The 46,019-nt window shown below is 42.3% G+C and carries 29 protein-coding genes, 1 tRNA gene and 1 pseudogene (1 of these 31 only partly in view); 15 read left to right on the forward strand and 16 right to left on the reverse strand.

What is annotated here, in order from left to right; genetic code table 11:
• From BLW31_RS17610 to BLW31_RS17625, 4 genes are all read left to right on the forward strand, one after another.
• Positions 1 to 319: the 3' portion of a glycoside hydrolase family 88/105 protein gene (locus BLW31_RS17610; RefSeq protein WP_022301658.1), read on the forward strand. Its footprint begins 785 nt before the window's first position; only the last 319 of its 1,104 coding nucleotides appear in the window; the start codon falls outside the window, past its left edge; it ends in the stop codon at positions 317 to 319.
• A 377-nt stretch (positions 320 to 696) separates the two neighbouring features.
• Complete coding sequence (locus BLW31_RS17615) at positions 697 to 2,730, forward strand: hypothetical protein (RefSeq protein ID WP_022301657.1); 2,034 nt, start codon at positions 697 to 699, stop codon at positions 2,728 to 2,730.
• 42 nt (positions 2,731 to 2,772) lie between these two features.
• Positions 2,773 to 4,584: a glycoside hydrolase family 2 protein gene (locus BLW31_RS17620; RefSeq protein ID WP_010535708.1), complete on the forward strand. Its 1,812-nt coding sequence runs from the start codon at positions 2,773 to 2,775 to the stop codon at positions 4,582 to 4,584.
• A gap of 391 nt (positions 4,585 to 4,975) precedes the next feature.
• The gene (locus BLW31_RS17625) at positions 4,976 to 5,890 is read left to right on the forward strand and encodes a glycoside hydrolase family 43 protein (RefSeq protein ID WP_372452784.1); all 915 of its coding nucleotides are present in this window, start codon (positions 4,976 to 4,978) and stop codon (positions 5,888 to 5,890) included.
• A 486-nt stretch (positions 5,891 to 6,376) separates the two neighbouring features.
• Here BLW31_RS17625 and BLW31_RS17630 read toward each other — a convergent pair whose 3' ends face one another.
• The 6 genes from BLW31_RS17630 to xerD form a co-directional block, all read right to left on the reverse strand.
• Positions 6,377 to 7,930 (reverse strand): sensor histidine kinase, encoded by a 1,554-nt coding sequence (locus BLW31_RS17630; protein WP_010535706.1) that lies wholly within the window; start codon positions 7,928 to 7,930, stop codon positions 6,377 to 6,379.
• 124 nt (positions 7,931 to 8,054) lie between these two features.
• Positions 8,055 to 9,068, reverse strand: a complete 1,014-nt coding sequence (locus BLW31_RS17635; protein WP_010535705.1) for an aldose epimerase family protein — start codon at positions 9,066 to 9,068, stop codon at positions 8,055 to 8,057.
• Between the two features lie 38 nt (positions 9,069 to 9,106).
• On the reverse strand, positions 9,107 to 10,645 hold the full coding sequence (locus BLW31_RS17640) for a YifB family Mg chelatase-like AAA ATPase (protein WP_010535704.1): 1,539 nt from the start codon (positions 10,643 to 10,645) through the stop codon (positions 9,107 to 9,109).
• 13 nt (positions 10,646 to 10,658) lie between these two features.
• Positions 10,659 to 11,774, reverse strand: coding sequence for a TlpA disulfide reductase family protein (locus BLW31_RS17645; RefSeq protein ID WP_010535703.1), 1,116 nt, complete (start codon positions 11,772 to 11,774; stop codon positions 10,659 to 10,661).
• Between the two features lie 112 nt (positions 11,775 to 11,886).
• Entirely contained in the window at positions 11,887 to 13,578 is a 1,692-nt protein-coding gene (locus BLW31_RS17650) for a tetratricopeptide repeat protein (RefSeq protein WP_029425091.1), read from the reverse strand.
• 138 nt (positions 13,579 to 13,716) lie between these two features.
• Positions 13,717 to 14,676 carry a site-specific tyrosine recombinase XerD gene (gene xerD, locus BLW31_RS17655; protein WP_010535701.1) on the reverse strand — a complete coding sequence of 320 codons (960 nt, stop codon included), beginning with the start codon at positions 14,674 to 14,676 and terminating at the stop codon, positions 13,717 to 13,719.
• A gap of 74 nt (positions 14,677 to 14,750) precedes the next feature.
• Between xerD and aroQ the strand changes: the two genes are divergently transcribed.
• Genes aroQ through BLW31_RS17680 form a run of 5 tightly spaced genes read left to right on the forward strand, consistent with a single transcriptional unit; the run spans position 14,751 to position 18,914 of the window.
• Positions 14,751 to 15,173, forward strand: a complete 423-nt coding sequence (gene aroQ / locus BLW31_RS17660; protein ID WP_010535700.1) for a type II 3-dehydroquinate dehydratase — start codon at positions 14,751 to 14,753, stop codon at positions 15,171 to 15,173.
• Between the two features lie 31 nt (positions 15,174 to 15,204).
• Positions 15,205 to 16,662, forward strand: coding sequence for a pyruvate kinase (gene pyk, locus BLW31_RS17665; RefSeq protein WP_010535699.1), 1,458 nt, complete (start codon positions 15,205 to 15,207; stop codon positions 16,660 to 16,662).
• Between the two features lie 24 nt (positions 16,663 to 16,686).
• On the forward strand, positions 16,687 to 17,328 hold the full coding sequence (locus BLW31_RS17670) for an O-methyltransferase (protein WP_010535698.1): 642 nt from the start codon (positions 16,687 to 16,689) through the stop codon (positions 17,326 to 17,328).
• Between the two features lie 30 nt (positions 17,329 to 17,358).
• Positions 17,359 to 17,691 (forward strand): 30S ribosome-binding factor RbfA, encoded by a 333-nt coding sequence (gene rbfA, locus BLW31_RS17675; RefSeq protein ID WP_010535697.1) that lies wholly within the window; start codon positions 17,359 to 17,361, stop codon positions 17,689 to 17,691.
• On the forward strand, positions 17,688 to 18,914 hold the full coding sequence (locus BLW31_RS17680) for an FtsX-like permease family protein (RefSeq protein WP_010535696.1): 1,227 nt from the start codon (positions 17,688 to 17,690) through the stop codon (positions 18,912 to 18,914). The genes rbfA and BLW31_RS17680 overlap by 4 nt, the downstream gene beginning before the upstream one ends.
• A gap of 1,139 nt (positions 18,915 to 20,053) precedes the next feature.
• Here BLW31_RS17680 and BLW31_RS17690 read toward each other — a convergent pair.
• Positions 20,054 to 20,927 (reverse strand): annotated as a pseudogene (locus BLW31_RS17690) (Rpn family recombination-promoting nuclease/putative transposase).
• Between the two features lie 307 nt (positions 20,928 to 21,234).
• On the opposite strand from BLW31_RS17690, the gene BLW31_RS17695 reads away from it, so the two are divergent.
• On the forward strand, positions 21,235 to 22,047 hold the full coding sequence (locus BLW31_RS17695; protein WP_029425082.1) for a class I SAM-dependent methyltransferase: 813 nt from the start codon (positions 21,235 to 21,237) through the stop codon (positions 22,045 to 22,047).
• Positions 22,044 to 23,099 carry a ribosome small subunit-dependent GTPase A gene (rsgA, locus tag BLW31_RS17700; protein ID WP_010535678.1) on the forward strand — a complete coding sequence of 352 codons (1,056 nt, stop codon included), beginning with the start codon at positions 22,044 to 22,046 and terminating at the stop codon, positions 23,097 to 23,099. Before BLW31_RS17695 ends, rsgA begins: the two co-directional genes overlap by 4 nt.
• Positions 23,100 to 23,176: 77 nt before the next feature.
• On the opposite strand, the gene BLW31_RS17705 is transcribed toward rsgA, so the two are convergent.
• Positions 23,177 to 24,187, reverse strand: a complete 1,011-nt coding sequence (locus BLW31_RS17705) for a 2-oxoacid:ferredoxin oxidoreductase subunit beta (protein WP_010535677.1) — start codon at positions 24,185 to 24,187, stop codon at positions 23,177 to 23,179.
• Between the two features lie 3 nt (positions 24,188 to 24,190).
• Complete coding sequence (locus tag BLW31_RS17710; protein ID WP_010535676.1) at positions 24,191 to 26,041, reverse strand: 2-oxoacid:acceptor oxidoreductase subunit alpha; 1,851 nt, start codon at positions 26,039 to 26,041, stop codon at positions 24,191 to 24,193.
• A 203-nt stretch (positions 26,042 to 26,244) separates the two neighbouring features.
• Between BLW31_RS17710 and BLW31_RS17715 the strand changes: the two genes are divergently transcribed.
• Positions 26,245 to 26,316: transfer RNA gene (locus BLW31_RS17715), tRNA-Arg, on the forward strand.
• Between the two features lie 172 nt (positions 26,317 to 26,488).
• On the opposite strand, the gene secDF is transcribed toward BLW31_RS17715, so the two are convergent.
• The 5 genes from secDF to BLW31_RS17740 all read right to left on the reverse strand — a co-directional run bounded on the left by secDF (position 26,489) and on the right by BLW31_RS17740 (position 34,447).
• Entirely contained in the window at positions 26,489 to 29,521 is a 3,033-nt protein-coding gene (secDF, locus tag BLW31_RS17720; RefSeq protein WP_010535675.1) for a protein translocase subunit SecDF, read from the reverse strand.
• A 165-nt stretch (positions 29,522 to 29,686) separates the two neighbouring features.
• Positions 29,687 to 31,774: a M3 family metallopeptidase gene (locus BLW31_RS17725; protein ID WP_010535674.1), complete on the reverse strand. Its 2,088-nt coding sequence runs from the start codon at positions 31,772 to 31,774 to the stop codon at positions 29,687 to 29,689.
• A gap of 25 nt (positions 31,775 to 31,799) precedes the next feature.
• Complete coding sequence (locus BLW31_RS17730; protein WP_010535673.1) at positions 31,800 to 32,885, reverse strand: endonuclease/exonuclease/phosphatase family protein; 1,086 nt, start codon at positions 32,883 to 32,885, stop codon at positions 31,800 to 31,802.
• A gap of 4 nt (positions 32,886 to 32,889) precedes the next feature.
• Entirely contained in the window at positions 32,890 to 33,792 is a 903-nt protein-coding gene (locus tag BLW31_RS17735) for a rhomboid family protein (RefSeq protein ID WP_010535672.1), read from the reverse strand.
• Positions 33,773 to 34,447, reverse strand: a complete 675-nt coding sequence (locus BLW31_RS17740) for a rhomboid family intramembrane serine protease (RefSeq protein WP_010535671.1) — start codon at positions 34,445 to 34,447, stop codon at positions 33,773 to 33,775. The genes BLW31_RS17735 and BLW31_RS17740 overlap by 20 nt, the downstream gene beginning before the upstream one ends.
• A gap of 215 nt (positions 34,448 to 34,662) precedes the next feature.
• On the opposite strand from BLW31_RS17740, the gene BLW31_RS17745 reads away from it, so the two are divergent.
• On the forward strand, positions 34,663 to 34,935 hold the full coding sequence (locus tag BLW31_RS17745; RefSeq protein WP_010535670.1) for an HU family DNA-binding protein: 273 nt from the start codon (positions 34,663 to 34,665) through the stop codon (positions 34,933 to 34,935).
• 83 nt (positions 34,936 to 35,018) lie between these two features.
• On the forward strand, positions 35,019 to 36,812 hold the full coding sequence (argS, locus tag BLW31_RS17750) for an arginine--tRNA ligase (protein ID WP_010535669.1): 1,794 nt from the start codon (positions 35,019 to 35,021) through the stop codon (positions 36,810 to 36,812).
• Between the two features lie 213 nt (positions 36,813 to 37,025).
• Here the strand turns inward: argS and BLW31_RS17755 are convergent, their stop codons facing one another.
• Positions 37,026 to 39,059 carry an LruC domain-containing protein gene (locus BLW31_RS17755; RefSeq protein WP_022302318.1) on the reverse strand — a complete coding sequence of 678 codons (2,034 nt, stop codon included), beginning with the start codon at positions 39,057 to 39,059 and terminating at the stop codon, positions 37,026 to 37,028.
• 177 nt (positions 39,060 to 39,236) lie between these two features.
• A complete protein-coding gene (gene topA, locus BLW31_RS17760) occupies positions 39,237 to 41,585 on the reverse strand; it encodes a type I DNA topoisomerase (protein WP_010535667.1) in 2,349 nt (782 codons plus the stop codon).
• A gap of 256 nt (positions 41,586 to 41,841) precedes the next feature.
• Between topA and BLW31_RS17765 the strand changes: the two genes are divergently transcribed.
• Positions 41,842 to 45,762, forward strand: a complete 3,921-nt coding sequence (locus BLW31_RS17765) for a hybrid sensor histidine kinase/response regulator transcription factor (protein WP_022302316.1) — start codon at positions 41,842 to 41,844, stop codon at positions 45,760 to 45,762.
• Positions 45,763 to 46,019: the final 257 nt, after the last annotated feature.

Consider the following 46,019-nt stretch of genomic DNA (forward strand, 5'->3'; position numbering starts at 1 on the left):
TGCAGAGGGGTTGTGGAACCAACTGATTGATAAACCTGATTGCTGGACGGAATCATCAGGATCGGCTATGTTTACTTTCGCATTCATAATGGGGGTTAAGAATGGTTGGCTGGATGCTGACGAATATGCACCTGCTGCTCGAAAAGCGTGGCTGGCTTTAGTTCCATACGTTAACGAAAAGAATCAAGTAAAAGCTGTTTGTGTAGGAACAAATAAAAAGAATGACTTGCAGTATTATTATGATCGTCCTCGTCGTACGGGTGATTATCATGGACAGGGGCCCGTCCTTTGGTGTACTGTCGCTCTTTTAGAGAAATAACTGATTATTCCTTGTCCTTGTTTTATTGCTGAGTAAATCACAGTAAATCATATTCCGTAGTTTCCCTTTTTAGAGGGGAAACTGCGGTTCTTTTTATAATAATGGATATGGTTCTATGAAACAGAATATCTCTGATACCGGCAATGGATGGATGGAAAGAAGGACATTATATGTTCTGTTTTGGTATTATTTTATTCATTCTACGTACATTTAGAACGGATTCTTCTACTAATTGCTCAATTTGTTTTACTGAGATAGAGTGATCTTCGCTAATTTTGTACTCGTTGATAAGAGCCGGAATGGCTTGAAAATATATCTAAATAAAGTATTAACAGAATCAGAATTAGTTGCTGATTCATATAATTATGATGAGCTGTATGAACTTAAAATTCTTGCTTTGTGGAATAGCTACTGTACTATTGACCGGAACTGTTAAGGCTGTTGACTATACGCCGGAACAGGTGAATGCACATGTTTCTTTGAAAGTGCCTGGAAATAAGGCCAAGCAGTACCCTTTAATTTTGAAGAGAGTGCAGAATGATAATTCTACCTATCAGTTAGTTGCATCTGAAAGCATTCCGCTGACGATTTCTCAGAAGATCAAAGAAACTAATGGACGTCTACATATTGACATGTGTATTACAGCTCTGGAGGATGTGTACTTTAATTATGGACAGAAGGTAGTTACTGGTTTCCGCCATGACGATTGTTTGTTTTATATGCCCGGATTCTGGTATCGTCGCAATCTGCGTTCACCTAAAGAAGCTCCTTCGTTTCATACATCTGATAGTTGGGTAGTCCGTGAGGACAGGTTGAGTGCTCCACTGACCGGAATTTATAATGAAAAGGACAAGCGATATATGACGGTAAACCGGCTGGATAAGTTTACGACTGACGCTTTGACTACGCATAAAGAAGGTGAAGTAATTCTTTCCGGAAAAACATCTCTGGGCTTTACAGGTTTTGAGAACCAGAATGGAGTGGCTGCCCTTTCTTTCGGTTTTCCTTATCAGGAAGCTCCCAGAAGCTATATCCGTAAATTGACATTGGCTCCTAAGGTAGAAGCTTTTCAGTTATTGAAGAAAGGGGAAAACGTAATGTTAACTTGGGAAATCTCAGAAAGTAGTGCTGATGATTTCTCCGATTTTATACGTCAGACTTGGGAATATTCTTATGATACTTATGCTCCGAAACCTGTTGATACTCCTTATTCTATTCCGGAAATGAAGCAGACACTTAGTCATTACTTTGTGAATAGCTTGGTAAGTAGGCCGGAATTGACCTATAATTCGGGTGTAGGTTTGCGTACGGATGATTGTAAAAGTAATGGTGAGGCAGAAATAGGTTTTGTCGGGCGTGTTCTTTTGAATGCATTCAATGCATGGGAGTATGGCTGGGAGAATAATCGCGAAGAATTGAAAGACAATAGTCTAAAGATTTTTGATAGTTATTTGAAGAACGGTTTTACTCCGGCAGGTTTCTTTAAGGAGTTTGTTAACTTAAACCGTGGATTTGAGGAACCGGTGCATAGTATTCGACGTCAGTCTGAGGGAATTTATGCGATGCTTCATTTCCTGGCGTACGAAAAGGAGCAAGGGCGCAAACATCCGGAATGGGAACAGCGGGTAAAGCAAATGTTTGAGATGTTTCTGAAACTCCAAAATGCTGATGGAAGTTTCCCAAGAAAATTCCGTGATGATTTTACGATTGTTGATAAGAGCGGTGGTAGTACTCCTTCAGCTACATTGCCATTGGTGATGGGATATAAGTATTTCAAAGACAAGCGATATCTTGCCAGTGCCAGAAAAACAGCCGAGTATCTTGAAAAGGAGCTGATCTCCAAAGCTGATTATTTTTCTTCTACACTGGATGCAAACTGTGAAGATAAAGAAGCGTCGTTATATACAGCTACTGCTACGTATTATCTCTCACTGATAACGAAAGGTGAAGAACATAAACATTATGCTGATTTGACAAAGAAAGCCGCATATTTTGCTTTGTCCTGGTATTATTTATGGGATGTTCCGTTTGCTCCCGGACAAATGTTGGGAGATATCGGTATGAAGACTCGTGGTTGGGGAAATGTGTCAGTAGAAAATAATCATATCGACGTATTTATCTTCGAATTTGCTGACGTACTTCGTTGGTTATCTAAAGAGTATAAAGAGAACCGCTTGTCAGATTTTGCAGAGGTGATTTCGACCTCTATGCGTCAGTTGTTACCCCATGAAGGGCATATGTGTGGAATTGCCAAAGTGGGTTATTATCCGGAAGTAGTTCAGCACACTAACTGGGACTATGGAAAGAATGGTAAAGGATATTATAATGATATTTTTGCCCCAGGATGGACGGTTGCTTCTTTATGGGAACTTTATACTCCCGGACGCGCTGAAACTTTCCTGAAAAAATAAAGTGATGCAGGTTGTATCTGGAGAAATCTTTTAAATTATATCATGATGAAACAATTGATTATCTTATTAGTTGTATTTTTAAATTGTTCGTACTTGTCTGCCCAGTGGAAGCCTGCAGGAGAACGAATTAAAACAGAATGGGCTACCAAAATAGATGTTGAGAATGTGTTGCCCGAGTATCCCCGTCCAATTATGGAACGTCCGGATTGGATGAATCTGAATGGGTTATGGAATTATGCCATTGCTCCGGTAGGGCAGGCTGCTCCTCAAAAATATGATGGACAGATTTTGGTTCCTTTTGCGATAGAGTCTAGTTTGTCCGGTGTTGGAAAAAGGCTTGGAAAGGATAATGACTTGTGGTATCAACGCAAATTCTCTGTACCATCAAAATGGAAAGGTGAACGTGTATTGTTACATTTTGGAGCTGTTGACTGGAAGGCTGATATTTGGGTAAATCAAATCAAAATAGGACAACATACAGGAGGTTTTACTCCTTTCTCATTTGATATCACTCCTGCTTTAAAAAATGGAGAGAATGAACTGGTGGTAAAAGTTTGGGACCCTACTGATAATGGTACTCAGCCTAGAGGAAAACAAGTGAATAAACCGTCGGGTATCTGGTATACGCCGGTAAGTGGAATATGGCAGACGGTGTGGCTGGAATCTGTGCCTGCACAGTTTATTACGAACATCAAGACAACCCCTGATATCGACTTGAATAAGTTGGTGGTAGAGGTTGCTACTGATAAGAAGAAGCTTTCGAGCAAAATAGAAGTAAAGGTGTTCGATGGTAAGGAGTTGGTGGCTAAAGGGATTTCTATTAATGGTGTTCCTGTTGAAGTCTCTATGCCAGCTGATGTAAAGTTATGGTCACCGGATTCTCCTTCTCTATATGATTTGGAAATCAGTTTGTTTGAAGGGAATAAGCTGATGGATAAGGTTAAGAGTTATGCTGCTATGCGTAAGTTCTCTACCAAGAGAGATAAAAACGGTATTGTGCGTTTGCAGTTAAATAATAAAGATTTATTCCAGTTTGGTCCTTTAGACCAGGGATGGTGGCCTGACGGTTTGTATACAGCTCCTTCGGATGAAGCTTTGGTATATGATATTCAAAAGACGAAAGATTTTGGCTATAATATGATTCGCAAACATATCAAAGTGGAACCGGCTCGTTGGTATACGCATTGTGACCGTTTGGGAATTATTGTATGGCAGGATATGCCGAGCGGAGATAAAAATCCGGAATGGCAGATGCGTGAGTATTTTACAGGAACGGAAAGAAAGCGTTCTGCAGAATCGGAGGCAACCTATCGTAAAGAATGGAAAGAAATTATCGACTGTCTTTATTCTTATCCTTGTATCGGTACATGGGTGCCGTTTAATGAAGCTTGGGGACAGTTCAAGACTCCGGAAATTGCTGAATGGACAAAGCGATATGATCCTTCACGACTCGTGAATCCTGCTAGTGGTGGTAATCATTATACGTGCGGTGATATGCTTGATTTACATCATTATCCGGGTCCGGAAATGTTTTTGTATGATGCTCAACGTGCTACTGTGCTCGGAGAATATGGTGGTATCGGTTTGGTATTGAAAGAGCATCTTTGGGAACCGGATCGTAACTGGGGATATGTCCAATTCAATACTTCTAAAGAGGCCACTGATAAATACTTGGAGTATGCCAATGTGTTGAAAGATCTGATTCCTCGTGGATTCTCTGCCGCTGTTTATACACAGACTACAGATGTTGAGGTAGAAATAAACGGATTGCTAACTTATGACCGTAAGGTTATTAAACTGGACGAAAAGGCATTGAGGAAGATTAATAGGGAAATTTGTGATGCTCTGAAATAATTGGCTTCAATTATCACATAATATTTATCTGATTGTTGGTATGGGGCGGACTAAAACACTTTTTTAGCCCGCCCTTATAGGATTATCACTAGTTTTCTATCAAACATAATTAAGAATAGATACAATGACTTCAAAAAGAAATTTCTTAGAGAAGGCTGGTTTACTTACTGTTTCTGCTATTAATAATGCATAAAAGGATAGTAGTAGAATCTCTGGTTCCATATGTGATGTATACTTTGCTTACAAGGTGTAGTGATTTTGTACGAAAATATAGTAACTTTGCCTGCATCGTATAATTATAAACTTAAAAAGTCTGTCTATGATAAAGAAAGAGATGAGCGCTCTTTTACTTCTTTGTATCCTGTTGGTTTACAGTGGAAAAAGTAACGCAATGAATAAAGGAGAGAAGAATATTCCGAACAAAGAAGTGAGTGTTGAGTCAGATCGTCTGCCTATTGCTGATCCATATGTGATGCTCTACAATAATAAGTATTATGCCTATGGTACCGGTGGTACAACAGCAGGTGAAGGCTTCGCCTGCTTCTCCTCCGATGATTTGAAAAATTGGAAACGGGAAGGGCAAGCACTGTCGGCTGCAGATTCATATGGAGAGTGGGGCTTTTGGGCTCCGGAGGTTTACTATATTAAATCAAAAAAGAAGTTTTATATGTTCTATTCTGCGGAAGAGCATATCTGTGTAGCTACTTCTGATTCCCCGGCAGGTCCCTTCCGGCAAGAAGTAAAACATCCTATTTGGGAGGAAAAGAGCATTGATACCTCTCTCTTTATAGATGATGACGGTACTCCGTATCTTTATTTTGTACGCTTTACAGATGGAAATGTGATTTGGGTAGCTCAGATGACCGATGATTTGATGAAGATTAAGACGGAAACTTTGTCGGAGTGCATAAAAGCGGAGGAACCGTGGGAACTTTTGCAGGCTAAGGTTGCAGAGGGACCTTCAGTCTTGAAGAAGAATGGAACCTATTACTTGATTTATTCAGCCAACCACTATCAGAATAAAGGTTATGGAGTAGGTTATGCTACGTCTGAATCGCCAATGGGACCATGGATTAAATATAGTAAGAATCCGCTTTTACAAGGCGTTGAGGCGATAGGATTGGTAGGTACCGGTCATGGTGCACCTTTCCAATGTAAAGATGGTAGCTGGAAATATATTTTCCATGCCCATTGGAGCAAAGAGAAAATACATCCACGTACTTCCTTTTTTAAGAATTTTGCTATTTCAAACCAAGGAGTCGTTTCTATTAGTGGGAAGGTAATTGAGCCAAGAATCGTGAAATAACAACTCTGATAACTGAAAACGAATCGGGTACTTGACAAATGTTTTTAAATGTTGTATATTTGTAGTTCTAAACCTGAACAGAATCATTTAAGAACGGCAAATAAAATGAGAAAATTAGTATGGAATCATCTTCTATGGTGGTATAATATAGTAACAAATAGTGCTTGTCCCTTTGGTGTATATTAGGGGATAGGATGCTTTAATATAGGAAAAGGCTGCAAACTTTATGAGGTTTGCAGCCTTTTTGTCTTATAAATTCGAAGATTATTCTGTCGATTTCTACTTTAGAGTTTATAATAAACAACAGGGACGTTTATAATAAACGATCACAGTATTTATTATCAACCCGCCTGTCGTTTATGTGCTAAACTGTTGCTATTTTTTGTATGAGTAGAGTGCCCGTTCTCTGATGGTGGCTAGAAGTAGTAATTATAGCCACCATTGGAAGTCGGTAATCTAACGATATAAAGTCCTTAAGTACTTTATTTATGCATGGAGTTCCAGAATAAACCGGCATCCCTTTGTATAACCTGTATCCAACGTCAGGCTGCCATTCATTTTCGTAGCGATGAGTGAACAGATGGGTAATCCCAGGCCATCACCTGTTGTCAGGTCTTTTACCTGTGTGAATGGTTTGAAGAGATTTTCTTGTTGCTCTGCCGAAATGCCTGTACTTGTATCGGTTATGATAAACTGATGGGTGTGTGCGCCGCGTTTCTTGAAGTCAAGGCTGATACGTCCCTGTTCTGTGTAGAAAGCGGCATTTTTCAACAGGTAGAGAAGAATGCGTTCCAGTTGCTCTTTATTTGTTTTTACTTGGAGCTTGGGTGCGTTTACAGAAGGAGTGACGTCTGGTTTCATAAATTCTTTTGCCTTCTCCATCACGTTCTCGCAGAAAGTGCCTGCATTGACTTCTCCCATTTCATAAGGTTCAGTCAGTGAGTTCTCCAAAAGGGAAAGTTCCTGAATATCGTCGCTGAATTGCTTTAAGGCAGCTACTTGTGCCTGCATTTGCTCTGCTTGTTGAGGAGCTTTGGCAGAGAGATCCTTGGCGGAGGCTCCTAAAGTGTTCAGAGTCGGTTCCATCTGCGAGGATATATTCTGAATGAATTTAGTTTTCAAATCATTGTGCTCATTGGCTATGATCACACTCTTTTTAAGTTTGCGGTTACCGGTGATAAATCTCAATAATAAGATGGCGAGTACTATCAATGCGGCTATGAGGATGGCCACAAGTGTACAGAGTCCTATGATGATATATTGCTTGGCAGATAAGGTACTGTCTTTGTCTTGTATAGTCAGCAGGCTTTCATCATATTTCCTTTTCAGGACATTCAGTTCATCCTGAGCAGTCAGGGCTTTTACTGAGTCGGTCCAGACGATATAGCTTTCGTAGGTACGTTCCATTAGTGAAGCATTGTTAGCTTTACGTGCGATGCCGATTAAGGTCTTGTAGCAGTCGCTCACTTTGTCGTAATCCTTCTTTTCCTTGTATTGGTTGATGAGTTTGCGGAAACAGGCATCCCCTTGTGCATTTTGATTGAAAGTATAGTAATAGTTGGCTTTCGTGTAAAGCAGCACTTCCATTAAGGAGTCATTCTTGGCGAGCTTGGCCATCTCTTCCAGCTTGTCCAGTTGGTTTTTGGCTTGTGCAGGATTTTTCAGTGCAATGTACATCTGCAACCGTTCCTTGCTGATAGGGAACCGTAAATCATAAAAGACTTTTTTCTGTTTCTGTTCGCCTGTCCAAATGAATTGTTCCATGTCGCGGCATAGTTCGAAGCCTTCCTTGTAGAAGTTCTCTCTCACATATAAGGCGTTGGCCTGAATACCACACTCTATAGCCTGTGGATAGTTTTCGCGTGCAGCAAATGCCTCGTACGCTTTCTTGAACAGATAACGGGCTTTGATGTAATCTTTCTGCTTCAAGCTACTCAAAGCTTGTTCCTTTAGCTCTGCAGCTTTGTCTTGAGACGCTTGTGCATAAGCTGACAGGTAAAAACAAAATGTAATCAGGAAGGTTACAATGGACGTTTTCATATTGTTGCTTTTTTGTTTATCACAAATGTAAAACAAATATATGAATAAAAAGAGATTGGTGGCAAAAAAGTTTTTGCTGTCCATACGGAGACAGAGGATGTCAGCGTGTGGACAGCAGGAGAGGTTATCTTTCGAATGTGTAAATACTTCTGTGGAGATACTCTTCCCCCGGCATGAGCAGGCAGGAAGGAAAATGCGGATGCGAAGGGGTATCCGGGAAGTACTGCGTCTCCAGGCATACACCGATATCCGGTGTGGGAGCGAGATAGCCGGAGGTATATAATAAAACACCGGGTAAGTCAGTCCTGACAGTCAGCTTTCTACCGGAAAAAGGATCGGATAATACGGCGGCTGTCAATAACGTGTCGGACGATTCTTCTTTCAGGATATAGCAATGATTGTATCCCTTGTTCCAATGTAACTGTTCGTCATCATCGTAAAGATGCATTCCGATACTATGACTGATGGTAAAATCAAACGGACTGTCTTTTACGTCCTGCATGTGTCCGGTAGGAATAAACTGTGAGGTGGTTTCTAATATCCGGGTAACAGGTATCATGAGTTGGTGTTCCGTTATTTTTCGTTTATCGCCGGACAGATTGAAATAGGCGTGATTAGTCAGATTCAGATAAGTGGGGCGATCTGTGATTCCATAATAACTGATTGTCAGTTCATTGGTTTCTGTGAATTGATATTCTATTTTTACGTGTACATTGCCCGGATATCCTCCTTCCATATCCGGAGAGTGGAGAATGAAGCGGATACCGGAATCAATTTGCTCCCATTGCCATATCTTCTTGTGAAAACCGGATGCTCCGCCATGATTGGTGTTTTCTCCATCGTTTTTCTCCAACTGATAAGTAGTGTCTTTGATGGAAAAAGATGCCTGATGAATGCGGTTAGCGAACCGGCCTACAGTGGCTCCCATATAATAGGTGTCTTTTATATATCCTTCAGCGTTATCGTATCCCAACAGAATGTTTTCAAAAATGCCATGTTTATCGGGCATATGGGCTGAAACCCAGCTGGCTCCCAGATTGGTAAGTTCAATGGACGCTCCGGAAGCATTGGTCAACCGGAACAGATAAATGGATTCTCCCGATGGAGTATATCCCCAATGTGTAATAGCGGTATTCATGATTTACTTATTTGATGTGAATCTTTTGTTTACTATCCTTAACCTGCCCAGTTCTCTCTGTCCAAATTACGATAACTGATGGCTTCGGCCAAATGTGAAGGTTGAATCCACTCCATATTTTCCAGATCGGCAATAGTACGTGCCACTTTTAATATACGGTCGTACGCGCGTGCAGAGAGATTGAGACGTTCCATCGCGTTTCGTAGCAGAGAAAGTCCTTTGTCATCCGGATGTGCATAGATGGATAGTAGTTTGCTGCTCATCTGCGCATTACAGTAGATACCGGGGTAATCGGCATAACGCTGTTCCTGTATCCGGCGTGCCCGAATCACTCTTTCCCGAATGATGCTGCTTGCTTCTCCTTGCCGCTGGTCGGATATCTTATCAAAAGGTACAGGAACGATTTCTATCTGAATATCAATGCGGTCCAGTAATGGGCCGGATATTTTGTTCAGATACTTCTGCACCTGTCCGGGACTGCAAACACATGCTTTGGTCGGATGATTATAGTATCCGCACGGACATGGATTCATGGATGCGATGAGCATCAGATTGGCTGGATAACTGATGGTGCTCTTTATACGAGAGATGGTTATCTGCCGGTCTTCAAGTGGTTGGCGCAATACTTCCAGCACTCCTCTGTTAAATTCCGGTAGTTCATCCAAAAATAAAACTCCATTATGTGCCAGACTGATTTCTCCCGGCTGTGGAAAACTTCCGCCGCCGACCATGGCTACTTGCGATATCGTGTGATGAGGATCACGGAACGGGCGTTGGGAGATCAGTGAAGAACCCCGGTTTAGTTTTCCGGCAACAGAGTGTATCTTGGTCGTTTCCAGGCTCTCACCCAGGGAGAGAGGAGGAAGAATGGAGGGTAACCGTTTAGCCATCATAGATTTGCCACTGCCGGGAGCACCGATCATTAGTAGATTATGTCCTCCGGCAGCTGCTACCTCTAATGCTCTTTTTACATTTTCTTGTCCTTTTACATCTGCAAAGTCCAGGTCAAAGGCTGTCTGCTGTTGATAAAACTCTTCCCGTGTGTTGACTATTGTCTGCTCCAGTTCTTTTTCGTTATTGAAAAATTCTATGACTTCTTTGATATTGCTGACACCATATACCTTCAATTGATTAACGACCGCTGCTTCCCGTGCATTTTGCTGAGGAATAATGAGTCCCTCAAAACCTTCTTCGCGAGCTTTGATGGCAATAGGAAGTGCTCCTTTGATAGGCTGGATGCTCCCGTCAAGGCTAAGTTCTCCCATCATCAGATAACGGGAGAACTTCTCAGACGATATGGTTTCGCTGGCACCCAGCAAGCCGATAGCGAGAGGCAAATCATAAGCCGAACCTTCCTTGCGGATATCGGCAGGAGCCATATTTACGACCAGATTGCTGGTCGGCATCTTATAGCCATTGACTTGCAGTGCGGAGATAATACGTTGGTGACTTTCCTTAACCGCAGAATCCGGAAGACCGACGAGATAGAACATACAGCCACGTGAGCTGTTGACTTCGATTGTGATGAGTGTTGCATCAATCCCTTGAACAGCCGCTCCGAAAACTTTAATTAGCACGTTTGATGATCGTTTATTTTTTCTGTTTGTTTTTCTTTTCTTTTTCTGCCGATTCTTCGACAATCTTTTCTATTTTCTTTTTCAGTTCTTCCCCCTGAAGATTCTTGGCTACAATCTTTCCATCTGACGAGAGAAGTATGTTGGCAGGTATTTTCCAGACGGAATATTGCTTGGCAACTTCAGAATTGAGTCCGCCGAAATCACATACTTGTTCCCATTCCAGCGTATCACGCTTGATGGCGTCTTTCCATTGCTGTTTGTCTACATCCAGTGAAATACCGAGCATGCCTATATATTTGTTCTTCTTATACTTCTTGTAGATTTCTCTTAGTTCGCTATTGTTCTGTTTCCGGGAGATGCTATCGTTCCAGGAAGCCCAGAAGTTAATTAACAGGCTTTTTTGCTTGAATGCATCCGATGAACGGGTGATCTTTTCTCCTTTGGCATTGGGCAGGCTGAAGAAAGGCGCATATTTGCCAACCTCTGCTTTCTCCGCTTGAGTGATCGTTTCAGTCAACCGTTCGACATATGGTTTATCCTGTAATACACCTGTCATTACATTAACCAGCTTTTTGATTTTAGTGAAATCCGGTGATTCTTTCTGAACGAAGTATTTATCTAATAAGTAAAGGCTGACATAAGAGGAGTGGTGTTGCAGGATGAATTCTTCCGCTTTCTCTTCAGCAGTTTTTGTTTCCTCTACATTTTTTGTCTTATCAGTTGCTTCTTCACCAATCTTTTCCGAAGGATTGACCGGCCCTTTCAGTTCTTGCTGAAAGTCTGTAAACTCTTCGTTGTATATATTTCCAGTGACAGTCAAGAAATTAAGGTTGATTGTATCTCCTTTTATCTTGATCTTGTTTCCTTTGTCCAGGAAAATAGGATATTCTATTTGATTCTTGAGCAATAGATAGGCAGAAGTGATCGTATCTACATTGGTGGTGTAAGAGAACTTGTCATTCTCTGCATAAATGGTGTCTATCCGGTCGTAGAGTTCGTCCATGCCGTACAGATAAAGTGTATCAGTGCCGAGTCCTTTGATCTCTCCTGTGATGGTTGTCTCGTTGGAGCTCTTTTTGCATCCGGCCAGACAGATAAGTATGAGGATTAAAATGCTGCTCTTTTTCATTGCTTTGATTTCTTTTCTGCGAAAGTACGGTTTTTTACAGATAAAAAAAAGAATTGCCCGTCATTTGTAATGACGAGCAATTCTCAATATTTAAAATAGAGTGGTAATTCTCTTATTTAATGATGCTCATGAAATCTGCATTTGTGAAGAACTTAGAGAATTCCAAGTCTGTTGCAGCCTTCTTAGCCAACGCAGGTTCTTTAGCAATAGCGCTCTTCAAGCTGCTAGTTACCATAGAAGAATTGTTAGTTCTAGCACCCAGAACCGCCATCAGGTAGTCTGTGTAAGCATCAGGTTTTTCTACGCCTGCCAATGTGTTTTTAGCTTTGTTGTAGTCCTTAGCAAGGATCTGAGCCAAAGCAGCACTGTTAGTTTTAGCGTCACCGAATGAGTTAACTGCTCTTTCATACTGACCTTGAGCGATGTACAGGTTACCCATAGATTCGCCAAGTTCTTTTGTACCTGCAGCTTTACCGAAGTAAGCTTCAGCAGCAGCTTTGTCACCCTTGATCAAAGAGATCAAACCTAAGTTCATGTTAACTTCAGGAGTAGCGTTTACGCTGGCAGCTTTCTTCAAGTAAGATTCAGCTTTGTCAACGTTACCAGCCTGATAAGCCAGTTTACCAAGGTTGTTGTATCCACGGTAATCGTTAGGGAACTGTTTGGTAGCCTGAGTATAGATAGCTTCCTGTTTAGCAGGATCGTTAGTCAGTGTAGCAGCATACAGCAATTCTTCCACATTCAGTTCAGAAGGATTAGAAGAAGCAAGCTTAGCAATTTCTTCGTCAGACTTACCGATGATTTCGTAGTTCAAAGTCAAACGAGAACGACGCAGTTGAGGAAGGATATCGTCAGCCAGGTTCTTGTATACAGAAGAGATGTTCTTGATTTCCTGTTCTCTCTGTGCAGGGTCCTGATACATAGACAGTACGCGAAGGATCAGTTCTTTGTCCTGGATGTTAGATTTAGAAACCAGTTCCTGGAAGCCTTCCCAGTCCTGTGCAGTATATTTAGCGTCAACCGGAGCGTCGATCTTAGCTTTCTTCAAGTCTTTGTTCAGCATCTTGGTAGTGTTACTTTCACGGTTTTCTGCCAGAGTTGTATTCAGGCTTACACCACCATCAGGAGAAGCATAAGCAGAAACTTCGATGTTGCTGATCTTCTTGTTTTCAGCGCTGTTTACGTTAGCAACTTCCTGGTTGAATTCTTTTGCAGTCTTCAACTCGCTTGAACGGATGTTAGCTTGTTGGATCAAGAACATGATGTTGGCATCGTGCTTTTCCTTGATGATACGTTGGAAAGCATCTTCGCCCAATGCCGGGTTAGCGCTGCCCAATGTGTTGTTTACCAACTCAGAAGTAGAGATTACACCGTCAGCGATTTTTACTGCAGGAATAACAACTTCTTTGTTACCAACTTTAGCTTTAAATTCAAGCCACAGTTCAGATTTAGCCATTTCAGGAACATAGTCGAAAGACGTTTTCATCGTATAGCTACCACCTACTTTGTAAGAGATAGTCTGATCGTTTCCTTCTACTTTTTCTCCTTGGAATACAGCACTTTGCCCTTTAGCTTCACCGCCATTCCATTTCAAAACCGGAGTAACTTCTACTACAGCTTTTTTCTTGAAATACTTTTCAGGGAATTTACCGTTAATGGTAGCAGGAACTTTACCACCTACTGCTTCCAACACTTGTGGAGTAACAGTGAAGTAGTCCGCTGACAGGGGACCCATTTTCTTGCACGAAGAGAAAAGTGCAACAACAATTGCCATGAGTAAAGGCAAGTACAACTTCTTTGTCATTTTAGGTATAAATTAAATGTTTGTAATTGAAATATCGTCATATTTATAACCCCTTTTCAATCCTAATAAAGTAAAAACATCGCAAAGATATTAATTCTTAATATAATTATGTAGTTAGCAGGAGGTTTTTATCATAATTTAATGAAAACTTGACTCTTTTTCTTTCCGATACTTAATATTTCGGGGGTGATGCTCGATAATCTCGCTACGAAGCATGTTGCGGTCGATATGGGTATAAATTTCGGTCGTTGCGATGGACTCATGTCCGAGCATGCACTGGATGGCCCGTAGATTGGCGCCACCTTCCAGTAAATGAGTGGCAAAAGAGTGTCGGAAAGTGTGCGGACTGATGTTCTTGGTGATACCTGCATTTTGCGCTAATTCTTTTATCATGTGAAAGATCATGATTCGGGAAAGTGATTTGCCCCTTCGCTGGCTGACAAATACAAAATCCTCATAGTCTTTTTTAACTTCTATTTGGTTGCGGTCTGCGAAATAAAGTTTGATCTCGTTAATGGCACGGGGAGAGATAGGAACAAGGCGTTGCTTGCTTCCTTTGCCTTCTACTTTTATGAAACCCTCATCGAAGTAGAGGTCAGATAGCTTGAGATTGACAAGTTCGGATACGCGTAGTCCGCAGCTGTATAATGTTTCCAGGATGGCTCTGTTGCGTTGTCCTTCGGCCTTGCTGCGGTCTACGGCGGAGATGATGGTATCTATTTCCTCTACTGTCAGTACTTCGGGAAGTTTAAGTCCTATCTTAGGACCTTCCAGTAATTCGCTGGGGTCGGCTTCCAGATAATCCGCCATAATCAAAAAACGGAAGAAAGACTTGATGCCGGATAAAATGCGTGCCTGCGAGCGGGGATGGATGCCAATGTCATGTAAACCCGCAGCAAAGCGCTGGAGGTCCGACTGGCATACTTCGAGGACGTCTATCCCTTCCAGCGTCAGAAAACTCATCAGTTTATCCAGATCGGTCAGATAAGCGTCCAATGTATTGGGAGATAAAGACTTTTCCAGTTTGAGATACTGCCGATACTTTCTGATTATCAGTGCTTGTTGCTCCTTCTTCTTGTTTTTTTCGTTGATTTCCATTTCTTTTTTCTACCTTTGTAGCCTGAAATATTGTTCTTTGGATACAAAGGTATTAAAAAAGCAGGACTACGGCGATGAGAATACAAATTATTAATGGCCCGAACATCAATCTGTTGGGCAAGCGTGAACCTTCCATATACGGAAGTGTTACATTTGAAGACTATCTGGCTGAGCTTCGTAAAAGGTATGCTGATTTGGAGATCGACTATTTTCAATCGAACATTGAGGGAGAAATGATTGACTGCATTCAGCAGGTAGGTTTTGAGGCAGACGGCATCATTCTGAATGCCGGTGCTTATACGCATACATCCATCGCTTTGCAGGATGCCATTCGTTCTGTGACTTCTCCGGTGATCGAGGTTCATATCTCTAATATACATAGCCGCGAGTCTTTTCGGCATGTATCTATGATTGCCTGTGCGTGCAAAGGAGTCATCTGTGGTTTCGGGCTGAATTCGTATCGTTTGGCTCTGGAGGCTTTGTTAGATAATAAATAAGGTATTAATATATTAAATAGGTAAAAAGGCTATGTTACTGAAACAGACAAAAATCGTTGCATCCATTTCGGATAGACGTTGCGATGTGGACTTTATAAAACAGCTGTTTGAAGCTGGGATGAATGTAGTGCGTATGAATACGGCTCACGCTAGCCGTGAAGGTTTTGAAGCGTTGATTGCCAATGTTCGTTCCGTATCCAACCGGATTGCGATTCTGATGGATACCAAAGGACCGGAAGTACGTACGACTGCCAATGCGGAACCGATCCCCTATCAGATAGGTGATAAAGTGAAGATTGTCGGTAATCCTGATCAGGAGACGACTCGTGAATGCATTGCTGTTTCGTATCCGGATTTTGTGAACGATTTGAATATCGGAGGACTGGTGTTGATTGATGATGGTGATCTGGAACTGGAAGTGATCGACAAGACCGCCGATTATCTGCTTTGCGAAGTGAAAAACGATGCAACGCTGGGAAGCCGCAAGAGCGTGAACGTACCGGGTGTTCGTATCAATCTTCCTTCATTGACAGAAAAAGACCGCAATAATATACTTTATGCCATCGAAAAAGATATCGATTTCATCGCTCACTCTTTCGTGCGCAACCGTCAGGATGTGCTCGATATCCGTGAGATTCTGGATGCACACAACAGTGATATCCGCATTATTGCCAAGATTGAGAATCAGGAGGGCGTAGACAACATTGACGAGATCCTTGAAGTGGCGGATGGTGTGATGGTAGCCCGTGGTGACCTGGGTATCGAAGTTCCGCAGGAACGTATTCCGGGTATCCAGCGTGTGCTGATCCGCAAATGTATTCTGGCAAAGAAGCCGGTGATTGTTGCAACTCAGATGCTTCATACGATGATCAACAATCCCCGTCCGACTCGTGCGGAGGTGACTGATATTGCAAATGCAATCTATTATCGTACAGATGCTTTGATGCTGAGCGGTGAAACTGCTTATGGCAAATATCCGGTGGATGCAGTGAAGACAATGACTAAGATCGCAGCTCAGGCTGAAAAGGATAAGCTGGAAGAAAACGATATCCGTATTCCGTTGAACGAAAACAGCAACGACGTGACGGCATTCCTCGCTAAACAAGCGGTGAAAGCTACATCGAAACTGAAGATACGCGCTATCATTACAGATAGCTACAGTGGACGGACAGCCCGTAATCTGGCTGCTTTCCGTGGTAAATTCCCGGTGTTGGCTATCTGCTATAAGGAAAAAACGATGCGTCATCTGGCTCTTTCTTACGGTGTGGAAGCTATCTATATGCCGGAATTGGCCAACGGACAGGAATACTACTTTGCCGCTCTGCGCCGTCTTTTGAAAGAGGGACGCTTGCAGCCATCTGATATGGTGGGTTATTTAAGTAGCGGTAAGGCAGGTACGCAAACTTCCTTCCTTGAAATCAACGTTGTGGAAGATGCATTGAAGCATGCGGGAGAAACTGTATTGCCTAACAACAATCGTTATCTCTAACTGTTATTTATAAGACCGGGTTTTATGCAGGAGACTGAATCTATTGATGAATATATTTTGCAGCATATCGATGCTGAAAGTGACTATCTGAAGGCGCTCTATCGGGATACGCATGTGAAATTGCTTCGTCCCCGTATGGCTTCCGGGCACTTACAGGGGCGGATGCTGAAAATGTTCGTGGAAATGATTCGTCCCTGGCAAATACTGGAAATCGGAACGTATAGCGGTTATTCTGCCCTTTGTCTGGCGGAAGGACTCCGGGAGGGCGGAATGTTGCATACGTTTGAGATAAATGATGAACAAGAGGATTTCACCCGTCCCTGGCTGGAGAATTCTCCCTTTGCGGACAAGATCCGATTTTATATCGGAGATGCTCTGGAGCTTGTTCCTCAGTTAGGTATTACGTTCGATCTGGCTTTTGTTGACGGTGATAAACGGATGTACATCGATTATTATGAGATGGTTTTAAAACATCTTTCCGCAGGTGGGTATATTATTGCCGACAATACTTTGTGGGATGGGCATGTGCTGGAGCAACCTCGCAGCTCAGATACGCAGACTATCGGTATCAAGGCTTTTAATGATTTCATCGCTACGGATAGCCGGGTGGAAAAAGTAATTCTTCCTTTGCGTGACGGATTGACGATCATAAGGAAGAAAATTTGAATTATAAATCGTAAAATTGTAAATAAGTTTATGGAAACAACCAGACAGAATAAAATATCTCGCCTGTTACAGAAGGAGTTGAGCGAGATATTCCTGCTTCAAACAAAGGCAATGCCGGGTACATTGGTATCGGTCAGCGCTGTTCGTATCAGTCCCGATATGAGTATCGCCCGTGTTTACCTGAGCGTTTTCCCATCCGAGAAAGCTGAAGAAATAGTGAAGAATATCAATGAGAACATGAAAACCATTCGCTATGAGCTTGGTACTCGTGTACGTCATCAATTACGGATTATCCCCGAATTAAAGTTTTTCGTGGACGATTCGCTGGATTATATTGAGAAGATTGACTCTTTGCTGAAGTGAATTTCCCCTTCTACATAGCCCGGCGTTATCTTTTCTCGAAGAAGAAGCATAATGCTATCAACATTATATCCGGCGTGTCGGTATGCGGGGTAGCGCTTGCTACGCTTGCACTGGTCTGTACGCTTTCCGTCTTTAACGGATTTCAGGATATGGTAGCCAGCTTTTTCACGGCTTTTGATCCTCAACTGAAGATTACGGTCCGTGAAGGAAAAGTATTCGATGGGCAGAATGAAAAAATTCGTGCGGTCTGTGCGCTTCCCGAAGTATCGGTATCTACAGAGACTCTGGAAGAGAATGCGATGGTACAATATAAAGACCGTCAGGCCATGGTAGTGCTGAAAGGGGTAGAAGATAATTTTGAAGATTTAACTGAAATAGACAGCATTCTTTACGGAGCCGGTGAATTTATTCTTCATGATTCGATTGTGAATTATGGAGTGATGGGTGTGGAACTGGTTTCGACTTTGGGCACAGGACTGGCGTTTGTAGATCCTTTGCAGGTGTACCTTCCCAAGCGGAATGCCAAAGTGAATATGGCGAACCCCGGGGCTTCTTTCAATCGCGACTATCTTTATTCACCGGGTGTTGTGTTTGTGGTCAACCAACAGAAGTATGATGAAAGTTATATTCTCACTTCCCTTGATTTTCTTCGTAACTTATTGGACTATACGACAGAGGTTTCCGGCATTGAGCTGAAGCTGAAGCCAAACGCTAATGTGTCATCTGTACAATCTAAAATAGAGAAAATGCTGGGTGATGACTTTGTGGTACAGAACCGTTATCAGCAGCAAGCCGATGTCTTCCGTATCATGGAAATAGAGAAACTGATTTCTTATCTGTTTCTTACTTTTATTCTGATGATCGCCTGTTTCAATGTGATTGGTTCTCTTTCTATGTTGATTTTGGACAAGAAAGACGATGTCATTACATTGCGCAGCCTTGGTGCCAGTGACAAACTTATATCTCGTATCTTTTTATTTGAAGGCCGTCTGATTTCTTTGTTTGGAGCCATTTCCGGTATTATTCTGGGTTTGATATTATGTTTCATCCAGCAGAAGTATGGTCTGATTACCCTTGGCGGAGGGGGTGGTACTTTTGTGGTAGATGCTTATCCGGTGAGTGTCCATCTGTGGGATGTGGTACTTATTTTCATTACAGTGTTGGCAGTAGGATTCTTGTCTGTATGGTATCCGGTTCGCTATTTAAGCAAGCGTTGTATTTAAAAAAGACCGCCATACCGTGGGAAAGAAGGTAATGGCGGCTTCGCAATTAACTGGTTAGGTTAATGACATCTTCACAGATGCCTGGGGTAATTATTAAAATGAAAAGGGGAAATTTCATAGGGATCACAGCTCTGGTAATGATTCACGAATCGGTTCATCGTGCACTTATGCTTTAATCGTTTGTATTTGCAGGGATAAAAGCATTCAGCCCTTCAGTCGCTCTCGCAAACGCCCTGATGGAAGGAGATAGCGGCTGAAGGCTGTTTTTTATATCCCACCTCTGGCACGCTCTGAGAGGGGGGAGTGCTTTCAGCCCCTTCAGCCGGAAAAAATTGGTTCGAGCGCTAGCAAGTTCTGTTTCAATAGAGCCTGTATTTATCTTAAACAGAACCTCTATTGGAGACAAACAGAGCTTCTGTTTGAGGTAAACCGAACCTCTGTTTTTATGAATTATGAACAGTTTATTCATTTCAAATAAGCTGGTATACCATCCACTTTCACTTCGGGAGCGAGTAACCATTACCTCGGTGGTGAGTGGAGTTCAACTCGGTGGTGAGTGAAGTTCATCTCCGGGCTTACAGGATTCAGCCCATATGTCGAGTAACGATCAATTGTATGCAGAGTAGGCATAGCCAATAAACGATGGATTTATGTATGCCCAAGGCTGAAAGGGCTGAAAGCACTCCCTCTTCTCAGAAGGCGCCAGAGGCAGGGTATAAAAAAACAGCCTTCAGTCGCTATCTCCTTCTATCAGGACGTTTGCGAGAGAAACTGAAAAGGCTGAATGCGGTGAACGCTTGATAATATACAATAGAGTAAAGGTAGTACATCTTTCATTCCAATGTTGTACATCTTCGACCCGAACGTAGTACTAGAATCAGACAACTTAAGTACTTGTCCGGAGCAAGTCTTGTACTTATTGGGAAATACTTTAGTGCAAGTTTGCTTCATTCTTACATGGAGACTCGTTCATAAGTAATGAGTCGGGTGAGAATTAGTGAAAAAATGTGTGGTAAATGTATCTGTCCATTCAATTGCAAATGTATCCCTGCCATTCAGATGACTATCATTTCTCTTCATTATCGCTTATGTGGGAAAAGAAATGAAACGGAACAATAGTATATAAACAATCACATCATTTACAACTTCTGAATTTCTTCAGGTAGCAATCCCGTAGCTTTTTGGATTGCCGCTATGTCCAGTCCCATTGATTTCAGATTCCGAGCTATATCCATTCGTCCTTTTTCTATCCCTTTTTCCATTCCTTCCATGCGACCTTCCAATTTAGCCCCATCCAATACGTCATTTTGTATCATTATGGCGCTTAAGTGTTCATCATAAGCATGTCGTTCTTCCGGAGACATATTATAGTAAATCAGCTTTTTGCGGGCTTCTCCCAAGCCGGGAGCTGTAGTATCGTGACGAATACAACCGGTTTTCAGGTACTCAATCCATTCTTCCAGTGGAGTAACGGCTACTTTATTGAATTCATTCACACGAATCAGGAAATACTCCGGAAAAACTTCTGCGGGAAGTTTACGGACGAGGGCATCCTTTTCTTTAGTGGTTATTTCGAGCCGATCTCCGGTGTGTACTCCCGTAAAGTTATTCTGACCATGATACAAATAATCGTCCCCTTTGCCGATATCGAAGTAGAGGATACTTATAGAATAAATCTTTTTCACCTCGTAGTAGCATTCACTCAAAGAAATATGTTCCGTAATCGCTTTCGCCACTCCGTAAAGGATGCGTTCCAGATAATATAATTCACGGGTATTCTGAATCTCTACAATGATTATTTCATCTTTACTATTTCTGGCTTTGATGTTCACACGGTTGAACTTATCATCAATGGTCTGCTGATTACTTTCACTTTCCAACAGTTCGATGATTTTCACGTCTTCGCCCAAAAGCACAGTCAAGAAGCCCTCCAACACACCAAAATTTGCTTTTTGGCGGAGAAGGTACTTTCACTGCCCAATCAAAACGTATATATCTGTCCTGTTGTTCCATATCAGTCTCTTTTTTAAGTTATTGCAAAGCTACGATTTTTTTTTTGATACCGCACGGAAAAGCATTAAATGCTTCTAACTTTTTAGGCATGGATGACATTAAAACATGTTTTTTATTTTGCAGGATCGGAAAGTATTATATATCTTTGCGGCATGACAAAGACATTTAAATCGGATTTGGTTTTATAAACAATCTGTGCTTTTGATACAGATTGTCTCTTCGTTTACTCTCGGATAACTCCTTTCGAGAGTGATTCTTTATTTATTTAATTCAAGTTTAATCTGCGTGCAATGATGAAAGCGTTGTGATGCTTTCTGTGTATGCAAAATACATTACGATAATGAGTAACGAAAATAAAACTATTCATGAATTCGAACTTAATTTAATCTGTGACTTCTTTTCCAATATGGAGCGACAAGGGCCCGGAAGCCCTGAAGTGACACTGAAAGCATTGAGCTTCATAGATAATCTTACCGATAAATCCCTTATCGCCGACATCGGTTGCGGGACGGGCGGTCAGACAATGGTATTGGCGGAACATACGCCGGGACAGATTACCGGGCTGGACTTTCTTTCCGACTTTATTCATATTTTCAACCGTAACGTCCTGCAATCAGGTTTGCAGGACCGGGTAAAAGGTATTGTCGGCTCAATGGATGATCTTCCTTTTCAGAAGGAGGAACTGGATCTGATCTGGTCGGAAGGTGCCATTTATAATATCGGTTTTGAACGGGGACTGAATGAGTGGCGTCAGTATTTGAAACCGGGAGGGTATATTGCTGTTTCCGAAAGTTCGTGGTTTACAGACGAACGCCCCGCGGAAATCAATGACTTCTGGGTAGATGCGTATCCGGAAATAGATACGATTCCTAATCAGGTGGCCAAGATACACAAAGCCGGCTATCTTCCCGTCGCAACATTTATTCTGCCGGAAAACTGTTGGACAGAGCATTATTTTGCTCTGAAGGTTCCGGCGCAGGAGATTTTTCTTCGTAAGTATGCAGGAAATAAAATAGCCGAAGAATTCAGTGCGCTTCAATCGATGGAAGTAGAATTATACCGCAAGTATAAAGAGTTTTACGGTTATGTGTTCTTCATCGCAAAAAAGGTAGGACAATGAACCAGTTAGCTATTTATGGTTGGAATGATAAATTGGACCAGCTGAAACAGGAATCAACCTATAATGCGTTGCCTCATGGCAGGGTATCCGTCGTACATCGTACCTGCTACGAAGTAATTTCTGAAAACGGACAGTTTCAGTGTGAGCTGACAGGAAGTATGATGTATGGAAGATCGGACTTCGAACTGCCTTGTACGGGTGATTGGGTCATCTTTCAGCCGTTTGATGAAAATAAAGGAATCATCGTTGATATGCTTCCCCGTGAGCGGACATTGTATCGTAAGAAAAACGGTACAGTTGCTGATAAACAGGTGATTGCATCTTATGTCGATCAGGCGTTTATTGTACAAAGCCTTGATGATAACTTTAATGTCCGCAGGGCGGAGCGCTTTATGGTTCAGATGCAGGAGGAGAATATCAATGCCGCATGGGTGCTCAACAAAGCCGATTTAGACTTTGACAGACAGGAGATTGAAGAACAAATAAAGCATATATTCCGCCGGATACCGGTGTTTTTTACAAGTATTCGTCAGCCCGAAACGATTCTTCGGTTGCGGGAATCTATCCCGGAAGGCGAAACGGTGGTGTTTGTCGGTTCTTCGGGGGTCGGTAAAAGTTCTCTGGTGAATGCACTTTGTGGGAAATCGTTATTGCTTGCGTCTGATATAAGCCTGTCTACAGGGAAAGGACGGCACACTTCGACTCGACGGGAAATGGTGTTGATGGATGGATCGGGTGTGCTGATCGATACTCCGGGCGTCCGGGAGTTTGGGCTGGCTATGGACGGTGTTGATTCATTGGAAGAAGTGCTGGATATTTCCGATTATGCGAAGGCATGCCGCTTCAAGGACTGCAAGCATATCAATGAACCCGGCTGTGCCGTTTTGGAAGCGGTAAACAGTGGGCTATTGGATGCTAAAGTCTATGAGAGCTACCTGAAACTCCGGCGCGAAGCTTGGCATTTCTCCGCTTCCGAACATGAAAAGCGTAAAAAGGAGAAATCCTTTACGAAACTCGTGGAGGAAGTAAAGAAGCGTAAGGCGAACCGATGATTTGAAAATGAAAAAAGGCGTAGATAAGAGAATGATATCTCTTGTCTGCGCCTTCTCGTTTGCGGATGAAAAGCGAATTATTTCACTTCCCAAGTATCATTAGTCATCAACAGTTCCTGGAAGTTATGATATTTCTTCTTGCCTTTGATGTCTTCGATCTGCTCTGTTACGGCATCATTGTATGTAGGAGCTTCTACTTCGCGGATTACACCGAGTGCAATCGGGAAATCGGGACCCTCCATCAATGCCAGTTTTAACTGAAGCGTATTGTCTTGGCAGTGAGCATCATGAACGAGAATGTCTTTTTCTGTGATTCCATTTTCGCCAAGTTTCACTACTTTCAGTCCGAAACCTTCCTGCATCAAACCAAACTCTTTGTTTTCACCAAACAACATCGGTTTGCCGTGTTCCAGATAGATTGCGTTCTTCGCACGTCCTTCTTTCGTTGCAACGGAAGCATGAGTTCCGTCGTTAAAGATGACGCAGTTTTGCAGAACTTCTACTACAGATGCGCCTTTGTGATTGGCGGCTGCTTTCAATACTTCTACAGAAGCGGCGCCGTCTACTGCTATACAGCGGGCAAAGAAACGTCCGCGGGCACCGAAGGCAAGTTCTGCCGGGTGGAACGGATCTTCTACTGTTCCGTAAGGGGATGATTTGCTGACGAATCCGCGTTCCGAAGTCGGTGAGTATTGTCCTTTTGTCAATCCGTAGATGCGGTTGTTCAGTAGGATCATGTTCAGGTCGATGTTACGGCGAACAGCGTGGATGAAGTGGTTACCACCAATAGCCAGACCGTCACCGTCACCGGAGATCTGCCAGATCGTCAAATCCGGATTAGCTACCTTTGCACCTGTTGCAACAGCAGCAGCACGTCCGTGAATGGTGTGGAAGCCATATGTGTTCACATAATAAGGCAGACGGGAAGAACAACCGATACCCGAAATTACGGCGATGTTATGCGGAGCTACTCCCAGTTCAGCCATTGCCTTGTGCAGTGAGTTCAGGAAAGCGTGGTCACCGCATCCCGGACACCAGCGAGGTTGGCCTGATTTATAATCTTGTACGGTATATACTTTATCGCTCATCTCTTATTCCTCCAATAATTTAGTAAATGCATCTATCAATTCTCTCGTAACGAAAGGCTGGCCTTTCACTTGGTTGAACTGGCTGATGTTCAGTCCAGGTATTTTCATGCGCAGATATCCGGCAAATTGTCCCAGATTCTGTTCAGCTACTACAATCTTCTTGTATTTACGTAATACGTCTGCTGTGTTCTTAGGCAGCGGATTGATGTATTGGAAGTGTGCAAAGGCTACCTTCTTTCCATGATCGCGCATAAAGTCCATAGCCAGACGAAGATGTCCGTAGGTGCCACCCCAGCCAACAATCAGTAGGTCTGCGTCTTTATCGCCCAGCACTTCAAGTTCGGGAATATAGTCTGCAATCTTGTCTACTTTGGCCTGACGCAGGTGAACCATCTTGTTATGATTTTCGGGTTCGGTAGAGATGGCGCCGTTCTCGTTGCTCTTTTCAAGACCACCGATACGGTGCATAAATCCTTCTGTTCCCGGGATTGCCCAATAGCGTGCACCAGTTTCTGCATTACGTTGATATGGAGTCCAGTTACCAGCCATGTCCGGAGTTACATACGGAGGTTTGATAGCAGGATATTCGTCCAGATTAGGAAGTTTCCAGGCAGCAGAACCGTTGGCTACGAAAGCATCGGTGAGTAATACAACCGGAGTCATATGCTCCAAAGCAATCTTGGCAGCCATATAAGCAGCGTCAAAACAATTAGTGGGGGAAGTAGCAGCGATGACCGGCATCGGGCTTTCACCGTTACGTCCGTAAAGTGCTTGCAGCAAGTCTGTTTGTTCCGACTTGGTAGGCAGACCTGTAGATGGACCACCACGCTGTACGTTGACAATGACCAAAGGAAGTTCGCCGATTACAGCAAGATTCATCGCCTCACTTTTCAGACAAACACCCGGTCCGGAAGTAGTAGTTACTGCCAGAGCACCGGCAAAAGCGGCGCCAACTGCCGAAGCACATCCGGCAATTTCGTCTTCGCACTGTACGGTTTTTACACCCAGTGATTTATGTTTGGATAATTCGTGCAGAATATCTGTTGCCGGAGTGATAGGGTATGAACCCAGATAGAGTTCCAGACCGGCTTTTTCAGCGGCAGCAATCAATCCGTAAGATGTTGCTTTGTTGCCATTAATATCTGTATAAAGTCCTTTTGATTTCGGAGCTTTGCTTTCAATCTTATAAGTAGAGGTAGAAGCGTGAGTATTGGCACCATAGTTATAACCATCATTCAATACCTTTATATTTGCTTCTGCTATTTCGGGTTTCTTTGCGAATTTCTCGCGCAGCATCTTTTCTGCTGCTGCCAGGCTGCGGTTGAATAACCAGCAAACCAGTCCGAGAGCAAACATGTTCTTGCAACGGAGAATAGACTTGTTGTCCAGTCCGGAATCTTTCAGGCTTTCTTTGCACATAGAAGAAATGGGCACTTCCAACACTTCTTGTTTAACGCCTAATTCTTCGAAAGGATTGTCGGTCTTGAATTGTGCTTTTTCCAGGTCTCTGGCTTCGAACGAGTCGGAGTCGGTGATGATAAGTCCTTGCGGTTTACAGAATTTGATTTGTGTTTTCAGTGCGGAGGGGTTCATCGCTACTAATACGTGGCAACGGTCTCCTGGAGTGTACACCTGTCCTGCACCAATGTGAACCTGAAAACCGGAAACACCGGTCAGCGAACCTTGCGGAGCACGGATGTCTGCCGGATAGTCAGGGAATGTACAAATGTCATTTCCTACCGTAGCCGACACGTTCGAGAAGATGTTGCCTGCCAGCTGCATACCATCGCCGGAGTCGCCGGAGAAACGTACTACTACTTCCTCCAATTCTTTAACCATCATTTCGTCTGCCATAACTTTAATTACTATATTTAATTTAAAAACTGATTTTACTTTCAATTTGTGAGTGCAAAGGTCGGAAAGTTAATCGAATTATCAAAATAAATCGTACTTTATTGTCCTATTGACGCCAAATATTTGAAATTGCTGAAAGGAACCTGCATTTTTATTCTTGTTAAATCGACAGAAACCGTTATCTTTGCAACCAAAATAAAAGCGGCCTTGTAGTTCAACGGATAGAATAGAAGTTTCCTAAACTTTAGATAGGGGTTCGATTCCCCTCGGGGCTACTTAAGAAGATCTGTAGGGAGCTGTGTTGTTTGCTTTCATACTGTACAAGTTTAAAGTTTTACAATGGTCTCTTTTAAGATTAACGTCTTATAGCTTCTATTTGTTTTAATAATCAATAGAAAAAGCCTCTTCCGAATATTCGGAAGAGGCTTTTTCTATTTCTGGATTGTATTAATCTTCCGTAGTAGTTGTTACTACTTTTTTGCTCTTCATCATGTTGTATGCAATCGGAGATGCAATAAACAATGAAGATAAAGTACCGATCACAACACCGAGGATCATAGCGAATGCGAAGCTGCGAATTGAATCACCACCGAGGATGAAGATACACAGCAATACGATCAACGTACTCAATGAAGTATTGATGGTACGAGCCAGTGTCGTGTTCAGAGAGTCATTGAACAACTGACGTTTGTCGCGTTTCGGATACAAGCCGAAGAACTCACGTACACGGTCGAAGATTACCACCTTATCATTAATAGAGTAACCGATAGCTGTCAGGATAGCACCGATAAATGTCTGGTCGATTTCCAATGAGAACGGAACGAATCCCCACAACAGTGAGTAAGCACCGATAATCATGATCGTATCACAAGTCAGAGCTACGATAGAACCAATACTGTAAGCGATGTTGCGGAAACGGATCAAGATATACAGACCGATAGCGATCAGAGCCAGAACAACTGACCATACGGCACCTGTCTTGATATCGTCTGCGATACTCGGACCTACTTTCTGTGAACTTACGATACTACCACCTGTGTGATTGTCACGGTCGATGAAAGTAGCCAGTGTGATGTTCTGTGTCAGCAACGGCTTCAGTGTTTCGTATAAGTATGATTCGATCTCAGAGTCTACATTGTTACCTTCGTCTGCGATACGGTAGTTGGTACTGATACGTACTGTTTTCTTGTCTGTACCGATAGCGATCACATTTACATTTACATCTTCACCAAACTTGTCAGCGATCAGTTCACGAACTTGTTCCGGTTCTACCGGATTCTCGAATTGTACCTTGAAGTTACGTCCACCGGTGAAGTCAATACTTTGACTTAAACCACGTAATGCAAACGAACCAATACAAACAAGGATAATAGCGCTTACGATGATCAGTGACTTCTTATTGGTTCCCATGAAGTCGAAACGGGTATTTACCAGCAAGTTTCTGGAAATCTTGGAAGTAAATGTCAGGTTCAGCCACTTGTCTTTATTCATGAAGTGTTCGTAAACCAGACGAGTCATGAACACAGCAGTGAAGAAGGATACAAGGATACCGATAATCAATGTAGTGGCAAAACCACGGATAGGACCTGTACCGAAGTTGAACAGGATGATACCGGTGATGATAGATGTCAGGTTGGAGTCGAAGATAGCAGAGAAGGCATTTGAATAACCGTCAGCCAATGCTTTCTTCACACCCTTGCCGGCACGAAGCTCTTCTTTTGTACGTTCATAGATAAGTACGTTCGCATCCACCGCCATACCGAGTGACAACACCATACCGGCAATACCGGACATGGTCAGTGCCGCCTGGAAGGATGAAAGGATACCCAGCGTGAAGAAGAAGTTCAGGAACAATGCGCAGTTGGCAACCATACCCGGGATGAAGCCATACATGGAACACATATAGATCATCAACAGTATCAAAGCTACAACGAATGAGAAAATACCTGCGTTAATAGATTCCTGACCCAGAGACGGACCTACGATATCTTCCTGTACGATGTGAGCCGGAGCCGGCATCTTACCTGATTTCAATACGTTAGCTAAGTCCTTTGCCTGTTCCGGAGTGAAGTGACCTGTAATCTGTGAGCGTCCGCCTGTGATTTCAGAGTTTACGTTCGGAGCAGAATATACATAATTATCAAGAACGATAGCGATAGAACGACCGATGTTCTGCTTGGTCAACTGTGCCCAGCGGCGTGCACCGTCAGAGTTCATTGTCATGCTGACAGCCGGTTTACTGTATTGGTCGAATTCATCTTTTGCATCTGTTACTACGTCACCTTCCAACGGAGCTTTACCGTTACGTTCAGTAGATTTGATGGCATACAGTTCGAATGTCTGTCCTTTTTTATCGAATTCAGAAGGAGAAACGCCCCATTTCAGACGAAGATCCTTCGGAAGTTCTGACTGGATTTCGGGCATGCTCAGATATCTGTTGATATCAGCAGTATCCTTATAGTTAGCATAGCCGATAACCGGACCCTGACCGCTTGAATTCAACTGAAGAATAGCCAGCAACGGATATTGCTTTTTGATTTCTTCCATGTTTGCTCCAGCTTTTTCGTCTTTGGCATCTCCTTTCAGAGTAGCTGCGAGGCTGTCGGCAACGCTTACGGCTTTTTTGGCCGGAGTAGCTTCTGTCAGTTTGGCTGCAGGGATTGTGTCTGCTGTTGTGTTAGTAGCTGTAGAGTCAGCAGCCGTTTCCTGTGACAGGATAGCACGCAATTTTGAGTCAGCCGATTGCATAGCCGGAAGAATCTCTTTTGCAGTATATGTTTCCCAGAATTCGAGGTTAGCCGAACCTTGAAGAAGTTTTCTCACACGTTCCGGCTCCTTGATACCCGGAAGTTCCACCATGATACGGCCCATCTTATCTTCGAGGCTTTGGATGTTCGGCTGAACAACACCAAAGCGGTCGATACGGGTACGAAGCACGTTGTATGAGTTTTCAACGGCAGCCTTTACTTCTGCTCTCAATACTTTTTCTACTTCAGCATCTGATGATTTCTGGTTAACTTTATCTTTCAACTGTTGTGTCGCGAAGAGTTCAGAAAGTTTTGCGCCCGGAGCAGTCTTCTGGTATTCTCTGACGAACAAGGTAATGATGTCGTCCTGGCTGTTGACAGCTTGCTTTGCAGCTTCATTCAACGCTTTGTTGAAATTCTCATCTGGCTTGTTGTCAGCCAATGCTCTGATAACATCAGGCACAGAGACTTCAAGGATAACATTCATACCACCTTTTAGGTCCAAACCTAAACTGATCTCCATTTCACGACAATCTTTCAGCGTCCAGTTCCACAGCATTACTTTCTCATTGGAGAGAGAGTCAAGGTAGTCTTGTTCTACTTTCGGGTCACCGTTCGCAATCTCTTTCGCCTTATTTGTGTAATGGCGAGTTACGAAGGAGAAGGAGAGGTAGAACACGCATACCAGCGTGAGTAGTACCGCAAAAACCTTTACAAATCCTTTGTTTTGCATTTTACTTTTAATTTATGATGATTACTTTTTTAATTTAATTTTCAGTTAAATTCTGTCGTATACAAGTTCTTTTTGCCGCATACAAGGCTGCAAATATAGTTTTTTTTTCACATTCATATGTAATAAGCCCTCAAATATTTGATGTTTAAGGGCTTTTTTGCCGTTTTATTTCATTCCTCTGTTTTTCAGTAGCGGCTCCAGACTCGGTTCTGCACCGCGGAAATTCTTATAAAGTATCATCGGATCTTCGCTGTCTCCCTTCTCCAATACGTTGTAGCGGAACAGGTCGGCTGTATTTTTATCAAAGATTCCATGTTCTTTGAACGCTTCAAAGGCATCATTGTCAAGTACATTCGCCCAAAGGTAACTGTAGTATCCGGCAGCGTATCCGCCAATGATATGATTGAAGTATGTGACACGGTAACGGGGAGCTATTTCGGGGATCAGTCCGAGCTTGTCCATCGCTTCTTTTTCGAAAGCGAGCATATCCAGATTATTTACATCTGTTATCATATGAAGGTTCATGTCGAGAATGGCGGCAGCCAGTAACTCGGTAGTCATGAATCCTTGGTTGAATGTTTTCTGTTTCAGAATCTTTTCGATGATTTCATCGGGGATTACTTCACCGGTTTGATAATGTTTCGCATACATTTTCAGTACTTCCGGTTCGGTGGCCCAGTGTTCGTTGATCTGAGAAGGAAGTTCAACAAAGTCGCGTACAACATTGGTACCGGAGGTTCCTTTGTATTCGCACTTTGTCAGCAAGCCATGCAGCGCATGACCGAACTCGTGGAATAAGGTCTCTACTTCGTCCATTGTCAACAAAGAAGGAGTGTCGCCGACAGGTTTGGTGAAACTGCATACGTTGCATACCAACGGACGGGTTGTTCCCTGCTGTTCGCGGTAATTGCTCATCCATGCGCCGCCGCTTTTTCCGGAACGGGGGAAATAGTCAACATAGAAAATACCCAGTTGGGAGCCGTCGGCGTCTTTCACTTCGAAGACTTCCACATCCGGATGGTAAGTTGGGATACCTTCCAGTTTGCTCAGAGTGATACCATATAATTTGTTGGCGACTGCAAAAGCTCCTTCGCGTACATTTTCCAGTTTGAAGTAAGGCTTGGTGTCTTCTTCGGAGAGGTTGTATTTCTCTTTGCGAAGTTTCTCGGTGTAATACCACCAGTCCCATGCTTCCAATTTCTCGCCTTTGCCTTCTTTATCCATTAACTGTTGGAGTTCTGTGGCTTCGACTTTCGCTTTCGGCAAGGCATAGCTCCAAAGGTCATTCAGCAGACTCATTACATTGCTGTCATTCTTTGCCATTGTTTCGTCCAGTACAAAGTTGGCATAGTTATTGAAACCTAATAAGTTAGCTTTTTCCAGACGGAGGGAGACAATCTTCCGGATGGTTTCTTTATTGTCATTCTTGTCGTTATTGTTTCCACGGTTGATGTATGCCTTATACATTTTCTCGCGGAGCGGGCGATTCTCTGAGTATTGCAGGAACGGCAGGCGGCTGGCATTGTGAAGGGTGAACAGCCACTTTCCGGATTGTCCGGCAGCTTTAGCCTCTTCGGCTGCACTTTGGCAGAACCATTCGGGCAATCCGGATAAATCTTCTTTTTTGTCTACGAAAAGTTGGAAGGCATTGTTTTCATTCAGAACATTATTGCTGAATGTAATACCCAAGGTAGAAAGTTCTTTGTTGATTTCGCGGAGACGCGCCTGTTTCTCTGTATCTAAATTAGCTCCCGAACGGACGAAACTTTTGTAGGTTTTATCCAGCAGACGTTTCTGTTCTGTGGTCAGATTCATTGAATCTTTCTGTTGGTATACAGCGTTTACACGTTTGAAAAGTTCTTGATTCAGAGAGATGTTATCTTCGTGCTCGGAAAGGACTGGTGCCATTTTGATAGAGAGCTCGGTCAGTTCATCGGTTGTTTCCGCATCCGTCATATTGAAGAAAATGGCACTTACACGGTCCAGAATGGGTGCGCTGTTGTCCAAAGCTACAATCGTGTTGTCGAAGGTAGGTACTTCCGGGCTTTCGATAATTGCCTGGATATTCTGGTTCTGTTCTTCAATACCTTTCAAAAAGGCGGGTTCGTAATGTTCCAGTTTGATTTTATCGAAGGAAGGAACACCATACTCTGTTTGAAATTCAGTGAAGAAAGGATTGCTTTCTGTTTTTGTTCCACAGGAGTACATCATACAACTTGCTGCTAAAATGGTTAAAGTTTTTCTAATCATCATGGTATTTATTAAAGTTTTTTCTGTTTTATTGCTTGCCTATATAGCACCAGATCGGGTAATGGTCCGAATCTTTAATCGAACGGTCTACGGTACAGTTATAGGCTTTCAGATTGGGACTGATCAGAATATTGTCTATCCGGAAATAGAATTTATTCAGATTATAGGAGATACCCAGTCCCCTGCCGGATTGTGTGAAAGCGTCATCCAGTTGTTGTGTAAGGATGCGATGGGTGTACGAAATGGAAGCGTCGTTGAAGTCGCCACAGGCAATAATAGTGGGATATTGGCTGTTTGCAATGATGCTGGCTACGGAATCCGCCTGTGAAGAACGGATGGCTGATGCTTCCGCCAGTTTCTTTATTAATTGTCGGAGCCCCGTTTTTACTTTCTTTGCGTCCGGGTCTTTTATCATATCCTCATAGATTACCTTGTCTTCTTTCGTCAGTTTGTTGGATTCTAGATGGTTGTTTATGAGGGTAATGGTGTCTTCATTTACTTTCAGAGTGTACTGCATTGATCCATTGTAAGTACTTTCATATTGGATGGGACGTGCCGAAAGTATGGGAAACTTAGAGAAGCAAGCTAACTGGCTGCCTCCTTTTTCCGGATTGTGGATAGAGCGGTAAGGATATGCCTTTAATGCTTTCCTAATGTCTTCTGCTGTCAGATATTTCTTGTTTCCAGTTGAATTGTACTCTTGAAGGCAGATGATATCAGCTTTGCTGTCGGCAAGGTAGGATAATATTGGATTTTTTTCGTCCTTCTTTTCTAAATTGTTAAACCCCATAACGTTGTAGGACAAGAACTTGATGCTGCCGTCCGGTATCGTTTCTACCGTAAAATTAATGGGGATATAGGTCCGTATTTGTGGGATACATACCAGAAACCCGATGATCGGCAGTAAGGCATAGCGATAGCTGATGATGGTCCAAAAGATAACAAAGCATAGGTTGATAGCCAGAAATATAGGGAAAGCAAGCCCCAGACAGGAAGCTATCGGATGTATTTTGGGTTGGAGATATGGGCTATAGGCACTCAAAATCAACATCCCTACAAAGAGGGCGTTGATTGCTAATATCAAATAAAGGACAAATTTGCCAATGTGTTCCATTCTTTTATCTTTTGCTTGCGTCGAACAAGCTCTTCTTCTCTTCCGTCGTCAGGCTTTCATAACCGGATTTTTTCAGCTTCTCCAAAATACGGTCTACCTCATCCGATTGTGCTTTCTTACGGGCATTATAATCATAATCTTTCTCGCGACTTGTATCGCTTCCATAGTGTACTTTCATTTTGGGTTTGCGTTTCCATGCCTTTTTCTGAAACAGGGAAGCGAAGCCGTCGATGAACCAGTTAATGCCGGAAGTCAGATCTTTTCCTTTGCTCAGGCTGGCTGCAAACCAGAGTCCGGCAAGTGCACCGCCTAAGTGTGCGATATGTCCTCCTGCATTATTGGAAGTAATAAAGAGTAAGTCTGTTCCGATAACGATCAGTGCCAGATACTTTAAACGAACGGCGCCAAAAAGGAAAAGCTGTACCCGATAGTTCGGTTCTCTGTAAGCGGTAGCTGCTACGATGGCCAGCACGGAGGCAGAAGCACCAACCAATGTAGCGTGCGGTAATACCTCGCTAAAATAAGGGAATATGTTATAAGCTGCCATGTAGAACAACCCTCCACAGATACCTCCTAATACATATACCCCCCGCAAGTGTTTTCCCGAGAAGAAATAGAGAAACAAACTTCCGAACCAGTATAGCCAGAGCATGTTGAACAAGATATGCAGGAAACCTGCATGCATAAACATGTAGGTAAGTAATGACCATGGCTGGATGATAAACCGGTGAAGGGAAGCCGGAAGGGCGAATAAATCGAATATCCCCGCTGCACTAAGGTTGAACAACTGCAATACTACACTAATTAACGTACCGATAACGAAGATTCCTACGTTAATATAAATCAGTCGGATGAAAGTGTTTCCTCTTCTGAATGTTTCTTTTAAATCAGCTATAATATGTCCCATTATTTCTACTTTTTTTTCTCCAATACATAATCAGGATAAATCCGAATATCATACCTCCCAAGTGGGCAAAGTGGGCTACATTATCTCCGGGATTATTAGCAAAGCCGGCATACAGTTCGATCAAAGCATAACCGATAACGAAGTATTTGGCTTTGATAGGGAAAGGCAGCGGAAAGATGAATAGCTGGTTGTTGGGGAACAACATACCGAATGCGAGCAAAATGGCATATACAGCTCCCGAAGCGCCCACGGTAGTCAGCATATTTAGAAAATCTCCCATGGGAATGATGCCTGTTCCTATATCCACCTGTGAATAGTGGCTGTAGTCCACTACATATTTAATGTATTGCACTCCTTCTTGGATAAGTCCTGCGCCGATACCACAGACGATATAATAAAAAAGGAAACGTTTCGGTCCCCAGGTCCGTTCAAGAACAGTTCCAAACATGAAAACAGCAAACATATTGAAAAAAATGTGGCTGAACCCGCCATGCATGAACATATAAGTGATAAGCTGTGCCGGATTGAAGTCACTGGCGAGGAAAAAATGTAATCCCAGATAATTAGTCAGATCGATACCGTATCGTTGAGCGACAAGTGTCCCGAAAAAGACTAGTACATTGATAATTATCAGGTTTTTAGTTACAGTTGGCATAATTTTATATTCTGAATATTTAAGTAATGAACGCAAAAGTACGAATAAATTCTGTTTTAAAGCATGGAAAAGCTTCCCTATTAGCTCTTTTTCAATAATTTGCTGCGTTTTTTTTATGTTTTTATTTGATATATTGTTTTGTTCATCTATATTTGTAAAGTCGTAATGGGAAATCTTTTGTGTAACATATATATTAATTAATCATTTTACGTATCATGAATAAGTCTGAACTTATTAGTGCAATGGCTGCTGAAGCTCAAATGAGTAAAGCCGATGCGAAGAAAGCTCTTGATGCTTTCATTTTTTCAGTTACTAACGCTATGAAAGCTGGTGATAAGGTAGCTTTGGTTGGTTTTGGAACGTTCTCTGTAAGTGAAAGAGCGGCAAGAACTGGTATTAATCCTTCTACAAAGGCGGCTATTACTATTCCTGCAAAGAAAGTAGCTAAGTTTAAAGCTGGTGCTGAATTGTCTGCAGCTGTTGAATAAACATATAGTTGAAAGAAATTAGAAGAGGGAGGCGCGATACGTCTCCTTTTTTTGTATCTTTGCGCGCAAGAAACAACTTGATTATGAAGATAGAAGATAAACTTGTAGCGTCCGTCATCAACGGACTAAAAGCACTTTACGGTCAGGAAGTCCCTGAGAAGATGGTGCAGTTGCAAAAAACCAAGAAGGAATTTGAAGGACATTTGACGCTGGTAGTGTTCCCTTTTCTGAAAATGTCAAGAAAAGGACCGGAACAGACAGCTCAGGAAATTGGTGAATATCTGAAGGCAAATGAATCTGCTGTAGCTGCTTTCAATGTAATAAAAGGCTTTTTGAATCTGACTATTGCGTCGGCTACCTGGATTGAGTTGCTGAATGAGATTCAATCAGATGAACAGTACGGTTTGGTAAAAGCTACCGAGGCTTCTCCGTTAGTTATGATTGAGTACTCTTCACCGAATACCAACAAGCCGCTTCATTTAGGGCATGTGCGTAACAATCTTTTAGGAAATGCGCTGGCTAACATCGTTGCTGCAAACGGAAACAGAGTGGTAAAGACGAATATAGTAAATGACCGTGGCATTCATATCTGTAAATCCATGCTGGCATGGAAGAAATATGGAAATGGAGAAACTCCTGAAAGTACAGGCAAGAAAGGTGACCATCTGGTTGGCGACTATTATGTGTCTTTTGACAAGCATTATAAAGCGGAACTTGCCGAACTGATGGAAAAAGGCATGACAAAAGAAGAAGCAGAAGCTGCTTCTCCGTTGATGCAGGAAGCCCGTGAAATGTTGGTGAAATGGGAAGCCGGCGATCCGGAAGTACGTTCTTTATGGGAAATGATGAACAGCTGGGTGTATGCCGGATTTGATGAGACTTACCAAAAGATGGGTGTCAGCTTCGATAAGATATATTATGAATCCAACACTTATCTTGAAGGAAAAGAGAAAGTGATGGAGGGACTGGAAAAAGGCTTTTTCTTTAAAAAAGAGGACGGGTCTGTTTGGGCTGACCTGACTGCTGAAGGGCTCGATCATAAACTGCTTCTTCGCGGCGACGGCACATCTGTTTATATGACTCAGGACATCGGTACAGCGAAACTTCGTTTTGCTGATTATCCGATTGATAAGATGATTTATGTTGTGGGTAACGAACAGAATTATCATTTCCAAGTACTTTCTATCCTGTTAGATAAACTGGGTTTTGAATGGGGAAAAGGTCTTGTACATTTCTCTTATGGTATGGTGGAACTGCCGGAAGGTAAGATGAAATCTCGTGAAGGTACAGTGGTTGATGCTGACGACCTGATGGAAGAGATGGTGTCAACAGCCAAAGAAACTTCGCAGGAATTGGGAAAACTGGATGGTCTGACACAGGAAGAGGCAGATGATATTGCCCGTATTGTTGGTCTGGGTGCTTTGAAATACTTTATTCTTAAAGTAGACGCCCGCAAGAATATGACTTTCAATCCGAAAGAGTCTATTGACTTCAATGGTAATACAGGACCGTTCATTCAATATACGTATGCCCGTATTCAGTCTGTGCTTCGTAAAGCTGCTGAGTCCGGTATTGTGATACCGGAACAGATTCCTGTCGGTATCGAACTGAGCGAGAAAGAGGAAGGACTGATCCAGATGGTGGCTGATTTTGCAGCAGTTGTAAAACAGGCCGGAGAAGACTACAGTCCGTCTATTATCGCAAATTATACGTATGATCTGGTGAAAGAATATAACCAGTTCTACCACGACTATAGTATTCTGCGTGAAGAGAATGAGGCGGTAAAAATATTCCGTATTGCTTTGTCTGCCAATGTGGCCAAAGTAGTTCGTTTGGGAATGAGCTTGCTGGGTATTGAGGTTCCTTCCAGAATGTAATACCTGCTCTGAACAAAATACTCTTTTACGGGGTTTCTTTAATAGGTATATTAAAGGAATCCCGTATGTTTTATTCACCTCATCCCTTGTTCAGAAAGAGAGAAACGGAAACAGCTACCGTATCTTATTCTGAGTTGTTGTTCGACCTGATTTATGTCTTTTGGGTCACATGCTTTTACATTGTTTTGCTTGGATAAGATTATTGAAAGTTTATTATTGAGTAATTACTTTCGAATTATCAGGGTCTTTCCACCAATATCCATTCGAAGCACCGAAGCTGGATGCCCAAGCTCCAAATTTAGGATACGCTTCCAATATACTTGTCTTTTCTATTGGTACAAGAAAGTCGGCGCTTCGCTTAGTTCCTACCCTGACACCGCTAATTTGTAGCCCGGTCGGCATATTCTCGCTATTTACGTAGTACAGTCCTTCATCTGGTTTGGATACATCACTGCCTGTGCCGAAATAAGAGAAGTTCATTTTACTGGTTGGAGGGAATTTTACAATATGTGCCTCTTTGTCACGTCCTGTGCCGGAAGAGATGATGATAAAAGGGTTCATATTAAATTTGCTGTACGTCTTTTCCCAATAATCGTTGTTAAAGAAAGGAATAAATGCGGTTTCTGTAAATTTTTCCTGAGTGACGTCTATTGTTACGGTAAACGTTTTGTTGATAGCTGTCTTTTGATTATCGAAAAGAATAATAGTGGGATAGTCCTGCCCTGGTTCCCTATCCTTTCCTTCCATAAACTGTGAAACTATTCCGCCGGATTCTATGGTTATTTTTTTTATATCACTATTTGATATACCTGTGAGCTGATAACCAAACCCATTCTGCCAGTTTGCACCATCATGTTTAGGTATAAATGTGTCTATAATCTTTTCAACTTTATTGGTTAGAATACTTTTGTGAATATCACGTTTGTATTCGACAATCATATCATTCATGTCATAATCCCCTTTGGATGGCCAGAAATCTTCAAATGATAATACACCTTTATAGGAAGTATGTATGTTCTCGATAGGTGCATCGGGGAGTTCTTCTACCCCGCCAGTTTCGATGGATGATCCATCTGAGAAATCAAGATAAAATACAGCATCTCCAAAGTTCCCTTTTCTGGTATTATCTGTTGGTTCGAAGTTAGTTGCATCTTCCATTCCGAACGCTACAACTTCCCCGGATTTGTTCTTTAGAGCAATGGTGCGGTGTTCTTTGCTCTTGTTCAAGTTGCGGATAGAATAGAAAGTGCGTTTGTTGTTGAGGACCTCCGAGGTCTTTTGATTAAAGGAAGATTCTATAAGAAACCATGCTATACTTACTCCCGCAGGGAATTCGTCCACGAACTTTGTACCATCCCAATATTTCAGCTCAACTCTGTCACCGGTATACATGCTCCCTGCTGTACTGCTGGAATTGCACACGGCGGTCGATATGCGTGGATAGGCAATAATCGGTGTAATTTGGTCTGCCTCAGTCGGCTTTTGATTGGTAGGATAGGTAAAATAGCCCACAGTATTTTGCTTGGTGCCTGTACTGTTAAGCATAACCAGCCCGATTTCTGTAGGTTTCTTGATATTGATTTCTATATTTACATTATCAGCTATATATTCAGGATAATGATCTTCCATCGCTGCGCTTCCACCCGGCTTAATGAAAACTTCGCGGATATTATATAAGAGTTGGCCATCTATCTCTGTGGGAGTGGAAGAAAGATAAGTAGGACATCCTATTACACTCCAGTCGCCTAGAACTTTAAAGCCTTCCGGGTATTTATAGCCGTTTTCTGTTACTCCTCTGCTTGTACTTTTGGCATTTCTTTTACTTTGTATAAAAGCTTTCTGGTCAAAAGATACTTTACCGTTCACAATCTGCAGCTGAATCGGACTGACTGTTCCCAGATAATCTGAATAGAGGTAAAGTTCTGTAAGATAAGACGGAATGGATATGAAATCATTGAAAATCCCTTTCTTATCGGTAGCCCCACGATAGACAGGCTCTTCTTTAGTTTTGATTATGTTTCCATCCGTATCTTCAGACAACGGATTTTCGGAATATAATTCAAAAACAACCTGATAATTTAAACCATAATTTAAATCAACTGTGCAACTGGAAGATGTTGTAAAGCCAAAATAGTTATCTGCAGTTTTTTCTTTTGGAGCTTCGTATAAATCCTTTTCCATACAACCGACTAACGAGAGTGCGCATAGTACCCCCACAAGGAGAAAATTGAATTTGTTTGTTTGCATAACTGTGTTCTGATAATTTGATTGTGATCTGCAAATATATGTATTTAATATATCAAAACAAAGCGTTTGAGAATAAATTGTTTAGAAAGAAATATATTGCATTGTAAATACAACGAAAGTCCGGTAACCAGTTGATATAGGTTACCGGACTTTTGATATCAGGGTTTGGTGCAAATATTATTTCTTCTTGGCAGTTCGTTTGCCTTTGGAAGAAGTGCTCGGACCTTTTTCGTCTTGTATTCTGACTAATTCCAGGCAGCTTTTCAGACTCAAATCCTGCGGAACAATATCTTTGGGAATCTTGTAATTATTGCCTTTGTAAGCAATGTAAGGTCCGTACCGGCCATTCAGAATCTCCATATCCGGTTCTTCATCAAACTTCTTGATGTGCCGTTCTGCTTCTTTTGCCCGTTTTTCCAGAATCAGTTGCTCTGCTTCTTCCAAAGTAACTTTCATCGGATCAAGTGTTTTCGGCAGTGATACATATACTTTGTTATGCTGGATATAAGGGCCAAAACGACCTATACCTACACTGACAGTCTTTCCTTCATATTCACCAATAGTACGTGGTAACTTGAACAGTTCCAATGCTTCCTCCAATGTAATTGTTTCCATGGACTGGCCTTTCTTCATTTGTGCGAAACGTGGCTTTTCTTCATCATCTACCGTACCGATTTGTACTACAGGGCCGAAACGACCGATTTTTACAGAAACAGTCTTTCCTGTGCCGGGTTCTTCTCCTAAAATACGTTCGCCAACTTTATGTTCTGTCTTTATAGATAATGTCTTTTCTACTGACGGGTGGAACTGATCATAGAAAGTCTTCATGATAGAAGTCCATTGTACTTCTCCTTCTGCAATCTCGTCAAATTCCTTTTCTACACTGGCGGTAAAGTTATAATCCAGAATGTCCGGGAAGTATTCGGTGAGGAAATCGTTTACTACTGTTCCGGTATCTGTAGGAAAGAGTTTGGACTTCTCCGCACCTGTAATTTCGCTATGATCTTCATCTTTGATCTGGCTGTCTTTCAGCGTCAGCACATTGAATGTACGTTCTTCGCCATCCTTGTTGCCCTTCTCTACATATTCACGTTGCTGAATAGTAGAAATGGTAGGCGCATAGGTTGAAGGACGACCGATACCCAATTCTTCCAGTTTGCGCACAAGGCTTGCTTCCGTATAACGCGGTGGACGTTGGGTGAAACGTTCGGTGGCAACAATCGGACCATATTCCAGTTTCTGCCCTTTCTTTAAAGGAGGTAACAGCCGGCTTTCATCCTCTTGTTCACTCTCGTCGTCATAAGATTCACGATATACACGCAGGAAACCATCAAACTTGATAACTTCACCGACAGCAGTGAATACTTCGCCGCTTTTACTTATAGATATGGTAGCAGTAGTCTTTTCCAGTTCCGCATCTGCCATTTGCGAGGCAATGGTGCGTTTCCAGATCAGGTCATACAATTTCTTTTCCTGTGCCGTACCATCGATGGATTGATTTTCCATGTAAGTCGGGCGAATTGCCTCGTGCGCTTCCTGTGCTCCCTTAGTCTTTGTTTCAAAGTGACGGGGATGTACATAACGCTCACCCATCATATGGATGATGGCATCCTTACTACTTGCTGTTGCATATTCCGACAGGTTGACGGAGTCTGTACGCATATAAGTGATGAATCCGGATTCGTACAAACGCTGTGCGATCATCATTGTTTGTGCTACAGTATATCCCAGTTTGCGGGCTGCTTCCTGTTGCAGGGTGGAAGTAGTAAACGGAGCCGGCGGTGTCTTCTTGACCGGACGGGTAGTTATATCTTCAATCGTGAAAGTCGCTCCCTGACATGCGTTCAGGAATGCTTTTGCTTCTTCTTTTGTTTTGATACGGCGGGATAGTTCAGCTTTCATTTCTACCAGTTTGCCGTCTGTATCGGGGACAAGAAATACAGCTATCACCCGGTAAGCAGCTTCTGATTTGAAGGCATGAATCTCTCGTTCACGTTCTACAATCAGACGGACAGCTACTGACTGTACACGACCAGCCGACAGAGAAGGCTTTACTTTTCTCCAGAGTACGGGAGATAACTCAAAACCTACAATTCTATCCAGAATCCGTCGTGCCTGTTGCGCATTTACGAGGTTGAGGTCGATATCGCGTGGTTGTTCGATTGCTTTTAAAATAGCGCCTTTAGTAATTTCGTGAAAGACGATTCGTTTTGTGTTTTCCGGTTTTAGTTTTAATACTTCATACAGATGCCAGGCGATCGCTTCTCCCTCGCGGTCCTCATCGGATGCGAGCCATACGGTTTCTGCCTCTTTCGCTTCTGCTTTCAGCGTGTTGACCAAAGCCTTTTTGTCTGCCGGAATTTCATAAGCGGGTTTAAAATTCTTATCTACGTCGATGCTGAATTCTTTCTTCTTCAGATCGCGTATATGTCCGTAACTAGAAAGGACTTTGAAATCTTTCCCGAGAAATTTTTCAATCGTTTTTGCTTTTGCCGGAGACTCGACAATGACAAGGTTTTTTTGCATAATTCTTTCTTTTATGATGGCTTGTACCATGATATTTCGGGGCAAAAGTAGAAAAAAAGATTCTCCCTACCTTATAATATAAGGAGAATCTAATATTTTTTTGGAAAAAAAAGATTTTACTTGAATTCGTGTTTCTTTTGTATGTGCAAGAATTATTGAGGAAATATTCCATAAAGCAGGAGATTTTAATATAAAACAGTTTTATTTAAATAGAATTTCCTATATTTACACCTCGATACAGTATTATGCGCTATGTATGAATAAGATTCTATTTAAAATATATCTATTGTCTTTCTTTATAGGAATTGCACAGCCTATCTGGAGCCAGTCTCCTTATTACTATTATAAACAACTCGGAATAAGGGAGGGGCTTTCACAGTCGAAAGTACAGAGTGTTCTGAATGACCACAGAGGTTATCTTTGGATTGGTACGGAGGCTGGTTTGAATTGTTATGACCGTGACCATCTGAAACAATACCTGCATCAGCCGGGAGACGAAAAGACGTTGCCTTCTAATAATATAACTTTTATTGCTGAGGACTCTTTGTGTAATCTCTGGGTAGCTACAATGGGAGGAATTTGTCTTTACGATAGAGAAAATGATAATTTTAGAACCTTATCGAATGGTGGCAAACCGATCTACGTTGCTTCCTATCTGTTGGTTGAAGGCGGTGTCTTGTTAAGTGGGTCGGGAGCGATCTATAAATATGCTTATGCCACTAACAAGCTCGAACCTCTGTATTATGCACAAGATCCGGCTTACTATACGCCTTTTTGGCAAATGATACGTTTTGATGATGAGAATATTCTGCTCAATTCGCGCTGGCATGGCATATACTCTTTCAATATGAGGACTTATGAGCTGAAGAAAATAGAGTCGTTTACAGAAAAAAACTATACCTGCATTTATCTGGACTCTTATCACCGTCTTTGGGTAAGCGTTTATGGCAGCGGATTGTATTGCTATCAAGACGATAAGCAGATCAAGCACTTTACGGCATCCAATTCTCCTTTGACATATGATGTCATTCATGACATCACTGAAAGAGAAAACAAACTCTGGGTGGCAACCGACGGTGGCGGGATCAATATTATTTCTTTAGATGATTTTTCATTTACCAATATTCAGCAAAAGCAGGATGATGTCCATTCATTTCCAGCCAATACGATCTACCGTCTCTATCTGGACCCTGCCAATAATATGTGGGCAGGCAGTATCCGGAGAGGATTGGTGGGTATAAAGGGGGTATATGCCTGTTCTTATCAGAATGTCCCTTTTGGCAATTTGTATGGATTAAGTAATCAGACGATAAATAGTTTTTTCCAGGATGACGACGGAATGATCTGGGTGGGAACTGATGGCGGCGGTATCAATCGTTTTGATCCGGCATCGGGAACTTTCCAACATTATCCTGCCACCAAATATGAGAAAGTTGTTTCTATCGTAGAGTATACTCCTGATGAGCTCCTGTTTTTTTCTTTTAATAAAGGGCTTTTCATCTTTCATAAGCAGACGGGACAGATACGCCCCTTTGTCTTGATTGATAAGGAAATGAATGATCAGACTTGTATCAATGGATTTTCTGTCAATATACAGCGGATTACGAAGAATAAGATTCTTTTTAGTGCCCAGCATATTTTTATATATGATATCGTTACCCGTAAGTTCGATATAGTGGCTACTATGGGAAAAGAATATGAACGGCAGTCTCCGCTGATTATAGCTACGGTAGGAACGAAAACATATCTTTCCGATCTGAAAAATATATGTGAGTATGATTCTTCCGAAGGCACTTTCAAGACGATTTATCAGGGGCAGCATATTATTAATGATGCTTCTATGGATAAGGATGGTGTCTTCTGGCTGGCTTCTACCGAAGGGCTGCTACGTTATGATCCACGCACCGGGAAGAGTGAACTGATACAAACAAGCCTGTTTCAGGATGTAGCCTCTGTCGTTGCTGATAACCAGTATCGTATCTGGATCGGAACGCGCCGTCATTTATTTGTTTATTCTTCCCATACTCATAACTTCGCCACTCTGGATGAGGTAGACGGTGTCCTTCCCAATGAATATATTTTTCATGCTACTCTTCTGGCCAAGAATGGAGATGTTTTTGTCGGTGGTACCACAGGTATGACGGTTGTAAACTCTGCCGTTCATTTTGATACAGATTCGGATTATACGGTTGAATTGCTGGATGTATTATTAAATGGTCTTCCTGTCTCATTATCCGAAGAGCAGCAACATGCAACGACCAGGACTATCCAGATTCCTTGGAACTTCTCTTCCCTGCAACTGAAAGTTTTGCTGAATGAAGGTGATGTATTCCGCAAGAATTTCTTTCGCTTCAATATTGAAGGCCTTCATCAGGAGCTGGCGAGTTCCAACTCGAATTCTCTGGTCATTAACTATTTGCCGATAGGCGAGTATACGATAACCGCTTCTTATTATGCCCGCAATGGGGGATGGAGCACGAAACAGCAGATTCTCCATGTCATTGTTACCCCGCCTTGGTGGAAGACAGGCTGGTTTTATATGCTGCTATATATATTGCTGGGGCTGGTGGCATATAGCATTGTCTACTACTTCTACCGTAAAAAGAAGGCCAAACAGAAACGGGAAATTATGCGTCTGAAAAATAAGATGTATGAGGAGAAGATTAATTTCCTGACGAATATCAGTCATGAGCTTCGTACTCCTCTTACGCTGATTTGTGCGCCATTGAAGCGTATCATAAATCAGGAGTCGGACAAGAAAGATGTGGAAAAGCTGTTGGTTCCGATTTATAAGCAGGCCTATCAGATGAAGAGTATCATTGATATGGTGCTGGATGTGAGAAAGTTGGAGGAAGGAAAAGATATGCTGCATATTCTGCCACATCCTTTGAATGAGTGGGTACGTTCGGTCGGAGATAAATTCGTCGGTGAATATCACGTGAAAGGCATTAAACTGCAATACGAGCTGGACGAAGAGATAAAAGACGTTCCTTTCGATAAGAACAAGTGTGAATTTGTTCTGTCCAACTTCTTGATGAATGCGCTGAAGTTTAGTGAGTCGGGTACGACCACTACATTGATTACCACTTTGTCGCCGGAAAAAGACAGGGTTCGGATCTCTGTCAAGGATCAGGGGATGGGACTGAATATGGTGGATACGGATTCTCTTTTCTCCAGTTTCTATCAAGGGGTACATGAGAAAGGAGGAAGTGGTATCGGATTATCCTATGCAAAGAGTCTTATTACTCATCATAAGGGAAAAGTAGGTGCTTCGAATGCCGATGGAAAAGGAGCGGTGTTCTATTTTGAGTTGCCATTATTCACAGATGCCTGTGGACAACTCGAACCGGTTTCTACAGAAACGTCTGCAGGCGTTGAAGTGAACGAACCCGATCAGGTTGATTATACCTTCTTAAAGAAATATTCGGTGATGGTGGTAGAAGATACTCCCGAACTGCGAAGTTATCTGAAAGAAACACTGAGCCATTACTTTGTTCGTGTATATGTCGCTAAGGATGGTAAAGAAGGATTGGAACAGATTAAGGACCGATTGCCGGATATCATAATCAGTGATGTTATGATGCCCCGTATGAATGGGTTTGAGCTTTGCCGGGAAGTGAAGACTAACTTGGATATCAGTCATATCCCTTTTATTTTGCTGACCGCTTATCACAATTCTCAGAATATGTATACCGGCTATAAGACCGGAGCAGATGCCTTCTTGCCGAAGCCTTTTGAGATAGACGGTTTGCTGGCATTGATTCATAATCAGTTGAGATTGCGCGAACAGATACGGGCGAGATACAAAGATGATAAGCTGCTGACACATAAAGAAGTGAGCTTTAGTAATGCGGATGAAACTTTTCTTTTGAAATTAAATTCATTGATTGCAGACAACATGAGTAATCCGGAACTGGATGTCGCATTTCTGGCCACCAATATGTGCATTAGCCGGTCATTATTGTTCAACAAAGTAAAAGCCATCACCGGTATGGGGATTGTAGATTATGTGAACAAGCAGCGTATTGAGCGGTCAATCGTGTTGCTTACTACTACCACCATGAATATTACTGAGATCTCCGAAGTGGTCGGCTTCTCTTCTTTGCGTTATTTCAGTAAAGTCTTCAAGTCTATTAAAGGCGAGATTCCTTCTGCATATAGAAAACAGGATAAATAAATCGCATCTGTAACTTGAATGCAGTGCATACTAGAAATAAAAAAATAAATATTAGTCTCATACTCTCATTCTATATGAGATAAATGGCATATAATCAGTGTGATATGTAATGAGAGATACTTCTTTTGCAAGGTATCTCTCATTGTTTTCTACATAAAAACAGTAAGCGTCTCGGCGATGCCGTGTTTTTCTTCAAAAAATCAGATAATCCTTTTCTTTTCAGATTCTACTTCTGTTTTCCTTCCATTTGTGTGGCA

Source organism: Bacteroides faecis MAJ27, assembly GCF_900106755.1.
Classification (GTDB): Bacteria; Bacteroidota; Bacteroidia; order Bacteroidales; family Bacteroidaceae; genus Bacteroides; species Bacteroides faecis.

Excerpts from the sequence above, each read along its gene's own strand:
- BLW31_RS17730 (WP_010535673.1), bottom strand. The coding sequence starts at position 32,885 with ATGGAACACATTGGCAAATTTGTCCTTTATTTGATATTAGCAATCAAC.
- BLW31_RS17620 (WP_010535708.1), top strand. The coding sequence starts at position 2,773 with ATGATGAAACAATTGATTATCTTATTAGTTGTATTTTTAAATTGTTCG.
- BLW31_RS17755 (WP_022302318.1), bottom strand. The coding sequence starts at position 39,059 with ATGCAAACAAACAAATTCAATTTTCTCCTTGTGGGGGTACTATGCGCA.
- BLW31_RS17710 (WP_010535676.1), bottom strand. The coding sequence starts at position 26,041 with ATGGCAGACGAAATGATGGTTAAAGAATTGGAGGAAGTAGTAGTACGT.
- xerD (WP_010535701.1), bottom strand. The coding sequence starts at position 14,676 with ATGGAAATCAACGAAAAAAACAAGAAGAAGGAGCAACAAGCACTGATA.
- BLW31_RS17725 (WP_010535674.1), bottom strand. The coding sequence starts at position 31,774 with ATGATGATTAGAAAAACTTTAACCATTTTAGCAGCAAGTTGTATGATG.
- rsgA (WP_010535678.1), top strand. The coding sequence starts at position 22,044 with ATGAACCAGTTAGCTATTTATGGTTGGAATGATAAATTGGACCAGCTG.
- BLW31_RS17670 (WP_010535698.1), top strand. The coding sequence starts at position 16,687 with ATGCAGGAGACTGAATCTATTGATGAATATATTTTGCAGCATATCGAT.
- pyk (WP_010535699.1), top strand. The coding sequence starts at position 15,205 with ATGTTACTGAAACAGACAAAAATCGTTGCATCCATTTCGGATAGACGT.
- BLW31_RS17645 (WP_010535703.1), bottom strand. The coding sequence starts at position 11,774 with ATGAAAAAGAGCAGCATTTTAATCCTCATACTTATCTGTCTGGCCGGA.
- BLW31_RS17615 (WP_022301657.1), top strand. The coding sequence starts at position 697 with ATGAACTTAAAATTCTTGCTTTGTGGAATAGCTACTGTACTATTGACC.
- BLW31_RS17740 (WP_010535671.1), bottom strand. The coding sequence starts at position 34,447 with ATGCCAACTGTAACTAAAAACCTGATAATTATCAATGTACTAGTCTTT.
- BLW31_RS17695 (WP_029425082.1), top strand. The coding sequence starts at position 21,235 with ATGCTTTCTGTGTATGCAAAATACATTACGATAATGAGTAACGAAAAT.
- rbfA (WP_010535697.1), top strand. The coding sequence starts at position 17,359 with ATGGAAACAACCAGACAGAATAAAATATCTCGCCTGTTACAGAAGGAG.
- argS (WP_010535669.1), top strand. The coding sequence starts at position 35,019 with ATGAAGATAGAAGATAAACTTGTAGCGTCCGTCATCAACGGACTAAAA.
- aroQ (WP_010535700.1), top strand. The coding sequence starts at position 14,751 with ATGAGAATACAAATTATTAATGGCCCGAACATCAATCTGTTGGGCAAG.
- secDF (WP_010535675.1), bottom strand. The coding sequence starts at position 29,521 with ATGCAAAACAAAGGATTTGTAAAGGTTTTTGCGGTACTACTCACGCTG.
- BLW31_RS17745 (WP_010535670.1), top strand. The coding sequence starts at position 34,663 with ATGAATAAGTCTGAACTTATTAGTGCAATGGCTGCTGAAGCTCAAATG.
- BLW31_RS17635 (WP_010535705.1), bottom strand. The coding sequence starts at position 9,068 with ATGAATACCGCTATTACACATTGGGGATATACTCCATCGGGAGAATCC.
- BLW31_RS17650 (WP_029425091.1), bottom strand. The coding sequence starts at position 13,578 with ATGACAAAGAAGTTGTACTTGCCTTTACTCATGGCAATTGTTGTTGCA.
- BLW31_RS17705 (WP_010535677.1), bottom strand. The coding sequence starts at position 24,187 with ATGAGCGATAAAGTATATACCGTACAAGATTATAAATCAGGCCAACCT.
- BLW31_RS17765 (WP_022302316.1), top strand. The coding sequence starts at position 41,842 with ATGAATAAGATTCTATTTAAAATATATCTATTGTCTTTCTTTATAGGA.
- topA (WP_010535667.1), bottom strand. The coding sequence starts at position 41,585 with ATGCAAAAAAACCTTGTCATTGTCGAGTCTCCGGCAAAAGCAAAAACG.
- BLW31_RS17630 (WP_010535706.1), bottom strand. The coding sequence starts at position 7,930 with ATGAAAACGTCCATTGTAACCTTCCTGATTACATTTTGTTTTTACCTG.
- BLW31_RS17625 (WP_372452784.1), top strand. The coding sequence starts at position 4,976 with ATGAATAAAGGAGAGAAGAATATTCCGAACAAAGAAGTGAGTGTTGAG.
- BLW31_RS17735 (WP_010535672.1), bottom strand. The coding sequence starts at position 33,792 with ATGGGACATATTATAGCTGATTTAAAAGAAACATTCAGAAGAGGAAAC.